33 protein-coding genes and 2 pseudogenes are annotated in these 44292 nt (G+C 44.7%); 17 read left to right on the forward strand and 18 right to left on the reverse strand.

Annotated elements, in window-relative coordinates; translation table 11 throughout:
- Positions 1-157 precede the first annotated feature (157 nt).
- The 9 genes from AB6E08_RS13255 to xsc all read right to left on the reverse strand — a co-directional run bounded on the left by AB6E08_RS13255 (position 158) and on the right by xsc (position 10285).
- Positions 158-730 (reverse strand): malate synthase, encoded by a 573-nt coding sequence (locus AB6E08_RS13255; RefSeq protein WP_017094519.1) that lies wholly within the window; start codon positions 728-730, stop codon positions 158-160.
- Between the two features lie 236 nt (positions 731-966).
- A complete protein-coding gene (locus tag AB6E08_RS13260) occupies positions 967-1887 on the reverse strand; it encodes a cache domain-containing protein (RefSeq protein ID WP_372064413.1) in 921 nt (306 codons plus the stop codon).
- Between the two features lie 11 nt (positions 1888-1898).
- Positions 1899-3239: a TRAP transporter large permease gene (locus AB6E08_RS13265; RefSeq protein ID WP_004731904.1), complete on the reverse strand. Its 1341-nt coding sequence runs from the start codon at positions 3237-3239 to the stop codon at positions 1899-1901.
- A gap of 21 nt (positions 3240-3260) precedes the next feature.
- Positions 3261-3803, reverse strand: a complete 543-nt coding sequence (locus AB6E08_RS13270; RefSeq protein WP_004731905.1) for a TRAP transporter small permease — start codon at positions 3801-3803, stop codon at positions 3261-3263.
- 164 nt (positions 3804-3967) lie between these two features.
- Positions 3968-4969, reverse strand: a complete 1002-nt coding sequence (locus AB6E08_RS13275; protein WP_017077365.1) for a TRAP transporter substrate-binding protein — start codon at positions 4967-4969, stop codon at positions 3968-3970.
- A 117-nt stretch (positions 4970-5086) separates the two neighbouring features.
- A complete protein-coding gene (locus tag AB6E08_RS13280; RefSeq protein ID WP_017081892.1) occupies positions 5087-6553 on the reverse strand; it encodes an FAD-binding oxidoreductase in 1467 nt (488 codons plus the stop codon).
- Positions 6554-6601: 48 nt separating this feature from the next.
- On the reverse strand, positions 6602-7039 hold the full coding sequence (locus AB6E08_RS13285) for a nuclear transport factor 2 family protein (protein ID WP_017064287.1): 438 nt from the start codon (positions 7037-7039) through the stop codon (positions 6602-6604).
- Between the two features lie 264 nt (positions 7040-7303).
- Entirely contained in the window at positions 7304-8119 is an 816-nt protein-coding gene (locus AB6E08_RS13290) for an FRG domain-containing protein (protein WP_372064411.1), read from the reverse strand.
- 354 nt (positions 8120-8473) lie between these two features.
- Positions 8474-10285: a sulfoacetaldehyde acetyltransferase gene (gene xsc, locus AB6E08_RS13295; protein WP_004731917.1), complete on the reverse strand. Its 1812-nt coding sequence runs from the start codon at positions 10283-10285 to the stop codon at positions 8474-8476.
- Between the two features lie 262 nt (positions 10286-10547).
- Between xsc and AB6E08_RS13300 the strand changes: the two genes are divergently transcribed.
- Together AB6E08_RS13300 and AB6E08_RS13305 are read left to right on the forward strand one after the other, a co-directional pair.
- The gene (locus AB6E08_RS13300; protein ID WP_198594758.1) at positions 10548-11531 is read left to right on the forward strand and encodes a MoxR family ATPase; all 984 of its coding nucleotides are present in this window, start codon (positions 10548-10550) and stop codon (positions 11529-11531) included.
- Positions 11532-11534: 3 nt separating this feature from the next.
- Positions 11535-13253: a cobaltochelatase CobT-related protein gene (locus AB6E08_RS13305; protein ID WP_372064409.1), complete on the forward strand. Its 1719-nt coding sequence runs from the start codon at positions 11535-11537 to the stop codon at positions 13251-13253.
- 148 nt (positions 13254-13401) lie between these two features.
- Here the strand turns inward: AB6E08_RS13305 and AB6E08_RS13310 are convergent, their stop codons facing one another.
- Together AB6E08_RS13310 and pta are read right to left on the reverse strand one after the other, a co-directional pair.
- A complete protein-coding gene (locus tag AB6E08_RS13310; RefSeq protein ID WP_102313819.1) occupies positions 13402-14169 on the reverse strand; it encodes a sulfite exporter TauE/SafE family protein in 768 nt (255 codons plus the stop codon).
- Between the two features lie 67 nt (positions 14170-14236).
- Positions 14237-15310, reverse strand: a complete 1074-nt coding sequence (pta, locus tag AB6E08_RS13315; protein ID WP_372064406.1) for a phosphate acetyltransferase — start codon at positions 15308-15310, stop codon at positions 14237-14239.
- 153 nt (positions 15311-15463) lie between these two features.
- On the opposite strand from pta, the gene AB6E08_RS13320 reads away from it, so the two are divergent.
- Positions 15464-16246 carry an IclR family transcriptional regulator gene (locus AB6E08_RS13320; RefSeq protein WP_102363012.1) on the forward strand — a complete coding sequence of 261 codons (783 nt, stop codon included), beginning with the start codon at positions 15464-15466 and terminating at the stop codon, positions 16244-16246.
- A 147-nt stretch (positions 16247-16393) separates the two neighbouring features.
- Positions 16394-17821, forward strand: coding sequence for an NAD-dependent succinate-semialdehyde dehydrogenase (locus AB6E08_RS13325; protein WP_372064404.1), 1428 nt, complete (start codon positions 16394-16396; stop codon positions 17819-17821).
- Between the two features lie 194 nt (positions 17822-18015).
- Here AB6E08_RS13325 and AB6E08_RS13330 read toward each other — a convergent pair whose 3' ends face one another.
- Both AB6E08_RS13330 and AB6E08_RS13335 read right to left on the reverse strand, forming a co-directional pair.
- Entirely contained in the window at positions 18016-20202 is a 2187-nt protein-coding gene (locus AB6E08_RS13330) for a malate synthase G (protein ID WP_372064402.1), read from the reverse strand.
- Between the two features lie 155 nt (positions 20203-20357).
- Positions 20358-21311 carry a LysR family transcriptional regulator gene (locus tag AB6E08_RS13335; RefSeq protein ID WP_009845781.1) on the reverse strand — a complete coding sequence of 318 codons (954 nt, stop codon included), beginning with the start codon at positions 21309-21311 and terminating at the stop codon, positions 20358-20360.
- A 141-nt stretch (positions 21312-21452) separates the two neighbouring features.
- Here AB6E08_RS13335 and AB6E08_RS13340 point away from each other — a divergent pair, with 141 nt between their 5' ends.
- Entirely contained in the window at positions 21453-23051 is a 1599-nt protein-coding gene (locus AB6E08_RS13340) for an isocitrate lyase (RefSeq protein ID WP_017097741.1), read from the forward strand.
- A gap of 223 nt (positions 23052-23274) precedes the next feature.
- Positions 23275-23853 carry a hypothetical protein gene (locus tag AB6E08_RS13345; protein WP_372064400.1) on the forward strand — a complete coding sequence of 193 codons (579 nt, stop codon included), beginning with the start codon at positions 23275-23277 and terminating at the stop codon, positions 23851-23853.
- Positions 23854-23975: 122 nt separating this feature from the next.
- On the opposite strand, the gene AB6E08_RS13350 is transcribed toward AB6E08_RS13345, so the two are convergent.
- Complete coding sequence (locus AB6E08_RS13350) at positions 23976-24368, reverse strand: cystatin domain-containing protein (protein WP_372064398.1); 393 nt, start codon at positions 24366-24368, stop codon at positions 23976-23978.
- Positions 24369-24796: 428 nt separating this feature from the next.
- Here AB6E08_RS13350 and AB6E08_RS13355 point away from each other — a divergent pair.
- Together AB6E08_RS13355 and AB6E08_RS13360 are read left to right on the forward strand one after the other, a co-directional pair.
- Positions 24797-25984: pseudogene (locus AB6E08_RS13355) on the forward strand (acyl-homoserine-lactone synthase).
- Entirely contained in the window at positions 25981-28638 is a 2658-nt protein-coding gene (locus tag AB6E08_RS13360) for a response regulator (protein ID WP_372064396.1), read from the forward strand. The pseudogene AB6E08_RS13355 and the gene AB6E08_RS13360 overlap by 4 nt, the downstream one beginning before the upstream one ends.
- A 43-nt stretch (positions 28639-28681) precedes the next feature.
- Here the strand turns inward: AB6E08_RS13360 and AB6E08_RS13365 are convergent, their stop codons facing one another.
- Positions 28682-29608 (reverse strand): LysR family transcriptional regulator, encoded by a 927-nt coding sequence (locus AB6E08_RS13365; protein ID WP_009845787.1) that lies wholly within the window; start codon positions 29606-29608, stop codon positions 28682-28684.
- A gap of 130 nt (positions 29609-29738) precedes the next feature.
- Between AB6E08_RS13365 and AB6E08_RS13370 the strand changes: the two genes are divergently transcribed.
- The 4 genes from AB6E08_RS13370 (at position 29739) to AB6E08_RS13385 (ending at position 34697) form a co-directional block, all read left to right on the forward strand.
- Positions 29739-30527, forward strand: coding sequence for a hypothetical protein (locus AB6E08_RS13370; protein ID WP_012600238.1), 789 nt, complete (start codon positions 29739-29741; stop codon positions 30525-30527).
- A gap of 105 nt (positions 30528-30632) precedes the next feature.
- Positions 30633-32144 (forward strand): DUF1214 domain-containing protein, encoded by a 1512-nt coding sequence (locus tag AB6E08_RS13375; RefSeq protein ID WP_372064394.1) that lies wholly within the window; start codon positions 30633-30635, stop codon positions 32142-32144.
- A gap of 217 nt (positions 32145-32361) precedes the next feature.
- Positions 32362-33693 carry an MFS transporter gene (locus AB6E08_RS13380; protein WP_372064392.1) on the forward strand — a complete coding sequence of 444 codons (1332 nt, stop codon included), beginning with the start codon at positions 32362-32364 and terminating at the stop codon, positions 33691-33693.
- Between the two features lie 122 nt (positions 33694-33815).
- Positions 33816-34697, forward strand: coding sequence for a multidrug transporter (locus AB6E08_RS13385; protein ID WP_372064390.1), 882 nt, complete (start codon positions 33816-33818; stop codon positions 34695-34697).
- On the opposite strand, the gene AB6E08_RS13390 is transcribed toward AB6E08_RS13385, so the two are convergent.
- The gene (locus AB6E08_RS13390) at positions 34684-35874 is read right to left on the reverse strand and encodes a GGDEF domain-containing protein (protein WP_372064388.1); all 1191 of its coding nucleotides are present in this window, start codon (positions 35872-35874) and stop codon (positions 34684-34686) included. The genes AB6E08_RS13385 and AB6E08_RS13390 overlap by 14 nt on opposite strands.
- A 568-nt stretch (positions 35875-36442) precedes the next feature.
- On the opposite strand from AB6E08_RS13390, the gene AB6E08_RS13395 reads away from it, so the two are divergent.
- The gene (locus AB6E08_RS13395; protein ID WP_372064386.1) at positions 36443-37231 is read left to right on the forward strand and encodes a phytanoyl-CoA dioxygenase family protein; all 789 of its coding nucleotides are present in this window, start codon (positions 36443-36445) and stop codon (positions 37229-37231) included.
- Between the two features lie 20 nt (positions 37232-37251).
- Positions 37252-38238, forward strand: a complete 987-nt coding sequence (locus AB6E08_RS13400; protein ID WP_372064384.1) for a zinc-dependent alcohol dehydrogenase family protein — start codon at positions 37252-37254, stop codon at positions 38236-38238.
- Positions 38239-38321: 83 nt separating this feature from the next.
- On the opposite strand, the gene AB6E08_RS13405 is transcribed toward AB6E08_RS13400, so the two are convergent.
- Positions 38322-40502 (reverse strand): EAL domain-containing protein, encoded by a 2181-nt coding sequence (locus tag AB6E08_RS13405; protein ID WP_372064382.1) that lies wholly within the window; start codon positions 40500-40502, stop codon positions 38322-38324.
- A gap of 18 nt (positions 40503-40520) precedes the next feature.
- Positions 40521-41381: a phosphate/phosphite/phosphonate ABC transporter substrate-binding protein gene (locus tag AB6E08_RS13410; protein WP_372064380.1), complete on the reverse strand. Its 861-nt coding sequence runs from the start codon at positions 41379-41381 to the stop codon at positions 40521-40523.
- Between the two features lie 560 nt (positions 41382-41941).
- Between AB6E08_RS13410 and AB6E08_RS13415 the strand changes: the two genes are divergently transcribed.
- From AB6E08_RS13415 to AB6E08_RS13425, 3 genes and pseudogenes are all read left to right on the forward strand, one after another.
- Positions 41942-42298: an ATP-binding cassette domain-containing protein gene (locus AB6E08_RS13415; RefSeq protein ID WP_372159994.1), complete on the forward strand. Its 357-nt coding sequence runs from the start codon at positions 41942-41944 to the stop codon at positions 42296-42298.
- Positions 42196-42654 (forward strand): ATP-binding cassette domain-containing protein, encoded by a 459-nt coding sequence (locus AB6E08_RS13420; RefSeq protein ID WP_372159996.1) that lies wholly within the window; start codon positions 42196-42198, stop codon positions 42652-42654. Before AB6E08_RS13415 ends, AB6E08_RS13420 begins: the two co-directional genes overlap by 103 nt.
- An 8-nt stretch (positions 42655-42662) precedes the next feature.
- Positions 42663-44135, forward strand: a pseudogene (locus AB6E08_RS13425) (ABC transporter permease); the annotation flags it as partial.
- Between the last annotated feature and the right edge of the window lie 157 nt (positions 44136-44292).

The following is a 44292-nucleotide window of genomic DNA, read 5'->3' on the forward strand; positions in this document are numbered from 1 at the left end:
AACCATCTGTAGGATCGTTCAACTGATCAGGAAAATGCTTAAATGATCAGTGTTAGCTATAGGGGCGGGGAAATTACCAAAGGTAAAAGAGAAATCAGTATCCAAATGTCAGTGCTACGTCTAGCAGAGCAGCACTTCACATTTCAAAGACAGCACATTAGATCGCGAAGCAAAAACCTAGGTTATAGTCTTCGCCATTTTTTGCCGTGAACTCTTTATCTTCACTTGAAGCGTTCGGTCGACCGCTTTCATCGCCTTTCACTAAGCTCACCCAGTGACGGATGCCAGAAGAACGGCTCGCCTCAGTTTGGCCAAACGTGGTGCATGTCTCTAACTGGATATCTTGAATATCAACCAATTCTAAGTAGCCAGTGCCTTTACGAGCACCGATTGTCACTTCAACGTGTGTACCGCTTTCATCACGAAATAGGATTGCTGAAGGCTTAGACTTATCGCCCGTGAAAGCAACAAAATGCTTCGCTCGTTTTAGGCCAGTATGTTCGCCGTTTTTGAAGTAAACCTGAACATGTCGGTAGTCAATCTCATAACTCACTGCATCTTCGTGTGAACCAGCCTCAAGAGGAAATAGAGTATCAAGCAACTGTTTCGCCATTTTTTGTTTTTCGAGCTGCTTGTCTGCTTTCACCATTTCTACGGCAAAGACAGCTTCAGCAATAAATGTTGAATGGTTTCTGTGAAGTTCTGTTTTGTCTAGTGTCAGCATATTCATAGTCTTTCCCTCTTACGGCTTTGAATTTCATGTAGGTCAAAAATCCTGATTGACCCTTTTCAAAATTGTTCTTTACTGTGTTGCTTCCATGTATTTCATACTACTTGTATTTTCGAAACAATTTCACAACAAAAATTTCACAGTGTTAATTTTACTAAATTGCTTTTTTACACAAACCGGTATTTTGAGCCCCTAGCCCTTTATCTAACTGGGTTGAGGGCTCAGTAGAAACACTTTTACGTGTTGTTTGAATTTGTGTAATAACCAACACCAACCAGCTTATTGTCGATCACTCGATAGTAAGTGTGCTTGGTTTCCACTTTGCTCGACAGCGGGTTTAACCATTGATAGGTATAAACGCCTCGGCCATTTTCTTTCGCTAGGTTTAACATCTCAGTGAGAATTGGCTTATCGTCAGGGCTTAGGATTTCGTTGTGTGAACGCCCAACAAGCTCAGGGGATACACCGTGCGCGAGCAGCTTTCCAGAGCCCATATCCATCACGAACACATACAAGTCTCCCTCAACAAAGCTGCCTTCGGTATCATTGAACTCGGCGAGACTGTCCTGCTCTGATTCCACTATCGCGGCCATCGCTCTCGCCAATAATCGCTTAGCTTCTGTTGCACTAGAGCGTTCTGGGTAATACCCCACGGCAACAATCACATCACCCACACGTTCAAAGAAAGTGGTTTTAGGCTCGCCCATGCGGTCAGTCGGATTAGTCCAATGGTACTGAACTTCGCCAAACCCGTTGTGCACAGCCTTAGTGATCATTTCACGGAAAAAGGGATTACCGTAAACGTCTTGAGTATCCAAAACACTGTCGCCCACCAACACCATTGAAGAGCCTCCACTGGCAAGGAATTGGCCATCAATACCAAGAGCAAACACATAGAGCTCACCGTCTATATATTCGGCATCACTCATGAAGTCTTTGACACTCTCATCGCCATCCTTTTGTACATGGACAACCGCTTTAGCAAGCAGGGTTTTGGCTCTTCTTTCAGCATCGCTGACCACATGTGGCTCTGAAATATCGAGCACATTAACTGGCTCGTTTTCTTTTGCTGTTTCTGAATGTTCGGCACGTAGTCCAATGCCACTGATCACTGCAAATACGGCACAACCAATAAGGATAATTCTTGATATATTCATAGTAACTTCTCCTAATAGCCCACTAAGGACGGTAGCCAAAGCGTAATTTGCGGGAAGAAAGCGATAACGAAAACGCCAATGACGGATGCAAGCACGAAGGGATGGATCTTCGCGGTGATCTGTTCGACCGTGGCTCCGCCTATCCCCGAGGCGACAAAGATATTTTCACCGAGCGGCGGTGTAGCAAAACCTATCGATAACGTACACACCACCACAATACCTACGTGGGTTGGATCTGCGCCTAGCATGTACATGATTGGCAGCAAGACCGGTACGATAATCATGATCGCGGCTAACGTTTCCATGAACATGCCAACGAAAAGCAGTAACACAATAGTCAGTGCCCACACCATGTACATGTTGTCAGTGAAACCTAGCAATGACTCCGCCACCACAACTGGAATTTTTTGTTCGATTAGCAAGCGACCAAATACGGTTGCCGCGAATAGAATCAGCAACACACGTCCAGTGATCCATGTCGTTGTCGACAATGATTTAATCGTGCTTTTGAACGATAACTCTCGGTGAATAAACACCCCGACAAACAGTGAATAGAAGATAGCCACAACCGCTGATTCTGTTGGTGTGAACATGCCACTGTAGATGCCCCCGAGAATCAAAAACGGAGCCAGTATCGACCAAATACCACGGCGCAAAGAGTGTCTTACTTCGCCAAATGACCAGTTTTCAGTCAGCCCTTTGTAACCTTCACGTTTAGCAATAAAGTAGTTAGTGACCACTAGCGTCGACGCCATAATGAAACCCGGCACAACCCCAGCAACAAACAGTTTTGGAATAGATAAAGAGGCAAACTGTCCGTGTTGAGCAATGGCCTCTGGCGGTGCCATTAATCCCATAGCGGAGATGCCGAAAATAACTAGCGGGATGGATGGCGGAATAATGATACCCAATCCCCCTGAAGCGGCAGTCACCGCAGAGGCGTAGCTCTTATCGTAATCTCGCTTAACCATTGCAGGCACCATTAGCATGCCTACCGCAGCTGTAGTTGCAGGGCCTGAACCTGATATAGCTCCAAAGAAAAGGCAGGCCATTACCGTTGCAGCGCCAAGGCCACCCGTCACAGGCCCGGCTAAACTCTCGGCTATATCCACCAACCGTTTGGAGATACCCGCCGCCTCCATCAAGGCACCGGCAAGAACAAAGGCCGGCAGCGCCATTAATGGGAAGTTACCCACCGAAGTAAACGCGATTTGTACTAACGCAATGGGATTTTTGTCGAGCAACATATAGGCCGCCATTGAAGCGCCGGCCAGTGATACTGTGATTGGTGCACCCAGAATTAACAGGGTTAAGAAGCCACCAAATAAAATTAGAGTTAAATAGGATTCCATTATTACATCTCTCTGTGACGACTACTGTGATGACTTTTGTGCCGTCATTTTTCGCAGTTCTTTGACTTCTGGATCTTCGTTCTTAGCGCCTTTGAACAAACGCTCATAGTTGTTCCAAATAATTCGAATCATCATCAACGAAAACGCGATAGGCAAAATCATATAGAAGTACTTCATTGGGATGCCTGTCGTTTGAGATTTCCAGAACAGGTTCATTTTGTTGAACACGAAATCGTAACTGAGATAGACAAAGTAACCGTTGAACAGCAACCATAAGAAGTCAGCGATGGTTTCACAGACGGTCTGAACAATCGGAGGGAAGAACTTGAAGTGAAAACTGACTCGGTTATGTGCCGACATTTTGGCCGCCACAACGGCGCCTAGATAGGCAAACCAAACGAACATGTAAGTCGCAACTTCATCACCCCAAGGTATGGAGTAATCGAAAAGCTGACGAGTAAGGATTTGTGTGAACAGTAATAAGACAAAGCTTGCTAGCAACAGACAACAGGTATATTCCTCGATGTTGTTAAGATGCTTTTTTATAGTTTTAGCGACTGACATATAACCTCCAATGTTGATTTCCACATGACAACCAGTCGCTCGCGGTACTGAGCAGATCAGGTACTAAACAGATCAACGAGTAAAGCCATGTAAATGCCCTATCTCACTGTTCTATCGCTAGGTGATTAAGTAGCGGAGAACAGCAGATAGGGCGTATCTAATCGTTACTTTCTACCTAGTAACTCAAGAACGTCGTCTAGCTTGTCTTTACCACCAATGCTTGAATAGAACTTAGGCCAAACTGATTTCGTTACCTTGCTAATCCACTCTTTCTCATTGTCTGCTGGGTCTGTGAATACCATGCCTTTTGCTTGTAGCTCTTCACGGATCTTGTTTTCAGTATTCTCTAAATAAGCAAAGCTGTGCTCTGTTGCTTCCTGACCCGCTTCAAGAATGATCTTTTGCATCTCAGGTGTCTGTTGTTGGAAGACCGTTTCACTGACGATTAACGGCTCAAGTGAGAAGATGTAACGGAGGTTTGTTACGTACTTTTGTACTTCATTGAATTTCATCGCATGAACAGTGATGTATGGGTTGTCTTGACCATCAACCACACCTTGCTGCAGGCCAGTAAATGTCTCTGACCATGCCATTGGTGTTGGGTTTACACCCCATGCTTGGTACGAAGCAATCATAATTTCGTTACGCGGAACACGAATCACTAGTCCTTTCAGATCCGCTGGTGAAGCGACGGATTTTTTAGAGTTAGTCAGAACCCTAAAGCCAGAATAAGCCCAACCTACGATACGAACGCCTGCATCACGAATCGTGTTATCGACAAGATCTTGGCCCACTTGGCCTTGAGTTAATAGCACCGCTTCTTCTGCACTTTGAATGACGTAAGGCATGGTCAGTAGACCAACCGTAGGAGAGAAAGGCGTCACGTTGTTGATCGCCAATACAGAGAAGTCGAGAAGGCCGATTGCCGCGTCGTTCACGGTATCTTGCTCATTGCCCAATTGACCATTCGGGAACAGGTCGATTTTGACTTTACCGTCTGTTTTTTGCTCCATCAATTCAGAAAATGATGTCGCTAATTCCCATTGAGTACCACCAGCAGCATCGCCGATAGCCATTTTAAAATTTGCTGCTGCCGCGGTATGAGATAACATCGCTGTTGCTACAATTGTGACGCCAGCAATAATTTTATTTTTAATCAATTTCATAGTCTTAACCTTTAATATCATACAGACTTCCTGCCTGTACTTTGCTCACAAGGTGACCTGGTACAACTTTCCTGGTCGTAATTCTATTTCCCTATTTTGGAAACAATGTTCGAGTAGTTAAAGCACTTCATCCTTTAACGAATACCACTGATAAAGGAACTGTTGCCCTACTCTTCGAAATGGTGCAAACATCTCAGATTCCACCACTTCCCTCACGTTGGGGAACGGAAGTTTTGATTCAAATATTGGCAAGTCAAGCTTATGACCTTCACCTGCGATCCACTGGGCAAGACGCTTGCCTGCTTGAGCGGAGTACATCACACCATTGCCGCCATACCCTAGTGCGTAGAATATGGATTGCTTTGGATTCGGCTGATAGATTCTTGGCATCATGTCGTGGCTAACATCCACCCAACCCCACCATGAATAATCGATTTTGATCTGATCGAGAGAAGGGAATTTTCGGGTTAAATCCGCTCTCAACATATCTTCGTATTTCTTTTCAGGTGCATTCTTGCCACTGATGGCACTGCGTGTACCTATCTGCACTCGGTTATCGGGTAACAAACGGTAGTAATGACGCAGAATTCTAGTATCAGTAATCACCTGATTGGTTTTGAAGTTACACGCGGCGATTTCGTCTTGAGTTAACGGACGCGTCACCATTGAGTTAGAAAGTACGGGTAATAGGCGATTCTTAAGCTCTGAATGCAAACCTTGGCTTGTGTAACCACCGGTACAAACACCAACAGAGCGAGCCTTAACCACACCACCTGGTGTTTTTAGGTAATGCACACCATTACGTGTTTCCCAACCCATCACAGGGCTTGCGGGGTGAACTTTTACGCCGAGTGCTCGCGCCTTTCTTAGATAACCAAACGCCAGTTTCCCTGCATGGATGCCAATACCTTCTGGCTCATGCATTGCGCCTGCCGCTTCTTGGTCACCAACGTAATCACGTTTTACGGTTTCCGCATCTAAGATCTGCGCATCGTAATCAAACGTGTCACGCAGCAACTTGGCTTCTTTCTCGAGTGTTGCCATCACTTTTGGACGGTGAGCAACGTATAAGTGGCCACCCGGCTGCGGGTCACAATCAATGTCTTTGATTAGAGACTTAAACGTGTTCATGCCATCGATGCATTCGCGGTGCATTTTTAGCGCGGTTTCTAGTCCCCAGCGTTCAATCCACTGAGAACGCTTCAAACGTCCTGACGCACACTGAGCCTGACCACCATTTCGGGTACTGCAGCCCCAACTCATACGGTTAGCTTCAATCACAATCGCTTTAATGCCGTACATTTCAGCAAGGTGTATCGCAGTGCTTAGGCCTGTGTAGCCTGAACCGATTATCGCCACATCGACATCCATATCCGATGTAATTGGGCCATCATCTTCAGGTGGCGCGCCTGCGGTATCTACCCAATAAGTCGGGGCGTATTCCTTACCGTGACCTGGGCTTTTATCTTTAAGTGGATCGTATTTTGGATCGTATCTTTCTTTTGCTTGGGTACTTTCTTGTGCTTGGGTGCTTGTCACCTTTGGCGGCACATCAGCTGCCGGTTGTTCCATTACTAAACTCATAATTCGACTCTCCTAGTCATAACACGTGAACGGGTTGTGGTTTCGTGTCTAGCTCTTGGGAGTGTTGTTAGGAGTCAAAAGAGGTCGTGTTTTACGGAAGGCATTTTTTACGCTGATTTTTCCATCTTTCAGGGTAAACACATCAACCATACGAGCTTCGATGACGGTGCCATCAGGGTTAGTCGCAGAGAACGTTGATTCGCTTACCGCGCGGTCACCACACACAAAGTGGACAGGGTCGCTCCAGGCTGCATCTGGAAAGTTCTGCCAAACCAATTCAAAGCTATTGCGAACGGCTTCGTACCCTTCGATAGTGTTGCCAAGCTCGCCTTCTCCTGCCACGGTGTGGAAGACACAGTCTTCGGTCATAAACGACATTAGCGCTTCAATATCATGGTTATTCCATGCATCACTAAAAGACTGTAAAAAGGCGGTGTCGACTTGGTTTTCCAGCACGAACGTCGCTGCATTGGTTTGCATATTCATATTCCAGAATCCTTTATGTTTTCGTTATTGGTTTAAATTTCAGTAGCTTTGCGCCACTTTTTTATTAGAGTGTTTAAACTAGATCTGTGAAATTTAACAACTTGATAACAAGCTTCGCCACTCTAACTTCGAGTTACTTTATAAACAATCTTTAAGCTCACAGATTTCATCTTTTTATAAATTAATTAGTGTTCTAATTTTATTTACACAGTCACTCACTAGATTTATACGAGGTCTAAATAAAATAATTAGAAATATTAGACTTTAGTCGAAGTCAAAATCTTGATGGTACTTTCGGCCATACTGCTCAAGCTGGCGATCATGAGTATTAACTTGTAATTCGATATTACCCTCACCTTTATTAATTGCTTGATTACCATCTACATGGGCTTCATTTTTTAAATCAGCCAGTGTCTCTTCAATATATTCGGTCGGTTCATTTAAAACATTCATGGAGATTAATTCCTTTATCAGGTTTACTTTCGCTGATGGAAGAATATGAACGGAGACTAGACCGTTTGAATATTCTTTCTCATCGTACAAAGGCTGAATGGCATCATTGCCACCTTCCTTAAATGGGTGAATGGAATACCACTTATCTTTTCGTTGCTCTTGCTGATCACAATCAGCCACATTGAATATCTGAGTCTTATTGAAGTCACAGGGTGAGTTAAAAACACTAACCTTATGATAATCAATGGCTTTAATAATATTGATACAGTCTTTACTTTGGCTATGACATACAGACCACAGCGCATTAATCAGGTTATCTGTCCACTCAAGTAAACGGGTTGGAAACCCCTGCTTCTTGGCTAAACACATCAATAACCAATCGTTTATCTCGTGTGCACTCAACGAATGCCCGCCATAAACTCTCACGGTCGAGAGAAGTTCTTGTTCGACACGGCGAATATTCTTTCGATTTGAGCGACCTAAGCTTGGCATCAGGTTATTATTTTCATAATCACACACGTTATAAATCAAACCACGATGCCCACTACACTCAGCAAAGAGTGAATCGATTATTTCATACAACTCTTCGAGTGAGCTTATATAACGTTTATTTTTCATAACATTCATACAATAAGTCACTTAATTTATATTCGGTAAAGTTAAAGCATTAATAATCACGTTAATCAATGGTTCAATTGGTATCGTTGTAATTATTGAAAAATGATAATAGGTATATATCTTCGTCAAAGATGACCATTTATGGATCCATTAGTTAAGGATCGAACAATAATAATGAGTGACAAAATTTATATAGCTAGAACCACTTATGTACCGATGGAACATTTAATTAGTGTTCTAATGTTTAAGTAGAAATTATTGAACTAAGCGTTTACGTTCTTCACTTAAGCACTTTGCCAATACCCGTTAATATTGCCCGACCACGCTCTTTATAATGCGGTGGCCGGACAAACTTCCTATGACTTATACGTAATCTTTGTATTTATCTAGGAAACGAACCGGTGTTGATAGTGCATCTCGGCGGAACGGGTCGCCCAATTCCTGAGTACACATGATTTCAATGATGGTTGTTTTGCCTTCGTTCATCTGCATGTCGATGGCTTTTTGCAGGGTTGGACCTACATCTTCTAGCTTATCAACCGTGATACCTTCAGCGCCCATAGCTCTTGCGATTTCTGCAAAGCTTTGGTTTTCAAGTTCACCAGCAACAAAGCGTCGGTTGTAGAAGTCGACTTGGTTCTTCTTCTCAGCACCCCATTGACGGTTGTGGAATACCACGGCTGTCACTGGAATGTTATGGCGAACACATGTCATGGTTTCCATCAAGCTCATGCCCCACGCCCCATCGCCTGCATAAGAAATAGCGGGGCGATGAGGTGCCGCTGCTTTCGCACCAATGATGGTCGGGAACGCATAACCACAGTTACCGAAACTCATTGCAGCAAAGAAGCTACGTGGTTTTTCAAAGCGTAAGTAGCTGTTTGCCACTGAGTTGATGTTACCTATGTCCGTCGAGACCATTACGTCTTCAGGCATCGCTTTTTCTAGCTCACGCAGCACTTGACGTGGGTGTAGATATTCACCACCAGAGAACGGAGTCTCGTGTGAGTTTTCTTCAATCATATCCAAGCTGAACGAGTCACGTTCGTGTGTCCACTCATCAAGCTCTTTTTCCCACAGTGCTTTTTCTGTTGCCACTGTATCTTGACGAGCGCCTTTGTTGTCATCACACAACAGTGCGCGGCCTTCCAATCTTTCAGATAGAGCAACCGCAGCTGCTTTCGCATCGCCACAGATACCAACCGAAATCTTCTTAACCAAGCCAAGCATCTTGTTGTCGGCGTCAATCTGAATGATTTTCGCGTTCTTCGGCCAGTAATCCATGCCATGTTGAGGCAAGGTACCAAATGGACCGAGACGTGTACCCAAAGCGATAACCACATCCGCTTGAGCCATCAATTTCATTGCTGCTTTCGAACCTTGGTAGCCTAAAGGACCACACCATAATGGGTGACTCGCAGGGAAAGAGTCATTATGTAGGTAGCTGTTCACTACGGGTGCGCCTAGTCTTTCTGCTAATGCTGCACACTCTTGAACTGCGTCAGCCATTACCACTCCGCCACCAGAAATGATGACTGGGAATTTCGCTTCAGCAATCAGGTCTGCTGCTTCATTCAGAGACTTCTCACCACCCGGGCCACGATCTAAACGCGCGGGCTTAGGGATCTCGGTTTGAGTTTCGCCGTAGAAATAGTCACGTGGAATATTCAGTTGAGTTGGACCCATTTCACTCATCGCGCGGTCAAAACATCGACCCGTGTATTCCGCCATACGGTCTGGGTGCGTTACGTGTCCTTGATACTTAGTGAACTCTTGGAACATTGGAAGCTGGTTACACTCTTGGAAACCACCTAAGCCCATTGTTTTGGTGCCTGTCTCTGGCGTCACAATTACGACCGGGCTATGTGCCCAGAACGCCGCTGCAATCGCAGTTACACAGTTACTAATACCCGGACCATTTTGCCCGATAACTACGCCATGGCGACCAGATACACGAGAGTAGCCATCTGCCATGTGAGCAGCACCTTGCTCGTGTACCACTGGGACCAATCGAATGCCAGCAGGAGCAAAGATATCCATTGCGTCCATAAATGCTGACCCCATGATGCCGAACATGTCGGTAACATCATTAGCAACCATAGTTTCAACGAACGCTTCTGATGGTGTCATTGTTACTGTGCCGGAAACAACCGTACGTTTTTCTTGCTCGCTCATTCTTCCATTCTCCTTGAGTTAACCAAAATTTCATTTTTCGGAATGAATTGTCTCTTTTTCGAATTCATTTTCACCTTAGTAGTAGAATTTTTGCGCGTCAACTTTTTACACTAAATTGGAACAATTCATTCTAATTAATAAAACTGGATCACATTATTGGTAGTTTTTCGTACAAAAAGTGCCATTAACTTAAGAGGAGCTGTTAATAATCGATGTCATATCGCGATAGCAGCGACAAGTGATGAGCTATATAGAGGGAAATATGATGAAAGAGGCGGAATTGATACCAACGCAACCAGTAAGTGTGAGAGAACGCTTTGGGATCGACAGCAATCTAACCGTGATGGCATTTGAACATGCGGGCGAATATGTGCCGAAAGTCGACCCTAACTACTGTTTTGATCCTGAAGTAACACTAGCGATATTGGCCGGTTTCACCTCTAATCGTCGCACACTGATTCAAGGCACACATGGGACGGGCAAGTCGTCTCACATTGAGCAAATTGCCGCGAGATTGAACTGGCCATGCTTGCGGATCAATCTAGACGGACACTTAAGTCGCTTGGATTTCATAGGTAAAGACAGCATCGTCATTAAAGACGGAATGCAAATAACAGAGTTTAAAGAAGGCATTCTTCCGCAGAGCATTCAACAACCCATCGCACTGGTGTTAGATGAATACGACGCTGGTCGCCCTGACGTGATGTTTGTGATTCAACAGCTATTAGAGCAAGACGGTAAATACACCTCTTTAGAACAAAACCGAGTGATCACGCCTCACCCTTCTTTCCGCCTGTTTGCTACCTGCAACACGCTTGGCTTGGGTAACTTCTCAGGTTTGTATTCGGGCACTCAAGTGCTTAACCACAGTCAATTAGATAGATGGAACATCATCGCCACACTTAACTATTTAGATCCACAGCATGAAACTAAGATCGTGTTATCCAAGCTTCCAGAACTGAATAATGAAAGTGGCCGACAACTGGTTGAAAAAATGATCGCCACCGCAGGATTAACGCGTAACGGGTTTCGGGCTGGTGACCTTTCTACGGTGATGTCTCCGCGAACTGTGCTCACTTGGGCCGAAAACATCCAAATATTCGATGATGTAGCCACCGCATTTAGATTGTCATTCTTGAATCGCTGTGAAGACGAAGAGAAAGAACTGGTTAGCGAATATTATTTCCGTTGCTTTGGTGAAGATTTAGAAACGCCTACTCAAAACTATTCCCACTCGGAGTCGTAAACCATGGCCAATGTTTCTTCCCAGCAAAAAAAGATCCTCGATCTTGGCGTGTCTGTCGCCAGAGCGATCAGCGGTGAGTTGAGTCTGAATTATCGGGGAGAACGTCTCTATAAAGGCAATAGCCCCTGTTATTATCAGTCTGCACATACTAACGATCTCACCTTTGTTTCTCGCCATGAATTGAAAAACAGCAAGCTTTCGATGCAAGGCAAGATCGATTCATCGGCACTGCGACTCTTACTTTCAGATGCTGCTCTTCATTATTCATTGCGACCGAAAAACGAAGTCGAGCGTCTGTTATATGATTTCTGCGAACAGGTACGAATTGAATCGCAAATCCCGTCTTATCTAAAAGGTGTAACCACCAGTATTCAGTTCAATTTTGCGTATTGGAGCGACCAATATCATCAGAATGGCTTCACCGAATCACGAATCGGCATGTTGCTGTTTACACTGATGCAAGTCATCCACACCCGTTTAACCGGTGTCCCAATTTCGGAGCCTATCGCTGAGACCATTGAATCAACTCGCGCCGGCATCGTGCCTACTTTTGGGCACAGCCTGAAGCGCTTAAAGCAATATAGAACCGACCAAGAGTCATTTGCACACAGCGCCAATGAGCTTGCAGCCCTTGCACAAGAGCTCATAAACCAAGAGCAAGAGAGCGATAACTCGCCAACGCCAACCGTTGAAGAAGACATTAAGATCCTTGCACAGCTTGCCTTGATTGTGGATGGTGACATTCAAGATCAAGACGTCGATACCGACATCACAGGCAGTAGCAAGGTATTCGAGCTGTCGGGTGCCAATTATCAGGTCTTTAATTCAGAATTTGATAAAGTCATCGCGGCAGACAAACTCGTCAGGCGCGCCCTATTACTCGAACTGAGACAAAAGCTCACCGATGACATCATGGCGAGACAAGTCAACACTCGCCGTTTGGCCGCAATGCTCACCAGCTTTGTTGCCACACCGCAGAGGAACCGACGTCAGAACCATTTAGAAGAAGGCATTGTTAACGCCACCACCATCACCAAGCTCATCACATCGCCATTGGATCGCACTGTCTTTTATCAACCTGACATTGGCGCATCTCATCAATGTGCCATCACGTTTTTGATGGACTGCTCAGGCTCAATGCAGAAACACAGTCACAAGCTAAGTCTACTGATGGATACAATTCTCAAATCCGTTGGACTGGCCAACATTCCATTTGAGATTATTGGCTTCACCACCAACAACTGGAACGGTGGCAAAGTCTATCGGCAATGGCTTAAGCAAGGCCAGCCGAAACACCCGGGGCGCTTAAACGAAGTTCGACATATTGTGTTTAAGGATTTTGATACCCATTGGAGGCGATCTCGCCTTGGCATTGCTAGCCTTCGCAAAGCAGACATCTTTAAAGAAGGAATTGATGGCGAAGCGGTGCAGTTCGCTAGTCAGCGGTTGCAGCAGCACACCGCACAACGAAAGGTTTTAATCGTGTTCTCAGACGGCTGTCCGATGGATACCGCCACCAGCACCGCCAACGATCAGTTCTATTTGGATAACCATCTCAAACAAGTGATTGAGCGTGAATCAAACAAAAACCATATCGAGATTCATGGTGTGGGAATGGGTGTCGATTTAAGCCCGTACTACCGCAGTAACATCACTTTAGATGTGCAAGAGAGCTGCCTCTTTGGTTTATCTAAGAACGTATTTGAGATGCTAAAGCGTTAAGGTTTTTGTTTATATGAGCAGTTACGTTTCGGGGAGCTGTGAAGTATCGGCTAGCAAACCGCTAGCCTTTTATCGGAAGATTCTTAAGAGGTAGCAAGCAGCTAAGAGGTAACTAGGAAATAGCGAGCAACTAAAAGACAGCAAGCAACTAAGAAATAGCAAGTAACGACCATGCAGAGACAGCCATTAAATACCCACCAATCAACATCAACACAATAAACACCAACTTTCTGAGTTGATCATTGGACAACGGCGGTGGAAAACGCCGAGCAAACATAGTGACAAGTGCAACCAAGGGAACAGCAATAGCAGATAACCACAGTATGCTCGCTTCCATGTCGCCTGCCGCGTAGACATTGACAGTACGGGACATCGACGTACAAGCGAACACCATCAGTAGTGTGCTTCGCACCAGATCGAGCGTAAAAGGCTGCCGATAGAGGTGATAAACAATCGGTGGCCCTGCCATACCGAATAACCCACCCGCTAACCCGGAGCTAAAACCAGATAACAAAAACGATACGGTTGCCGAACGGTCCTTTCTGGTTTTAGGTTTGAACATAAAGCTCAAACCTGCGAATAGCACCATCGCCCCCAATAGTCCTCGGAGAATATTCGTGGCCGAATCGCTCAACTCGTCTAGCAAGAACACCCCCATCGATACGCCGGGGATAATACCGATGACTAACACCACCAGAATCTTGAGTTCACCAAGCAATGGCTTACCCATCAACGCGACCAAGCAATTGAACAAGGTCACAATACTGACCACAGCGGCTATAACGGGTAAGGAAACCAAATTAAGGCTGACCGTTAAACCAATCACGATGATACCGAGGCCAAAACCCGTAACCGTTTGGAAGTAGGTACCTACCGCAATAGTGGCAAGAATGGCGAGTAAAACAGGTAACTCCATTAGCAATCCTAATTAGGTTGATTTGAATGTAAGTGCGAATTTGAGTACTAGATTCGTGAGCTAGATGTTAATACCGGAACTCAAATGCCGACTCTTCTTTGTCTTCAACATCAACTTCAGTATCAACCTTAGAGTCAGACACTTTCCCTTGCTGTGCTTGTACAGCAGTAACCGCAATTACATTGAAGATATCTTCCGCGCTACACCCTCTAGATAAGTCATTGGCAGGTTGATTCAATCCTTGCAGTAACGGGCCAATCGCAACTGCGCCACCTAACCTTTCTGCGAGCTTATAGCCTATGTTCCCTGCTTCTAAATTGGGGAAAATCAATACATTAGATTGGCCTTTCACTTCTGAATCGGGCAGCTTTTTCGCGGCAATTTCAGTGACAATCGCGGCATCGAGTTGAACGTCCTGATCGACAGCTATTCCGGGACAACGTTGTTTCACTAACTGAGCGGCATTACGAACCTTATCGACTGATTCGTGTTTCGCACTGCCGTTGGTAGAGAACGACAGCATTGCCACTTTAGGTTCTTCCATCAACAGCGTTTGAGCACTGTTTGATGCCGCTAGGGCAATCGATGCCAGCTCGGTTTCGTTGGGGTTAATCACCAAACCACAGTCACTGAAAATCATGCCACCTTTAAGATTATGGAAAGGCTCGCACAACATCATCAGAAAGAAGCTAGACACCAATTCACTGTCTGGTGCTGGCCCAATAATCTGCAGCGCCGCTCGTACTACATCAGACGTGGTGTAAACCGCGCCATTGACTGTGCCGTCAACCAGCCCTTCTCGTACCATCAAGTTGGCAAAAATCAGTGGGTCTTTGACCTTCTCCAATGCATCTTCATAAGTCATGCCTTTGGCTTTTCTTAGGTCATAGAGCCGTTCAGCCAACACAGCTTTGAGTGCTGACGTTTGTGGTGAAACAATGTGAATGCCCGCGAGATTAATATGGTTCAACTGCGCCGCTTCGATAATCGCTTTTTCATCGCCGACTAGAGTGATGTAAGCGAGCTGTTTATCTATCGCCAATCGCGCCGCTTTGAGTACACGAGGGTCTTCTGCTTCACTCAAAACCACTCGCTTACGATCTAAGTGAGCCTTATCAATAATCCGTTCAATCGCCTTCATCTTAAATTCCATTTATTGAGATTAATTGTTCCATAATTTATATTTATATTATTGAAATAATAAAAAAGGTCAAATTTTATTCAGATAATTGAAGATTTTTAATTTGGTATGTACACTCTTATACATAGACATATCGCAAGGATGAATCACTGTATGCAAACAGAAACACCACAAGTTCAAGGAGATACGCCCACTCTCCGACTTTTTGCACTATTAGAGGTGATAGCGCAAAAAGATGAGTTTATTTCTCTTCAAGGGCTCGTCGAAGAAACCGGACTACCGAAACCAACTCTGCACCGCATGCTGCAACAATTAGAAGCTGCGGGCATTATTCAAAGAGATGGTGACGAAAAGCATTACAGCTCTGGCATTCGACTCAGAAAGCTTGCTGAAAACCTGCTGTTCAATAGCACAATGCACAGCGCACGACGCACTATTCTTGAAAACCTTCGAGCAGAAGTCGGCGAGAGCTGCAACCTAACGGCACTGTCGAGCGGTGAGATCATCTACCTTGACCGCGCAGAAACCGAAGCCCCGCTGCGCTTCCATCTGCAACCCGGCTCTCGTGTACCCGTGCACTGCTCAGCCACAGGCAAGCTGTTTTTGGCGCACATGTCGAAATCACAACGCAGAAGACTGATCGAAAACGTGCCACTGACTCAGTACACAGTGAAAACCATCACCGACTACTCAGTGTTAGAACAAGACATCGAAGAAGCGAAGATCCAAGGTTTTGCTATTGATGATGAAGAGTTCTTACCGGGGTTAGTTTGTATCGCCGTATTGATACCGTCTTCTACTGGTCAATCCAATCTTGGCTTAGCAATACAAGCGCCAGTGATTCGCGTAAAACCAGACGAAGCGATCAAATTTCTGCCAGCTCTTCAAAAAGCAGCAAAAGCGCTCGCGAAGATAGAGTCTGATAACTGGGGCTAGTGAGCAGATCTATCTCAGAGAATGACCCAAATTAGCGAATCAACATCAATGCCCTTCGACCAATCAACATTTGGTCGAAGTCATTCAATCACTCGCCAACCCGCGCATAAGCAACACGTCTAAAGTAATCACAACAAAGGAATCACGATGCTAAACATTAAGAACCAGCACTTACTCTCTTTTATGGTGACAGAAGCGAACAACGCAGTTGCAGTCACAAACCCAGCAACGGGTGAGCTTATTGGCCACGCACCAATCTCATCTGAGGCAGAGTTAGAGAGCGCTATCGAACGCGCTCATGTTGCGCAGAAAGAGTGGGCAAAGATTCCCGCTAAATCCCGTGCTGCATTGCTAAGTGGTTGGCATCAATTGATCCTTGAAAACAAAGAAGATCTTGCTCGCCTAATGACCATTGAACAAGGTAAGCCGTTAGCAGAAGCAACGGGCGAAGTGGTGTATGGCGCGAGCTTTATTGAATGGTTTGCAGAAGAAGCCAAGCGTACTTATGGTGATTCCATTCCTAGCACCGTCGCTGGCAAACGCTTGGTGACCATCAAGCAACCTATCGGTGTCGCATGTGCCATTACGCCATGGAACTTTCCAATTGCGATGATCACTCGTAAGGCCGCTCCTGCCCTTGCTGCCGGCTGTAGTTTTATTGTGAAGCCCTCAGATGAAACGCCGCTTTCTGCATTTGCTGTGGTTGAATTGGCTTACCAAGCGGGCATTCCTAAAGATCTACTTCAAGTCGTACTTGGCGACAGCCCCGAACAGATTGGCGAGCTTTTCACATCACACCCACTGATCAAAAAGATCTCTTTTACTGGTTCGACTCGAGTCGGCAGTATCTTGATGGCTCAAGCGGCAAAAGGCATTAAGCGCACCTCAATGGAGCTGGGTGGCAATGCACCGTTTATCGTGTTTGACGATGCGGATATCGACGCTGCCGTTCAAGGCGCAATGGCTTCAAAATTCCGTAATGCAGGCCAAACCTGTGTTTGTGCGAACCGTTTCTACGTTCATAACAAGGTGCATGACGAGTTTGTAGCAAAATTCGACCAAGCCGTTCAGCAGCTTAAAATCGGTAACGGATTAGATGAAGGCGTCACTATTGGCCCGGTTATCAGTGAAAAGGCGAATCAAAACATCCAAGGGTTGATTGATCGAGCGATTGAGCAAGGTGCACAACCCGTATCGCCAACTCAAGCGCTTGATGGCTTGTTCATTCAGCCTGTGGTTCTTAAAGATGTGAAGCACAGCATGGACATCGTTCAACAAGAAATCTTTGGCCCAGTCGCGCCTGTGATGAAATTTGAGACTGATGAAGAACTCATCGAGATGGCCAACGATACCATTTATGGTTTGGCGTCTTACTTCTACAGCCAAAATATCCACCGTGTATGGCAGGTCGCAGAAGCACTTGAATACGGCATGGTTGGCATTAATGACGGTATGATCTCAACCGAAGTCGCACCTTTCGGTGGCGTGAAACAATCAGGTATTGGCCGTGAAGGTGCGAAAGAAGGCATCGATGAGTACATGGATATCAAGTATCTGTGCTTTGGTAGTAACTAGGTCTCGGAAGTAGTTAGGTTTGGTCGCAACTAAGCCTAACTCTTAAACATCGAATAGCTTAGACATCGAATAACCCAACTAACACCTATCTTCTGAGCTTCGCCCCTCCCTCGAAGAAAACCAAAAAAAAGCCGCGCTAAATTAGCGCGGCACCTTGGGCTCGGTTCAAATAGGGGTACTACTTTTTTTATTATTTATTGTGCGGTTCCTTTCAGCTTCAGTCGCATCGCATGCAACACTGGCTCGGTATAACCACTAGGTTGAGCACAGCCTTCAAATACCAGCTGGCAAGCCGCTGAGAAAGCAATGCTGTTTTCAAAATCTGGCGCCATATTGCGATAGCTAGAATCACCTGCATTTTGTCCATCCACCACTGCGGCCATGCGCTTCATGGTCTTCATTACTTGAGTTTCATCGCAAATGCCGTGGCGTAACCAGTTGGCAATATGCTGGCTTGAAATACGTAATGTTGCGCGGTCTTCCATTAACCCTACATCGTTAATATCAGGCACCTTCGAACAACCGACGCCTTGGTCAATCCAACGAACTACGTAACCAAGAATACCTTGTGTATTGTTATCCAATTCATTTTGGATATCTTTAGCAGTCAGCTTTTGATTGCCTAGTAGCGGGATAGTCAGGATATCGTCGACGTTCGCTCTCACACGCTCACGAAGCTCTTTCTGACGGCTAGGGACACTCACCTTGTGATAGTGCAAGGCATGCAAAGTCGCGGCAGTTGGAGAAGGAACCCAAGCGGTATTTGCACCTGCTTGTGGGTGTCCGATTTTCGCATCCATCATCTTGGCCATGTTGTCCGGCTCTGGCCACATGCCTTTACCGATCTGGGCTTTACCTTGCAGGCCACAAGCTAAGCCAAGATCAACGTTCTGGTCTTCGTATGCGCCAATCCAAGTCATGGTTTTCAGCTGTGTTTTAGGAGCAAACGGTCCCGCTTCCATGCTGGTGTGAATTTCATCACCGGTTCGATCTAGGAAGCCTGTGTTGATGAATACAACACGATCTTTAGCCGCGCGGATACACTCTTTAAGATTGACTGAAGTACGACGCTCCTCGTCCATGATGCCGACTTTGATCGTGAATCGATCTAGGCCTAATGCATCTTCAATACGGCCAAACAGTTCATTGGTAAAGGCGACTTCTTCAGGACCATGCATCTTAGGTTTAACAATATTGATGCTGTTCGCGGTCGAGTTTTGGTACGCGCTGTTACCTTTTAAATCATGCATCGCGATTAGCGAAGTGATCATGCCATCCATAATGCCTTCAGGCACTTCATTGCCTTGAGCATCAATAATGGCAGGGTTAGTCATTAGATGGCCCACGTTGCGAATAAACAACATGCTACGGCCTTTCAGCGAGATCTCGCCTCCCGTCACGCTGGTGTATTGGCGATCTGGATTGAGGTTACGAACGATGGTCTTGCCATTTTTCTCTAGCGACTCTTGTAAGTCACCTTTCATCAAGCCTAACCAGTTACGGTAAGCCAGTGCTTTGTCTTCACCATCAACCGCTGCTACCGAATCTTCGCAATCCATAATGGTAGTGAGAGCCGACTCCACCAGCACATCTTTAATACCAGCCACATCAACGCTGCCAATTGGCGCGCTAGGGTCAATTTGAATTTCAATATGTAGGTTGTTGTGCTTAAGCAGAATGCTTGAAGGCGCACTTGCATCACCTTGGTAACCAATGAACTGGTTGCGATCGATTAGAGTGACTTCTTCACCGTTGTCTAAGGTCGCTGTCAGTGTATTGCCAATGCTGACGTTGCTGATGCTGTATTTGGTCACGTCTTTGTGGGAAACACCGTTGAGAGGTGCAGCATCATCAAGGAAACCTCGAGCGTAGCTCACGACTTTAGCGCCACGTACAGGGTTAAAGCTTCCACCCTTTTCTGCACCATCACTTTCACTGATGACATCGGTTCCGTAGAGCGCATCGTATAAACTGCCCCAACGCGCATTAGCCGCGTTCAGTGCAAAACGTGCATTCATAATAGGCACAACGAGCTGCGGGCCTGCTTGTGTTGCAATTTCAGGCTCAACACTTGCGGTGGTTACTTGAAAGTCTTCACCCTCAGGGACTAAGTATCCAATCTGTTGCAAGAACTGTTTGTACTCTGCCGCATCTAGGGTCTGGCCTGCACGCTCTTGGTGCCAGACGTCAATTTGATGTTGAAGATCGTCGCGCTTGATAAGCAATGCGCGATTTTTTGGAGCCAAATCTTCAAGGATGGTTGCAAATGATTGCCAAAAGTCTTCAGCGACAATGCCTGTTCCAGGAATGACCTGATCATTAATTAATTGGTAGAGGGTGCTATCAATGTTCAAGCTTCCCTGTTGAATACGACTGCTCATAAAATCTCTCTCAAGCTAACTGATGACTACTCAATATATTTACTTAACTGACTTAAATTTCAATAACTCGTTTAAACTTACTTAACGGGCGGAAATTTAGCTAATTTATGCCAGTTATACTGGATATTCATATAAAAAATACCCTACAAATTGTGTTATTCCGTCACACCACTCTCGATTTCATTGGCGACACTTTTAATCAAACGACGCATCCACTGATGGTCAGGATTGGTTTGTAATAATGGACTCCAAGCCATTTTTACCTCAAAGGGTTCAATAGCAAATGGCGCAGGTTTGATTAACAACCGAGGGTTGTTGCGCTGCAATTGTGCCGCTTTGGTTGGAATGGTCAGGATCAGGTTCTTCTGTTGAGCGAAGAGAATCGCCGACAGGTAGTGTCGTGTGAACACCGTGATGTTACGCGTTTTGCCAATACGCATTAATGCTTCATCTATCCAACCAAGCTTTTGCGCTTCGCTTGGGTTGATCCCGACACCTGTGCCCATACCCGTCTTACTTACCCAGATATGTTGCGCCTTTAGATAAGACAAAATATCGAAGTTGTCGGCTATCGGGTTATCACAGCTAAATAAGCAAGAGAACCCATCGTGCCAAAGGCTCATCTGATGGAACGACTGTGGAATGTCGTCAAAACGGTTGATGATAATATCAACAGTGCCTTGCTCCACATCCTGATAACTCACGTCACTTGGCGTCATGATATCCAAGCGTATTTTCGGTGCTATCTCGCTCAACTTTTTCAATAGCGGCTGAATAATGGTCGACTCAGCATAGTCACTCGCCATGATACGAAACACACGCTCACTGTCTTCTGCATTAAACTCCGTGGTCGGTTGCAATGTCTTTTCTACATTCGCCAAGATGTTTCGAATCAATGGTTGCAGTTTATGTGCTCGCTCGGTCGGTATCATCCCTTCACTGGTTCTCACCAACAGCGGGTCTTCAAACAGATCGCGCAATCGACGCAGGCCATTACTCATGGCTGGCTGAGTGATTCCTAACTGATTTGCTGCTCGTGTTACGTTTCTTTCACGTAGCAACATGTCTAAATACACAAGTAAATTAAGGTCTATACGAGCAATATTCATAAGAAAAATACCGAATATAATAACTATAAATTAACAAAATTATCACATACATGGTTATTCTTTGTCCATGGTTAGATTTAATCCAAATCGAATGACCTCGCCAAATTGGCCAACATGTCCACGTGAAACTAAGGAATAGTTATGTCGCAAATTACACAAGATATCGAAAAGATTGAAGTTGCAAAAAGCGCTGCTGGTGCTCCATGGGATGCAATCAACCCTGAATCTGCAGCTCGTATGCGAGCTCAAAACAAATTCAAAACAGGTCTGGATATTGCGCAATACACGGCAGATATTATGCGTGCAGACATGGCGGCTTACGACGAAGACAGCTCTCAATACACTCAGTCTCTGGGTTGCTGGCACGGTTTCATCGGCCAACAAAAGCTGATTTCTATTAAGAAGCACTTTGATGGCAAGACAGACCGTCGTTACCTATACCTTTCAGGTTGGATGGTAGCAGCACTTCGCTCTGACTTCGGTCCACTTCCAGACCAATCTATGCATGAGAAAACGTCAGTTGCAGGCCTAGTAGAAGAGCTATACACCTTCCTACGTCAAGCGGATGCTCGTGAACTAGGTGGCTTGTTCCGTCAGCTAGACGCAGCACGTGAAGCGGGTGATGTGAATCTACAAGACCAAATCCAAGACAAAATCGACAACCACGTAACACACGTAGTACCAATCATTGCCGATATCGATGCAGGTTTCGGTAACGCAGAAGCGACTTACCTAATGGCTAAGCAGATGATTGAAGCGGGTGCATGTTGTCTACAAATCGAAAACCAAGTAGCCGATGAGAAGCAATGTGGTCACCAAGACGGCAAAGTAACGGTTCCTCATGCTGATTTCCACGCAAAACTTCGCGCACTTCGTTATGCTTTCCTTGAACTAGGCATCGACAACGGCATCATCGTTGCTCGTACCGATTCACAAGGTGCAGGCCTAACAAAAGAAATCGCGGTAGTGAAAGAGCCAGGCGACCAAGGTGACATCTACAACTCATACCTAGATGTTGAAGAGATTGATGTTGCAGATATGGCTGAAGGTGATGTTTGCTTCAACCGTGACGGCAAGCTAGTTCGTCCTAAGCGTCTGCCTTCAGGCTTATACCAATTCCGCGAAGGTACTGGTGAAGACCGCTGTGTATTCGACTGTATTGAAGCAATCAACGCGGGTGCTGATCTGCTTTGGATTGAGACTGAGAAACCACACATAGGTCAAATCAAAGAGATGATGGACGGCGTACGTGAAGTACACCCTAATGCGAAACTGGTTTACAACAACTCTCCATCATTCAACTGGACATTAAACTTCCGCCAACAAGCATACGATGCAATGGCAGCAGCAGGTAAAGATGTATCAGCTTACGACCGTGCAAGCCTAATGAGTGCGGAATACGATGAAACTGAACTGTCTGCAAGCGCTGACGAGAAGATTCGTACATTCCAAGCGGACGCATCTCGCGAAGCGGGTATCTTCCACCACTTGATTACTCTGCCGACTTACCACACAGCAGCACTGTCTACCGACAACCTTGCAAAAGAATACTTCGGTGACCAAGGCATGTTGGGCTACGTTGCTAATGTTCAACGTAAAGAGATTCGCCAAGGTATCGCATGTGTTAAACACCAAAACATGTCTGGTTCAGACATGGGTGATGACCACAAAGAATACTTTGCTGGTGAAAATGCACTAAAAGCAGCGGGTGAAGCGAATACGTCTAATCAATTTGATTAATCGTTAACAGCGTTTCCCCCTCTAGAATCTCCCCCTCCCTTTTTCCCTGTTAGGTGCTGGGAGGGAGGAGGTTTTGGGATGAAGCTTGTACTGCCGGCTTCATCTCAAAGCCTCAAATTTGTGTTCCACTCCACTGTGACCTTGAAAAATTCTGTTTACACTGATCACATTCCTGTTTGTTGATTTTCCTATTTATTGATATGCCTACTTATTGAGAGTGCCTATGACTTCAATACCGACACACCTACAAGATGCTAAAACACTACTGTCAGAAAATGGTTTCGCTACTGGTGATACTTGGTATCACGGCACATCTTCAGCCTTGCTCGCTTCAATCCAAAGCCAAGGGCTGAAACGCTCAGGAGACAAAGCACTCAATGAAGCCGCTTCAAAAACCATGGCAACCATTGGCAACAACTACACCGAATCAGTTGAACCAGTGTTTCTTACCCAGAGCAAAGAACTGGCCTACTACTGGGCTCAGCAAACCATTCGCGAACGCAGCACTCGTTTTGAGGGTGAAGAGCGCCCTATCGTGTTAGCCGTCAATCTATCTGACAAACAACAAGAAAAAGTCAGACCGGATGTAGGCGCAATAAGCCTATTAATGATGAGTGTTGGCGAGCAATTCATGGCTCACTTAACTGAGATCTATCAAGAGAACAACATCGCAGGCCCCGACATCGAGCTTCGCTCAGCCGATCGTATGGACTATCTGAATAAACTTGGGATGGCCTACATTGATGAAGACATCAGCCGTGCTTGTGTTCAAGAGTTATCGGAACCCGCATTGGCAAACTAGTAACGTTTAAAAACGCCTCTAAGTAGAATAAAAATGGCTCCTAAATAGGAGCCATTATTTATGTACGAAGTTATTTACATGCTAGTTAATCAATAGACCTGTTAATTTATGGACCAGTTAATCTATAGACACAGACGACCTTGCTGTGCAGGTTGCGTCATTTCAATGTCACCTTGTAGCGAACGATACACAACGGTATTCCACACTTCACCATTATCCATTTCAAACTCGATCGCATAGTTCAAACCCGCGACAACCTGAGTTCGAACACTCAAGATCTGCTTGAGCTCAGCTGAAGTGTTCATTTGACTAAGAACTGCGTCTAAAGCTTGCTTAGCTTGTGGTGTGATAGCGCTTTGCGACCAACCACCTGTCAGGTTTTTAGTGCTACAGATCGGATTCGCTTTCTCTTGCGGTTGCACGGGAGCATCAGACTCCTGACTGCATCCAGCTAACACAGCAACACTAAACACAGTTGCTAATCCAAGTAATGATGTTAATCGTACTTTTTTCATAAATCCTCTCTACATCGTTCATTCAGTCAGTCATTTACGAGAGATTACCCGTAATGATGTTTCATATGCAGGCAAGCTTAAACCTCGAATGTCATCACTTCATCAGAAATTATGTTGTAACTAATCTGTAAATACAGAGCACTGTCAGAAAACCAAAGCCGGACAATAAGCAGACAAGTAAGTATTTGAGAATACACTAATTTAGGGGTTCATGAATTGATTGAAAAATGGCGAAACCATGTTGTTTAGGATTAGTACAAGTAGTAAACTCCCACTTTAAATGCAGCTTGTTTTTGAGAAACTAAACGCACAAAAAGTTAGGGCAACTTTATAAAGTAACTACTCTCAAACATCAGCCATAGATACATCTCTCATAAACGGGTATAAGTCACATAAAAACAATTGGATAAACTTAGGCGGTTCACTACATGGAATTAATGTCGTCTTTAGGTTCACTGTTGGCTAGCAGCCTGCCTATCGAAAAACAACAACACGCTCTGGTTGAACTCGTACTCGACACTTATCAACCGCAACAGCGCACGGCTCTTTTCAAAACAGTGGCAGAACATCGTCGAAGCCAAATAGAATTGCTTTTCCCTGAACATCAAACAAAAAGCGACTCAGTAATGTTTGAAGTGATGGACTACCGCGATCTGGTTCAGCGCTATCCAAATACCTTATCCGCAGAAGTTGCTCTCTTAGAGGAAGCGGTAGGACAATGCTATATGCATTGGTTGGACTTTTGGTGTGAATGTGAAATTTCCGCAATCAAAGCAAAATTACCATTGAGCACCCATGCCCCTTATCCTATAGATCTGCCCATTAAAGATAGTGCTTACTATGGTGTAATCATTGACCAAATAGAAAATAGCCCACTCTTAGTACAAACGCCAAGTCGCCCTCAAGGAATACCAATCAACGATGCTATTGCTTTAAGCAACCTTGAGGTTTTTATTAAAGGTGAGAAGTGGTATGAGATGCTGCCTTTACTCCACTTATCACAAACAGGTAAGCACTTTATTCTACTCAAACACCCAACAGATGAAGCCTTTCCAACCCTAGTCTCTTCAGCCCTAATTCAGGACTAGTCAAAAAATGAGACTTGGCTAAGCTACGCCCCCATGTTTAGCAACGACAAATGGAAGTACGGTTTATCCAGACGTGGTTATAAGGGACTGGCAGAGCTACATATTTTTACTCAACCGGCCCTATCAAAGTGTGACTCTATTCCAGAGTTCGATAATAAGTTCCAATTACAATTAGCCGAAATGCAAGCTGTATGTGAAATTCTACGCCTAACCGTGAGTGGAAATATTCAACAAAAAGTCTACTTCCTTTATCTTGCTCAAAAAGAGATGCTTAACTTGTTACATCAAGCGAGCTATAAAATTGGTTTCACCATTATAGATCAACCTTTGATACTCAATTTTTACAAGGCTATCGAACCACAAGCATACTTGCCGCTAGGGTCTTGTGACTTGAACGAAACGAACTTACTGACTTACCGCGGGTTATGGAATATTGAACTGATGTTGAAGGCATTCAATCATGTCAACTTTCGAGACTATAGACGGTGCCTCCGTGAAAATAAAAATACAGCGTGGCAAATAATATGAAGACGTTTGATCTTGGGCTAGAGGCGATATTCTTTGCTAAAGCCATCACTCTGCTTGCAACGGTCGCTGTTGTTGTAATGTGGCTGTTCTACTATTGTTATCGCCTTAAACAAAAGAACGAAGCGATAGTGGGGACACACCATGTACCTTACATCGCATATTCCATCTGTATTATTACGTGGATCAGCAGTAATGCCTACTTCCACACCGGCTTTTTGCCAGGACTTGGTACCACAGCAGCCATATTCGCAGCAAAGTTGGCCAACCTCAGCTCTTTCCTTGCTTTTGCCTTTGCGTATTACTTCTCGTGTCAGCTCGCAGCCGAAAACCGCAGTGGTAAAATCCATAGGTGGCAACAAACCATTCTCGCGAGCATGACGGGCTACTCTTTCTATATCAATTTGACCCCAGGGTTAACGGTAGAAGATGTCACCATTACGGCTCCAAGCCAATTCGTGATCGAGTTTGGCCCGCATACACCCTACTTTTTCATTGGGGTTATCAGCTTGATTGCCCTTACACTGACTAATCTAGTGACCATGCGTGCCAATAGCAGCAAACTAACATTAGCCAAAACCAACTACATGATTACAGGTATCTTGGTATTCATGCTATCTACAGCAACGATTCACATTGGCGTTGCCTATTTCCTACGTGATTTCTCGCTCACCTGGCTCCCCCCAGCGTTGTCGCTCAGTGAGATGTTGTTTGTAGGCTATGCTCTGCTGACCTCTCGCTTCTACAGTTTTAAATACCTTACATACATAAGCCTTAATGTGCTGCTGGTGTGTGCAATTTTAGTGATACCTTTTTGTACGGTATTTATTCCCCTAACTGACGGTAACCAATGGCTATTAGCGATACCCATCTGCGCAATTATCGGCATTACATGGAGTCCAATCTACAAACGTGTAAGTCCTTACTCCTCATTGCTTGTCTATAGAAACAAAAAGACACCGGTACAACAGATACTCGCATTAGAAGAAGGCTTTAAGTTGTCGATTGACGATGCCATGCGTCGTTTAGGTCGCCAACTGCAAATCCCAGAAGATAAGCTTCGACTAGTTAACAGTAATTACAACGAAACCTTCTACGAAGATTACCTATCTAGCAAAGAGTCCGTTCTAGTGTTCGATGAGCTTTCTGAAGAGCTAGATGATACTGCGCTCGCTAAACGGTCGCTAAAAGCACTTTATGACAAGATGAGTTCGAACAACACCGCGTTGGTAATGCCACTATTCGGACACAAAAAATCAGTCACACACTTGCTAGTATCATCGCACAAAAGCAACAATCGTATGTTCTCTAATGAAGAAATCTCTGCACTGCAAACCTTGTTAACGCGTGTACAAAGCACCATCGAAGCCGATAGACGAATTCGCCAAAGTCGTGCTCTTGCTAACTCGATCGCTCATGAGATGCGTAACCCACTCGCTCAAGTGCAACTGCAATTTGAACTACTAAAACAGCACATTGATAATCAAGCACCAACTCAACAAATCTTGACTGACATTGAGAATGGCCAAGCAGCGATTCAACGCGGGCGGCAACTGATTGATATCATCTTACGAGAAGTCAGTGATAGCTCGCCTGAGCATGGACCAATCACCATGACATCTATCCACAAGGCCGTGGACCAAGCCGTCAGCCACTATGGCTTTGAGAACGAGAAGATCATTGAGCGAATTCGTTTACCACAACACGCTGATTTTGTGGCAAAACTAAATGAAACTCTATTCAACTTCGTCATTTTCAATCTGATACGCAATGCAATCTATTACTTTGATTCTTACCCAGACAGCCAAATTGAGATCAGCACCAAAACAGGATCTTACGAGAACGTTCTCACATTTCGTGATACCGGCCCCGGCATTGACGAAGCCATTGTTCATAAGGTCTTTGATGACTTTTTCTCTTTCCAAAAAAGCGGTGGTAGCGGCTTAGGACTGGGGTATTGCCAACGAGTGATGCGCTCATTTGGTGGCAGAGTGGAATGCCATTCCAAACTTGGTGAATTTACTGAGTTTCACCTGTACTTCCCTATTGTACCCAATGCTCCAAAAGCGGAGACGCTGCGTACGCCTTATTTCAACGGTTGGAAACACAACCAATCGACGGAAGATAAAGCCGAAGCTGATGTAAAACCAGAGAGCCAAACTCCAAGCGGTGATATAGAACCTGAACCGGCAAGTACGCTAACAGAAAGTAAGCAAACAGAACGCACGCAAGCAGAAAATCAACCAGCATCAAGCCATCTTGCACCGACGGTACTTATTGTTGATGACAAAGAAGTGCAACGCACGCTTGTTCAGATGTACCTGAGCCGACTTGGCGTAAATAGCTTGCAAGCTAAAAACGGGGAAAATGCTGTCGAGCTGTTCAGATCACACAAAGTTGATTTGATCTTAATGGATGTACAAATGCCGATAATGAATGGCTTTGACGCAAGCCAGATCATCAAGGCGCGCTCACCTCAAACACCAATTATTGCTTTGTCTGGTGAATCAGGACAACGAGAGCTAGACATGATCAGAAAACTGATGGACGGTCGCCTAGAGAAGCCAACCTCTTTGAACGCACTGCAACACCTACTGGACAACTGGCTAGAGAAAGGCTGGGCGCCAAACGCTTCTAAAGAAACAGAAAATGAATAGCTGACTACGGTTAAGTGAATCAATGAAAAAAAACGATTAGAACTCACTGATGGTTGGCCTCAATCATCGCTGTTTCGATCAAATCCAGTAACCACTTGTATTTGGCAGAATGTTGGTTTTTCTTATGAAGATAGGCAAATACCTCCATTTTCTCTGCATCTTCTTCTAATCCTTCAATCACAATCGAGCGCAATACTCCCTTGTGCTGTTCGATCACCGGAGGCATGCAGGGTGCGATCATGTTGGAATGCTTAATCGTTTCTATTAACCCAACAACTGACGTCGTTCGAAGCGCCATATTAATCGATTTACCTTGGCTTAAAACTTCTTCTTCCAATCGCGAGTGTTTGTTTTGATCGAAGTAAGCAAGGTCAACATGCGCAAATGGAAAGGACAACAAATCATCAATCTGTGCTACATCCTCTTTAAAAGGATGGTCGACTCTTACTGCCAATACAAATTTTAGGGTCACGAGAGGCACAGCAATGATCTCGGCGGGCAGGTTTTCAGCTTCAAAGTGAATAACAAAATCAATCTCGTCACTCTTAAGTCTTTCCAGTGAATCTTGGGAGCTAGTATGACTAATCAACCTCGAAAGTGGACTTTCATCTGAGAGTTGATGAAACAGAGAGGGTGTTAACCAAGGCAAAAGGTGCGGGTTCGCCTCTATCTTAAAATCTTCGCTTAGTTCGGCAGGAGTAAACTGTTTACCCTCTTCTATCGCCGTGACCAACCCGTCCAATAGTGGAAATACACGTCGATACAGTTCATCAGAATAAGGCGTCGGGAGAAACTGCTTATTGGACAAAACAAATAGCTCTTCACCTAATGATTCCTTAAGCTTTTTGACGCTTTGGCTTACCGCTGGTGTCGAGACAAACAGCTTTTCAGCTGCTTTGCGCAAGCTTTTTTCCTGATACACCACCACAAACACTTTCAATAAGTTCAAATCGACGTTATTCAGTTTCATACCCAAACCATAAACCAATACTTAACGAATGGTTAAGTTTATATGAATTAACTTAACGATGTCCACTTTGTATAGTTACCTCACCTTCACGCAGTACACGGATGTAGTGAGATAAATTTATGAGGCATCTATGTTATTACAACGTTCAATCCTTTCTCTAACTCCTTTGTTTCTGGCAAGTGTCGCGTTCGCGGAAGAAGCCGAAATTCAAGATATGTCAGATCCGTTAGCCGTCTATACACAAGGTGGCTTCGGTTACACAGACAAAGGCTTAAACCTGAAAATCGGGCAAACCTATGACACTGGTAGCGATACGACCATGGGTATGAATGTCTTCGAAGTCAAAGGCATCGCTGGTGAAGCCATTGGTTGGAATAACCGAGGCGCAGATGACACTATCGATTCGATTCGTTTCAGAAACTTCGGCGTAGACTTAACCAATGGTCGAGGCACACAAGTCGATATGTCTTGGGATTTCGATAGTAATCAAGGTAGTGCGTCATATAGCTTTATACAGGCTCTTCCACAAATGGGCATGTTTAACTTCTATCCGCTTGCGGGTGTTGGTGTTGCTGCAGGTGAGGAGTTGGTTGAAGGCTCTGGAGGCAACCTCGACGCGGATCAACTTCGTGATCGCTACAACATGCACGGCACTTTCTACGTGGCGGGTATGTACGCAAAAATGCAACTTACCGACAAGATTTGGTTGAACTATAACCCTATGTATTTAGGCACGATGTCTGGTTCATCAACGTTCAAAGATTATGGATTCGAGGGCAGTGATTCTGTACTCGCACATGAGTTTGCTGCGAGCTACCAGATTAACCCAAGGGCGAACGTTCGTTATTTTGCAAATTGGACAGAAAACACCAGTATCGAAGACGGTGATCACCGCATCGAATTTAACTATCAGTTTTAAGCAGTCACTTTCTGCTTGGATGAGCTCTTTCAGTTTGAACCAATGATTTCTGTTCGACGAGCCATTCCCGTTTTGACGAATAATTTTGAGTTTTGAGGACACATTATGAATATGATATCTAAAGCCTTTATTGGTAGTTTCACTTGCCCATTACGCTCAGCTGCCATGCTAGTTTCTGTAACAGCCTTGTTTTCAGCCACAGCGATAGCAGGCAACGGTGATACGACAGAAACGATCCAAACGCGTGCAGGTGACTTTACTTTCGAAACCGACTTTCTTCATGGCATTCCAACACAAGAAAGCTCTGCAAAACTGTTTGAACTGATGGACTATCAACGCGCGTCACAAGCTTACATTTGGTCCGTGCCTTTGGTGTCAAACTACGCATGGAAACAAGCCTATGCCGACATGGGGGCAGAGGATGGTCAAATTACTTATGTTGAGTCTCATGAATCTAAGCTAGGAGGTTTAACTTACAATACCTCTACGCCTTACGCGATTACTTGGTTTAACGTAGAGAAAGAGCCCGTTGTTATAGAAATACCCACAAATGAACTGCGTGGCGCGGTACACACCATGTGGCAAATCGGTATTTCTCAGATGACTGAGCCGGGCGTCTACGTGGTAAAAGCGAAAGGTTCTGAAACGCCGAGTAACCTGCCAAAAGGCGCAAAAGTATTTGAGTCTGATACCAATAATGTTTTCTTGGGTGTTCGCTTAATGGCTAAGTCAGATCAGCAACGTATGAAAGACTTAGAAGCATTAAAAATTACTGACCTTAACGGCAAGCCGCTCAGTAGCAAAGGCGTGAACTTCCCTGAACGTGGTGACGATGCTAAGCACCCACGTGGTATGGCATTTTGGGAGACCTTGAATGAAGCGATCCAAGCCGAACCTGTAGCAGAGCGCGACCGCATGATGCACGACATGTTACGCCCACTAGGTATTGAAAAAGGCAAAGCATTTACTCCATCAGCTCAGCAGCGTGACATCTTAGAACAAGCTGTAATCATGGGTGAAGCTATGGTTAAAAACATCGATTTCAACAAGACTGAACGTCTACCACACGCGGCTTATGGCAAAGAAGGGAATTCGTGGGAAATCGCAACGGCTTCAACACCAAACCAAGACCGTCACTATGGTATGGACCTCGATGGACGTGCAGCTTGGTTTTATGAAGCCGTCACTAACGACATTGCAATGCATGGATTTGAGAACGGCGGTTGGGGACAGATCTACCTAGACAACTACCGTGACGACAATGGCAAAGGGCTAAATGGCAGTAACCACTATACTTTGACGCTAGATGGAGATGTAAATTTCGCCGATTTATTCTGGACCATCACTGTCTACAACGTCGAGAACCGCGCCATCATCGACAACGAAATTGAGCGTGCCGACGTGGGTTCTAACATTGAAGGGACAGTTAAAGATTCGCAAGGCAATTACACCTTCCACTTCTCGCCAACTAAGCCTGCTGGTGTAAATGAAGCGAATTGGGTGCAAACCCGAGAAGATGAAAACTGGTTTGTTTACTTCCGCGCTTACTCACCAAGTAAAGCATTTATAGCGCAACAGCCAGAAACCTTATTGCCTAACTTTAAGCGCGTGGACTAGCCGTTAAGTCTATGTACTAACGATAAAGTTCACTGCGGCCTACGATAAAAGAGGAGCCTCAGCGCTCCTCTTTTTAATCCTGCTACCTTTCTAGCCTTCAAAGGCGCTGCGAAATAAACTCAACTAGTTGTTTTTCTGATTCTTGAAACAATTCCATGATTTAAAAGAGTAAAAGGGTTATACATAATAATGTGTTATCTAAATTACTGAAATTATCATGACGCTCAAAGAGATCCTTAACATTCCCAATGTCCGCTACTTCTTAATGTTTAGAAGCAGCTACTTTGCGCGTTTTTACTACCCTATATTCACCCTACTTTATTTAGATTACGGGTTAACCCTGTCTCAATTCGCGATGCTCAATGTAGTTTGGGCGGCCACCATTGTGCTTGCTGAAGTACCGTCGGGTGCATTCGCCGATACCTTAGGCCGCAAGAAACTGGTGGTGCTGTCTTCGATTGTGATGTTTGTTGAGATCGCCATGATAGCGCTAGTACCAACCGGAAACCCCGACTTGGTATTCATAGTCTTTCTAATTAACCGGATTCTCAGTGGCTTAGCGATGGCACTGGCCAGCGGTGCTGACGAGGCATTGGCTTACGACACCTTAAAAGAACAAGGCAATGAAGAGTTGTGGCCGCGAGTGCTGCAAATTCAGCTTCGTGTCGCCTCAACGGTCGGTATCTTTGTCACACTAATTGGCGCGGCGATGTACGACGTGAACTTTATGGCGAACATCTTTCATTTCCTTGGACTATCTGAACCAGAAAGCACTAAAGATCTGATGCGTATTCCTGTGTTCGCCACCCTATTTGTAGCGATGATCGCCATCTATGCCGCGATTAATATGCGCGAAGAGAAAAAGGTAATGCCAAGCGACCAAACCAAATTGGCAACCACCATCGCCAGCCTTAAATTAACAGCTGACACAGGTAAGTGGGTACTTGCTACGCCTTACGTGCTGTTCATGTTGTTGTATTACAGCCTGTTCGAACACACCTCAAGAATGTTCCTAACCATGAACAGCCAATATTATCTCGCCATCAATATTCCTATTATCTACTTCGGTTTTATTGGCGCGGGGATCAGTTTGCTTAAAATCATATTGGCGGGGCAAAGCCGTAGGCTAGCAGAAAGCATGGAGCCTAAAACCTTCATTGTGGTTATGGGTTTAGCAAGCATGGCGACTTATTATTGGATCAGTTTAGGTTGGACGATTTACGGGGTTATTCCAGCACTAGTACTGATTTTTATTATCATGACGATGAACATTTTCATTAGCTACCACCTGAATAAAAAAACCGAATCACACAACCGAGCCACTGTCCTCAGCTTTAAAGGCCTGATGTTTAATCTCGGATATGGGCTGATCGGCATTTTGTACGCTTACTACTATAAACTGGTGTCTCAGGGCTACACCGAACAAGAAATAGAACAGAACCTCGCTTTCTTAGCTTCACTGTCTTCGTTTTTCTATTACTTCACCTTATTGTTCGTTTTGATTAGCGCGTTGTTCTATTTCAAAAACAAAAAACAGCCGATCTTTTGAAGAACGTACTGATACTGAATGGAGAGTAAAATGAGCCTCTGGCTATAAATAGACCATGTCGCTTCTTATCATGTGATTCTTTGTTAAGATAATCATCAAATTACATAACACATGGAAGCGTCATGTCTTTTAGTTGGATAGCTTTTACTCTTCTCGCAGCCTTCAGCCAATCTTGGCGCAATGCCTTTCAAAGCAAGTTAAGTGGCACCATGAGTGTTGCTGGTGTGACGCTGGCACGTTTTATCTGGGCAGGCCCAATCGCCTTAATTTATCTGTGCGTCCTCTATCAATGGAAGCCAGTATCCACACCTGATTTTTCGGGTGAGTTTGTTTTCTACATTATTGCAGCAGCCATTATGCAGATCCTCGCGACGGGCTTAATGGTGATGTTATTTAAGCTCGAAAACTATGCGATAGGAGCAGGCTTAGCCAAGTGTGAAGCCCCCGTATCTGCTGTGTTATCCGTATTGTTTTTTGGAACTGCTTTAACATTAACAGGTTGGATTGGCGTGCTTATTGGCACGTTAGGCGTACTAATCATGAGTAGCGCTTCTGGCTGGCGAAGCTTGTCCCCGAAAGTGTTCTTATTAGGTATGGCTTGTAGCACCGCTTTTGCTTTAACGTCTCTTTGGGTACGTGAAGCAAGCTTGAGCATAGGGCTGCCCTTCCCTCATAGCGCCGCATGGGTGCTGTTCCTCGTTATTTCCCTTCAGACAGTGATTATCTGTACGTATCTCTTTTTCAGAAAACGCGACACGCTGCGCCAGATATTCAAGAAGTCGAAACTGGTCGTAATGACAAGCCTAGCGAGTGTTATCGGTTCTCTGGGTTGGTTTAGCGCGATGTCGCTTCAAGCCGTGCCGTACGTAAAGACACTCGGGCAAGTCGAAGTGATCTTCATGGTGTTGATATCCTATTTCTGGTTGGGACAAAGCATCGCGCGCAAAGACATTCTTGCGCTCATTTTGCTTTCTATCGCAGCAGTATTGGTTATGTGGCAGTGACGAGCTCGTTAATATGACTAGGACAAATTGAAGTCATATTGCGACCGTTTGTTTTCGCTTGATATAACGCTTTGTCGGCTCGGCTAATAAACCCATTCCAACTCTCATGTGGGTGAAGCTGAGCAACACCAAAACTCGACGTCAGAAACATCTCAATTCCTTGCACTGCTGAGATCTCTGAAATAGACAACCGCAGCTTACAAGCAATAGCCTGTGCTTGTAGGAAATTAACATTGGGCAATAAAATCATTATCTCGTCTCCGCCAAAACGAAACGCACTGGCTTTGGGTGATGTTTTTATCGCACTTTGAACCATTTCAGCAAAAGACTTGATGACGAGGTCACCCACAATGTGTCCGTGTTGGTCATTAATCGACTTAAAGTTATCAATATCCATCATAATGGCACTGACAGGCGCAGTCTCCGCCTGCTTCATGATAACTGGAACTATCTCATCTAATGCTCTGCGGTTTCCCAGTACCGTTAGAGGATCGCTGTAAGACAGGTCATGAATAGAACTAAGCAACCTTGCATTAATCAGCCAAAGCATTGTAAAGCTCATCGACACAATAAGAACGATGCTCACTAAAAAGGCAAGTTGATGAATGAGAGTGGCCGCCATGAAATCCTGGAGCTCAGCGGAGAATAGTGTCACCACGACTCGAAAAACCATAAACCCGCCATATATCGTAAATGACAAGGCCATCATCCGAATACCTAGAGTCAAGTCATCACGCCGGCCCTTTAATACCGCAAAGGCAGTGCAAAGAGTCACAAAAGCCAGATATAAACTAATGAGGATAATTCGAGCCTTGATGGAAGGCTCATAGAACGTGAAGTAAATAAAACATGGCAAAAGAGCCAACATCATTAGACTACTGAGGTAGGTGCATTTGAGAGAGTATTCTCGAAACAAACATAAGCTATACAAAGCGAGATGAAAGCCTAGCGCAATGACCATATTGGCACCAATAACAGTGACCCAATCCGGTAACTCCCCCCTTAGGCTCAACATCAACGGCCCAGTTCCAATAACAAATATTGAAAGGGAAAAGCTAGAGAGCCCTTTAATTGGCTGTTGCGTAAATTGGAACAGCAATAAGCCAATGCAGTAAGTGAAAGAGAACAAAATAATAATAAAATTAAGCGTTCTCATATCCAGCGAAAAACCATCCATGATTTTCTATCTTCCATACACAACCAAATTTCAACATGGTCAATAATCATGCAAACCACAAAAACATTCACCATATGAATCTTTTCATTTTATAAAATAAGGGATAGATCACATATGCGGAGATTTTTATCGCATGAGTCCATGATATGGATAGGCATGTAACACTCGCCCCCATAGAGCTTTATCGCATCACTGAATCTACAGGCTTCTGCACTCGTTACTTGGTTGAATGACAACTGTCTGGCATTATGCGCCCAAGAAATCTCTAGGGGCTGTTGACCTTTCGAGCTGGGTTTTGCAGCATCTTGTGGAAAATTTATACAAGGAAGAGGCTTTGACGTGTAGCTGGCCTACATAAAAAGCCGATAACGCAGTAGAAATGAACCACAAGAGCTGCCCGAAGGGTTCAGCTAAAATCGTTTATGCTTTGTTGAAGAATGTTTGCTTAGAATGACTAGGCTACATACTCTTCGCCGCGCCTAAAACGATTTTATCTCGAACAAAACTTAACCACGAAAGGTCAACAGCCCCTAGTTATTACACAGCAAAGAATGAACGAAGGTAGTCAGTGGTAGAAAACAGCCAACAATTAAGTGACCGTTACGACGAACATGGTTACTTTGTTATCAGAAATTATTTCGATGAAGCTCAAATTGCATCGCTTAGAAAAGTCGTGCTGAAATTCCATGAATCATGGAAAGCAGACAACGAAGAATTCTATAAAGAAGAAGCATTTAACTCGTCTTTAATTACGGGAAGCGAGTATTTGCCTGCCGACGATAGAAGTGTGCTTTTTGACTTCATCAGCTCAAAACAAGTGATGAACGTGGTTGATGCGGTGATTCCAAACAAACCAGCATTCATGAATACACAGCTGTTCTTCAACCCGGTAAATCCGCAACAAAAAGACTTCTGGCATCGTGACTGTCAATACGACTACGACGTTGATGACCAAATGAAAGTCATCATGGAAACCCAGGTATTGCATCTGCGAGTCCCCCTTTTTGATGAGCCCGGTATGGAGCTTATCCCCGGCACGCACAAACGTTGGGATAACGAAGAAGAGTACAATGTTCGCCAAGAAGAAAACGGCAAAGTGAGCAGCGATGACATCTCTGGTGGTAAGCAGATACCATTAGCCGCCGGTGACTTATTGGTTTTTTCAGCGGATATGATCCACCGAGGCCGATATGGTTTGGATCGTTTGGCTTTGGATATTTTGATCTTTGATTCGGCGGCGGACTATGTCGACTACGTTGATGATGACTGTTTACCAACACCAGCTATGTTGAGCAATATTACCGACCCAAGATTGTTTATGAACACGCTACAATTAAAATCGATGCAACACTCATAACCCATAAAGGTATCCGAACTATGACTGACACTAAGCAAAATACCCGAATTAGCCAGTTCCGTTTCGGTCAGCCAAAAGAATCTCTCAAGTTAGAACATGTCGCTTTAGGGGCATTAGACAAAGATAAAGTTCGCGTACAAATTGAAGCGACTAACATCAACCCTAGTGATTTGTTGTCGATTTATGGTGTGGGCCAATACAAACATAGCCACCAGCCGCCGAGAGTACCGGGATTTGAAGCGGTAGGAAGGGTTATAGAATCCAGCAATGCTGAGTTTGCAGTAAACCAGCGTGTGCTTGTGGCAACCAGTGGAACGTGGCAGAACTATGTCGATGCATCACCAGATGACCTGCTCCAAATTCCTCAGCATCTAGACAATGGCTACGCCTGTCAGTTGTACATTAATGCGCTAACTGCATGGGTGTTGACGACAGAAGTGGCTAAGCTGACCCAAGAAGATGTGTTGATCATCAACGCAGGCAGCTCTGCCATCGGTAAGATCTTCTCCCAGTTATCAGTATCACTCGGCTTTAAAATCATTGTCGTTACATCACAGCCGGAACAATGCCTAGCCACTTCCAGTTGGGTGTTAGATGCAAACGACGATTTAGCTTCTCAAATTAAGGCGTTAGGCTTGCCGATGCCAACCGTTGCCTTTGATGCGATTGGCGGCTCACCCGGAACCGATCTTATTCACACCCTTGGCAACAAAGGGCGTTTTATCAACTATGGGACGCTGTCGTTGGATTTTTACGAGCCACGCTTCTTTGAGTACGCGAAAAGCCAACACATCGATTTCAGCACCTTCTTCTTACGTTATTGGGAAGAGGCTGAAGGCAAAGATGTGCGCCGTGATAAATTCACAACCATGCTAGATCACTTCATCACAAACGACATACAGCTCGACGTCGACCGCTACCTGCCATTCGATGAAGTGCAAACCGCGATTGATCTTATTGAATCGAAAACCACACGATTAGATGGCAAGATCATATTGCTTCCTTAGTACATCGTTGATCGCGATAACTTGCGCTCGTGTTAGGTAACCCTCCTAACACTGCGTTAAACGGGGGAGGTTAAAAGACGTAATCACTTCAAATAAATAACGTTTGTATGTTTCGGTTTGCTCAACCCAGTTTCAAGTTTTTTCGACAGCGTTTCCGCACACATAGGTTTGGCTAAGAGATAACCTTGTCCGTAGTCACAGTCCGATTGCGCTAAGAAGCTTGACTGGACAGTTGTTTCAATTCCTTCAGCAACGACCTTAATACCTAGCTGGTGAGCCATTGAAACAACTGCAGCACATAGAGCTCGGTCATTCATATCGCACTCAAGATCATTGACAAAGCTTCGGTCAATTTTCAAACCATCAATATTGAACTCTCGTAAGAACCCTAGTGAAGAGTATCCGGTGCCAAAATCATCTAACCAGACTTTGATCCCCATACTCCTAAGGTCGTCCAACGTTTTCTTTGCACTTACCTTATCAAACATTAGGGCCGTTTCGGTTACTTCTATATGTAACCTTGTCACTTCAACTTGATGTTTTTTTGTTTGATATTGGAATGTTCGGAGTGCCTTATCACCATAGAGCTGCTTTGGAGACAGGTTTATCGCAACATAAAATTCGGGAGGAAGGTGATGTCTAAAATCCCACTCCTGAATATCTTTGCAGGCTTGCATTACTATCCAATCACCAAGTGTATGAATAATATCCGTGGCTTCAGCGATAGGAATGAACTCAATTGGAGAAATATTGCCTTTTGTAGGGTGATGCCAACGTATAAGGGCTTCAACTCCAACGACATGCCCTGTTTTCAGGTCAAACTTTGGTTGATATAAAAGCCTAAACTGAGAAAAATCATCTATCGCAGATCTAAGTTCCTTTTCGATGACTCCTCTTGCGAGTATCTTCTGTTCGATTTCTTGGTTGAAGAAACAGTACCTACCTTTACCATTCTCTTTGGCGCTGTACATTGCCATGTCCGCACTTTTCACCAAGTCTTCAGAGGTATTTCCCGAGTCTGGATATAAAGCAACGGCAACACTCGCTCCAACCACTACCGATTCACCTACGGAATTGAGGTAAATCGGCTGTTTTAGTGAGTGCACAATATCAGAGGCAAACTTAGATACTGTATCCTGTGTCTTAACTCCTGATAAGCGAAGTAAAAACTCATCCCCCCCAACTCTTGCAATCATGCATTGAGGCTCTTCCTTTGTAGTCATTTGCCCCATTTTTTTTAGCGAGTTAGTTAATGTCTGAGCCACTTCACTTAACAGCTCATCTCCAGCTTGATGTCCAAGGTTGTCATTGACACGTTTAAACTCGTCCAAATCGATAAAGAAAACCGCAAACACCTCTTTTGACTGTTTGCATCGATGAATACATAGTTCAAGACATTTAATAAACTGAGAGCGATTCGGTAACTTAGTCAGTGGGTCGTTGTAAGCTAAAAACTCTACTTCCTCATTCCGTTGCTTGAGGCTTGAATCCATCCTATCAAATGCCTGAGCAAGCTCTCCGAGTTCATCACTGCGCTGTATATTGTTTGATACTTGAAAAACCCCTTTACTGATGCGTTTCGAATGTTGTAGGAGTTGATTAATCGGACGAATCATCGTCTTAGCTAATAACATGGAAAAGAGTAAGCTCACCAAACACATGAACATTGTCAAGATTATGCTCAACACCGCGCTATAGCTTCTACTTGACTCAGTAATATCCTTGATAATGGTGTTATTTTTCTCGATATCGTCTTTCACAGCCTTTAAGGAGTAGCCCATCACTATGCCACCTAACCGAGTCTTATTCATCGTGATTGGCCGTGCAACAATCAGTGCTGATGAATTGTTTTCTGTGTAAGCTTCTTGCTTATTCAAGACATTTTCTTGCACCCTTGGCATATCCAAGTTGGAGCCATAACCGAGTACTACATCTTCTCCTGTATGAACTATCAGACCATTAGCATCAAAAACCTTTATGAATATGACATCTTTATTTTCAAAGGCAGGCTCTAAAATGGAGTTAATATTATCGATATCATAAAAATACATCGGATCAAAAAGTGCATCTGAGAGGTACTCAACCGTTTGTTCTGCTTGACTCTGAGCTTGGGAAGTAAAGTTCTCTGCAATATTCGTTGCCGTTTCTTCCAGAATTTCATCACTATAGTATGAAGATATCAGCCACTGAGACAAGGAAAGGCAGCCCATAGTCAAAACGACCATAAGCATGTTTCCGAGAACCAATTTACCTTTTAACTTCATAAGCAATAACTTCTCTAGTTAACGGGAGATGTATTCATCAACCAGTCGTTTTTGCGCTTCCGCCCAAGAAATGCTTTCTACAATCTCTGGTGTGATAGCATCAAACTTTTTCGTCTTCTTATAGGCTTTCAAAGCCTGTTTACCTTCCTCACTTTCATGAGTCGCAAGCAATACTAAGAGCATGTTTTGCTTAAGTTCGGAGGAGAGATCAGGGCGTATTAGTACTAGTGAGCGGGGAATCGCTTGAGAAGTATGGATTACCTGTAACTGTTGTTTTACCTGCTCGGGAATTTCTTTCTCCCAATCGAGATTACTAAATGCAGCTGACGCAACAATATTACGATGAACCCAGCTCATCATGTTAGATTCTCCTCCAGACTTTGAATATTCATCGGAGAAAAAATAACCCACCTTGTCTTTCGGTGGATATTCTCTAGGGGAGCTTAGCTCATAGAGCTTATATCCTTGCCCAAGCAGTATCGCCGCAGGGACAAGAAATGCACTAGTAGAACCGACATCCTCAAAGACAACCGTTTTACCTCGCAGGTCACCTAGGGAGTCGACCCCGTTATTGCGTTTGGAAAAGAAGATTGAATGATATTCCGCCACACCGCTTTTCCATCGTCTTGCTAAAAGTTCAGCACCCGAATATTGCATTAATTCCTGTGCTGCAAACACCGTTTCAGAAACCAGATCTACCTGACCGCTTTTTATCCAACGAGCCATTTGACGAGAGTCGCGGGCGACAACAACTTGGCCTGTTTTGATACCATCGTTAGATAGATTTTCAGCTAAGTAATCAGCAAAAGGCTGAGCACGTTTGAATGCTTTTTTTGGGTTAGAGCTAATAACCCCTATGATTATTGTTTCTTCACGCAAGGTGCTTTTCGTGTCTGCACTAGCGGATACAGTGAAAAGCGAACAAACAATTACTGCTAGCAGTATAACGAACTGTTTACAAATGGACTGACAACTAAACATGCACGCACCAAAATGTGATATTTATCCCAATATTAAAACTATAATATTCGAAAATCATAGAATCTGCCATCTTGTATTAGCGATTAGTGGTGTAAGTACACAATCGCGAATAAATTAATCTCATTACGTTAACAGCAAGTTGTTATTGCGTCTTCTTACGTGAAAATATTGAGCAAATAGTCTTTACTCTAAGATCATAAACGTGGTCACGAACCATCTGACGAAAAACCCAAAAGCCTCCTAGGTGACTCTAAGCTCCCACTAACACCTGTATTCCTCCTCACACTGATCTATTTCCCTCTTTTCGAAGTACAAGTTATTAATAATTCGATATAAATCGCTCTATTATTTGAAATTGTTGTCTACAGTTTTATAGAGGTTGCCATTGCGGTAGTTCAACAGAAACGACACGTTTAGATTGTCATTTTTGGTTATGTTTTTGGTTCTAAGGAGAAGAAATGGAAAGCCCAATTGTCACACTCACACATGCCAGAAAAAGCTTTGTTGATGGTAAAGATACCCATCACGTGCTGGACAATGTCGACTTCGCTTTAGCGACAGGGGCAAGCGTGGCTTTAACAGGGGCGAGTGGCAGTGGGAAAAGTACTCTGCTGAATATCATTGCGGGGTTTGAGCCTCTATCCGGTGGCGAACTATCTGGTGGAGAATTGTGGCTTGATGGCGAGAACACATCAGATTGGAGAGATCCACAGTGGAGCCGATTCCGCCATCAAAAACTAGGCGTGATCTTTCAACAGTTCAACTTACTAACCCCACTCAACGTAAAACAAACATCGCCTTCCCGCTCCATTTAAATCAACAAAAATGGAGCGACTGGTGCGATTATTTAGTTGATGCATTGGGCATCAGTGAGCTACTCGAAAGACACGTATCTGCACTCTCTGGCGGTCAGCAACAACGAGTCGCAATAGCGCGAGCGCTTGCCCATAAACCCAAACTACTGCTTGCCGATGAACCCACAGGCAACCTCGACCACAAAGCAGGCATTGAGGTAATGAAGCTGCTGAGTGAAATCACCACTCAAGGCAACACTGCGGTGCTTTTGGTTACGCACAGCCCAGAATGTGCCAGCTTTATGCAGACAAAATTGGTGTTAGATGATGGTTGTTTAAGGAACGCGGAGCTAACCCCAAGAGCAGCAGCGTTGTGAGTAATCCAATGAAGCAAACAGACTTCGCTCAGAACCAGCTGACTCATACAAAGCTGACGTTGAATCTATTCGCGGCGCACTATCGGCAATCACCATTGCAAGCCGCAGCGATTCTGATCGGCATTGTGTTAGCGGTCACCTTGTTTGTCGCTGTGCAAGCCATCAACCTCAATGCCAAGCGCAGTTATGCAGAGTCGACCGAGCAACTTAGCACTCAAGCGCAGAACCTTATCATTCCACCAGCAGGGCAAAACTATTTGCCGGAATCGCTCTACTTCAGTTTAAGGCAAAGTGGATTAAGCGCAGCGCTACCTGTTATAGAAGGGCGAGTAAGGGATGAACAAGGTCGACGTTGGTCAGTTCAAGGCAGTGAGTTGATCGCCGCCCTCACTTCAAGATCTCGTCACGCTCGCGTCGACGAAAAAAGCAACACTCAAACCAAAGAGCCAAACATTTCCCTGTTCGACAATGCCTTACCTTTGCCGCAACTCTTAGCGGGTGAACCCATTGTGATGATGAGCCAATCACAACACCAGAACTTGGGAGAAGTAGACGTACTCACTTTCGATGAAGTGCTCACCCAAGTAGTAGTGCTACCAGATGAATGGCAACTGGGAAGCCGAATGTTGATGGACATTGGGTTCGCTCAGCAACTGCTTAACAAGCAAGGCCAACTGAGCTATATCGCTATTTTTGACACCAAGAGCGACACGAACAGCAATACTCAGGATAAGTGGCGAAGCCTTATCGGCGAGCAAGGGCAATGGATTTCCAACAACCAAAGCACGGATCTCGGTTCAATTACCGATAGCTTTCACCTCAATCTCACCGCCATGAGTTTGTTGGCGTTTTTGGTTGGCCTATTCATCGCTTACAACGGTGTGAAGTACAGTTTACTGAAACGTAATCGGCTGTTGGTGCAAATTCAACAAGCTGGGATTGCGCCAAGCATCGTGTTTTCAGCTCTGTTAGTCGAGCTGATTCTTTTAGTCACACTGGGCGCGTCGCTTGGTTTCATTCTCGGCATTCAACTCAGCCATTGGCTACATCCCACCGTCGCGATAACGCTTGAGCAACTTTATGGTGCGACACTGCTTCCCGGCACATGGCAGTGGCAATGGTTAGTGCAGGCATTGCTACTCACGCTGGCCGCAACGCTTGTCGCCTGTTGGCAGCATTTTAAACAGCGGGTACGACAACCCCTCTCTTCTCATGGAGGTTTCTATCAAGCACCGGAAGCGTCTAACGAAAATCAGCTGTTTGTTATCGGGGCAGTATTAACCATTGTCGCGTTAGCAGGGTTATGGCTGAGCGAACATCATCGCTTCACCATGGCATGGCTCGGTGTGTTAGTGGTGTCGATTCCTTTGTATCTGCCCAAAACGCTCAGCGTTCTAGCGAACTGGAGCGAAAAACGCACCCAATCGGGGTTAATACAATACCTGTTCGCTGAGCTGCGTGAACTTATCTCCCCTTGTAGCGCGCCTCGGCGTTTGAACAACAAAGCCTAGTAAATTGAGCACAACTGTAAATGCTCAAAACGCTAGGCTTAAATGGTGTTTAAAGAATGTTTAACGTTGTTACCAGCCAACTGGGTAGCTTAGACATTCATCGAAGTCTGTTAGCATTTCCACTTCC

The sequence above is a fragment of the Vibrio sp. 10N.247.310.24 genome (assembly GCF_041467175.1).
Classification (GTDB): Bacteria; Pseudomonadota; Gammaproteobacteria; order Enterobacterales; family Vibrionaceae; genus Vibrio; species Vibrio tasmaniensis_A.

What these genes read in the sequence shown, in the direction of transcription:
- AB6E08_RS13265 (WP_004731904.1), bottom strand. Translation starts at nt 3,239, where the DNA reads ATGGAATCCTATTTAACTCTAATTTTATTTGGTGGCTTCTTAACCCTG.
- AB6E08_RS13360 (WP_372064396.1), top strand. Translation starts at nt 25,981, where the DNA reads ATGAAGACGTTTGATCTTGGGCTAGAGGCGATATTCTTTGCTAAAGCC.
- xsc (WP_004731917.1), bottom strand. Translation starts at nt 10,285, where the DNA reads ATGAGCGAGCAAGAAAAACGTACGGTTGTTTCCGGCACAGTAACAATG.
- pta (WP_372064406.1), bottom strand. Translation starts at nt 15,310, where the DNA reads ATGAAGGCGATTGAACGGATTATTGATAAGGCTCACTTAGATCGTAAG.
- AB6E08_RS13285 (WP_017064287.1), bottom strand. Translation starts at nt 7,039, where the DNA reads ATGAATATGCAAACCAATGCAGCGACGTTCGTGCTGGAAAACCAAGTC.
- AB6E08_RS13330 (WP_372064402.1), bottom strand. Translation starts at nt 20,202, where the DNA reads ATGAGCAGTCGTATTCAACAGGGAAGCTTGAACATTGATAGCACCCTC.
- AB6E08_RS13270 (WP_004731905.1), bottom strand. Translation starts at nt 3,803, where the DNA reads ATGTCAGTCGCTAAAACTATAAAAAAGCATCTTAACAACATCGAGGAA.
- AB6E08_RS13290 (WP_372064411.1), bottom strand. Translation starts at nt 8,119, where the DNA reads ATGAATGTTATGAAAAATAAACGTTATATAAGCTCACTCGAAGAGTTG.
- AB6E08_RS13325 (WP_372064404.1), top strand. Translation starts at nt 16,394, where the DNA reads ATGCTAAACATTAAGAACCAGCACTTACTCTCTTTTATGGTGACAGAA.
- AB6E08_RS13350 (WP_372064398.1), bottom strand. Translation starts at nt 24,368, where the DNA reads ATGAAAAAAGTACGATTAACATCATTACTTGGATTAGCAACTGTGTTT.
- AB6E08_RS13345 (WP_372064400.1), top strand. Translation starts at nt 23,275, where the DNA reads ATGACTTCAATACCGACACACCTACAAGATGCTAAAACACTACTGTCA.
- AB6E08_RS13415 (WP_372159994.1), top strand. Translation starts at nt 41,942, where the DNA reads ATGGAAAGCCCAATTGTCACACTCACACATGCCAGAAAAAGCTTTGTT.
- AB6E08_RS13310 (WP_102313819.1), bottom strand. Translation starts at nt 14,169, where the DNA reads ATGGAGTTACCTGTTTTACTCGCCATTCTTGCCACTATTGCGGTAGGT.
- AB6E08_RS13305 (WP_372064409.1), top strand. Translation starts at nt 11,535, where the DNA reads ATGGCCAATGTTTCTTCCCAGCAAAAAAAGATCCTCGATCTTGGCGTG.
- AB6E08_RS13340 (WP_017097741.1), top strand. Translation starts at nt 21,453, where the DNA reads ATGTCGCAAATTACACAAGATATCGAAAAGATTGAAGTTGCAAAAAGC.
- AB6E08_RS13400 (WP_372064384.1), top strand. Translation starts at nt 37,252, where the DNA reads ATGACTGACACTAAGCAAAATACCCGAATTAGCCAGTTCCGTTTCGGT.
- AB6E08_RS13405 (WP_372064382.1), bottom strand. Translation starts at nt 40,502, where the DNA reads ATGAAGTTAAAAGGTAAATTGGTTCTCGGAAACATGCTTATGGTCGTT.
- AB6E08_RS13275 (WP_017077365.1), bottom strand. Translation starts at nt 4,969, where the DNA reads ATGAAATTGATTAAAAATAAAATTATTGCTGGCGTCACAATTGTAGCA.
- AB6E08_RS13385 (WP_372064390.1), top strand. Translation starts at nt 33,816, where the DNA reads ATGTCTTTTAGTTGGATAGCTTTTACTCTTCTCGCAGCCTTCAGCCAA.
- AB6E08_RS13380 (WP_372064392.1), top strand. Translation starts at nt 32,362, where the DNA reads ATGACGCTCAAAGAGATCCTTAACATTCCCAATGTCCGCTACTTCTTA.
- AB6E08_RS13365 (WP_009845787.1), bottom strand. Translation starts at nt 29,608, where the DNA reads ATGAAACTGAATAACGTCGATTTGAACTTATTGAAAGTGTTTGTGGTG.
- AB6E08_RS13390 (WP_372064388.1), bottom strand. Translation starts at nt 35,874, where the DNA reads ATGGATGGTTTTTCGCTGGATATGAGAACGCTTAATTTTATTATTATT.
- AB6E08_RS13335 (WP_009845781.1), bottom strand. Translation starts at nt 21,311, where the DNA reads ATGAATATTGCTCGTATAGACCTTAATTTACTTGTGTATTTAGACATG.
- AB6E08_RS13370 (WP_012600238.1), top strand. Translation starts at nt 29,739, where the DNA reads ATGTTATTACAACGTTCAATCCTTTCTCTAACTCCTTTGTTTCTGGCA.
- AB6E08_RS13375 (WP_372064394.1), top strand. Translation starts at nt 30,633, where the DNA reads ATGAATATGATATCTAAAGCCTTTATTGGTAGTTTCACTTGCCCATTA.
- AB6E08_RS13300 (WP_198594758.1), top strand. Translation starts at nt 10,548, where the DNA reads ATGATGAAAGAGGCGGAATTGATACCAACGCAACCAGTAAGTGTGAGA.
- AB6E08_RS13280 (WP_017081892.1), bottom strand. Translation starts at nt 6,553, where the DNA reads ATGAGTTTAGTAATGGAACAACCGGCAGCTGATGTGCCGCCAAAGGTG.
- AB6E08_RS13255 (WP_017094519.1), bottom strand. Translation starts at nt 730, where the DNA reads ATGAATATGCTGACACTAGACAAAACAGAACTTCACAGAAACCATTCA.
- AB6E08_RS13260 (WP_372064413.1), bottom strand. Translation starts at nt 1,887, where the DNA reads ATGAATATATCAAGAATTATCCTTATTGGTTGTGCCGTATTTGCAGTG.
- AB6E08_RS13320 (WP_102363012.1), top strand. Translation starts at nt 15,464, where the DNA reads ATGCAAACAGAAACACCACAAGTTCAAGGAGATACGCCCACTCTCCGA.